This is a genomic window from Streptomyces colonosanans, from assembly GCF_001866645.1.
Taxonomy (GTDB): domain Bacteria; phylum Actinomycetota; class Actinomycetes; order Streptomycetales; family Streptomycetaceae; genus Streptomyces; species Streptomyces colonosanans.
Window position 1 is genome coordinate 1 of record NZ_MLYP01000023.1, and the last position, 53,864, is coordinate 53,864.

Here is a 53,864-nt window from a genome sequence, read left to right on the forward strand (position 1 = left end):
AGCGGGTACCACATCGCTGCGCGATGTGCAAACGAAGGCGGTCGCTGCGCTCCCGCTGGCCCGTGCGGAGCACGGGCGCCTCCCTCCGCTGCGCTCCAGGAGGTAGTGGGGCCGGCCGCTGCGCGCCCGGCTGACCGCGCGATGCGCGGCCGAGGCTGGCGGGGTGTCAGGTGCGGCTAGTGGGGCCTTGAGTAAGGGAGTTGGGGAGTGCTCCGCACTCCTGGGCGGGTCCGCTGCGCTCCCCCGCCTGACGGTCCTTCCGGCTGCACCTCCAGAACCTTGGGGCCCGCTGGCGCGGGCCGGGCTGGCTACGAGGGGTGGGGGTCGCTCGTTCGTGTGGGTTCCAATGTATCGCGTGCATCAGGTTGATGCAGCATGTACCGTTGGCGGAAACACGAGACACCCCCCAACCACCCGGACGGAGCGCGGCTTTGATGCAAGGTCAGCGCCGGAATTCGGTTCCCCCCAACTCACGCGAGGAATAAGGAATTGGGAAGCTGCGGACCCGAGCCACAGAACGGTACCTCAGATATCGGAAAGCCTAAATTCCGGCGTGCGGAGGTACCGGAGCCGAACGGCCCCCAAGGCCGGGCGGCGGAACCACCCACCGGGACCGGGCGCGCTTCCTCGCCTTTGGGCGTCACGGCCGGTACCACCCGAGACTCAGAGCCGCTGCTGCCGTCCACGACCCGCAGAGGGCCGACGAAGCCGCACGCGAAGCCGCGCGCGCCACGACGGGGTCCGGCCGGCGGGCTTTGGTACTGCTGCTGATGGGCTGATCCCACGGCGTGGCGGTGCTTGATCACGGCGAAGAGAACCGGTATCACGCGCGCGCGCTCTAGAGGCAAGAGCCGTACGTTTTCGCAGGTCAGAGAGTTGAGTTCGGAAAGATATGTCAGCCCTGGACTGACATATCTCGGTCGCGACGTCAGCCGGTCCTGACCGATCAACATCGTTTCGTGGCAGTAGTGCCACGAAACGGCGCACGGTGCGTCAGCGGGAGGTTCGGACCCGATCTGGAAGCGGAGGTCAGTCCAGGGCTGACGTACGGGTGACTTTCGTGTCGGCGCTGCCGCGTTTTGGTGGCACTACTGCCACGCTTCTCGGCTATGGTTCTGACACCACAACGATCAAGGAGGCAGCGACCCCATGAGCTCAGGGCCCCTGGACGGCAGCTCAGCGCCGAAGCTGCCCGGCGCCCCGTCCCGTCGGCGGCGGCGCCCGAAGCCGCCGCCCACCGCCTACAACCGGTCCTCCGGCCCCACCATCGAGCTGCCCGCCGGCCATGCCGCCCAGGTCTTCCCGGTCGGTTCCAGCACGGGGTTCATCGGCGAGGCGTTCTCCATGGACAGCCTGGAGTTCATGCGTTGGGCGGCCGTCCGCTACGACAGCGACCGGTTCGTGCTCGTGGTGCTGTTCCACCTGATGGGCTCCCAGAAGCCCGGTGGGCTGATCGAGGCCAAGCACGAGGACGTCGCTGAAGACCTCGGGTACAGCCGGCCTCACATCAGCCGCGTCTTCACCGTCCTGGAGGCCGACGGCGCGCTGCGCAGGCTCCAGCGGGGCCTGTACCAGCTCAACCCGGCCGCGTCGCTCAGGGGCGGTCTCAGGGAGCCGCGGAAGGGCGAGAAGAAGCGCTCCAAGGCGGGTATGGGCGACAGGGTGGAGCAGCTGGACCTGTTGCGCGAGATCATGGAGGACCCGGACGCGCCCGAAGCGTTCCGGGCGATGGCCGCTCCCGGCGCGAAACTGGAAGTGCGCAAGGAGTCGGATGGGGAAGGGAAGGCCACGTCATGACGTCCGCTGCCGAGGAATGGGTTCCGCGCCGCAACGTGCTGTGGGGCAGCTTCAACGGTCTCGCGTACGTGCCACGGCTGCCTCCCACCGCCTACACGCTGCTGCTGCACATGATGACCGAGCAGGAGCCGGGCGGCCTGGTCGTCGCCACGCACGACGAACTCGCGGCCGGCCTCGCGATGGAGCGCGGCATGATCAGCCGAGCCATGCCGCACCTGGTCGCCGCCCGGCTCGTCACCGTGGTCCGCCGCGGCCGCTTCCAACTCCACCCGATGATCGCCGCCTTCAACGACCCCCGCGAACAACAGCGCGCCGTCAAGGCGCTCCCCCGGGACATGCGCCTGGACGTCGGCGACTTCGAAGACGAGTACGAGCGTCGCTTCCAGCTCCACCTGGAAGAGAAGGCCCGCAAGGCCGAAGCCAAGGCCAAGGGCAACGTCACGCCCATCAACAAGACGACCCGCCTCAAGCGCGTCCACTGACCCGGCCGCCCGGCCGGGCAACACGGCGCTGCACCCCCCCGGGATGCTGTTGGTGAATTCGGCGCCTGGCGTGACGTCGGTCTTCAAGACCCGGTTGTGGTCTTGAAGACCGACGTTGTCGTTTGGGGTGGGTGTCGATGTCGATGCGTCCGATCGGGGACAGGGAGATCCCTGCTGAGACGGTGAGGGTGGCCAGGGCGGCGTTTCCGAAGGGGAGCCTGGCGATCCGGCTGCGGGACGAGCTGGGGGTGCTGTTCCGTGACGAGCAGTTCGCGGATCTGTTTCCGGCCCGGGGCAAGCCGGCGTGGTCACCGGGCAGGCTGGCGTTGGTGTCGGTGCTCCAGTTCACCGAGGGGCTCCCCGACCGGCAGGCGGCCCTGGCGGTGCGGGCCCGGATCGACTGGAAGTACGCGCTGGGCCTGGAACTGACCGATCCGGGCTTCGACTTCTCGGTGCTCAGCGAGTTCCGTGCCCGGCTGGTCGAGGCCGATGCCGGGCAGCAGATCTTCGACCGGGTCCTTGAAACGGCCCGGGAGGCCGGAGTCCTCAAGGCACCAGGCCGGGCCCGCACCGACTCCACGCACGTGCTGGCTTCGATCCGCTCGCTGAACCGACTGGAGTTCGTCATCGAGACCATGAGGGCCGCCCTCAACGCAGTCGCAGCTGCGGCCCCCGACTGGCTGACCGCTCTTGCCGACCCGGCATGGTTCGACCGGTATGCCACCCGGCCGGAGGACTACTGGCTGCCGTCGGGCCAGGGCAAACGAACCGAACTTGCGGAGCAGACCGGCTCGGACGGGATGCGCCTGCTCACGGACGTGCATACGCCCGACGCATTGGTCTGGCTGCGCGAGTTGCCCGCCGTCCAGGTCCTGCGACGGGTATGGGTGCAGCAGTACGTCGTCGGTCCGGAGGGCGAGGTGCGGTGGCGGGACCCAAAAGCCTGCCCGCCAGGCGCGTTACGCCTGGTCAGTCCCTATGACGCTGAGGCCCGCGCGAGCGTGAAGCGCGACATCAAATGGGACGGCTTCAAAGTCCATCTCACCGAGACCTGCGATCCGGACACGCCCCACCTGATCACGAACGTGCTGACCAGCGCCGCCACCGTCCAGGACATCAAGGCCACCGGCCTCATCCACGACACTCTGGCAGCCAAAGATCTGCTGCCGGGCGAGCACTTGCTGGACATGGGCTACATCGATGGGCCCAACATCGTCGCCGCCGCCCGCGACCACGGCGTCACCCTGACCGGCCCGATTCGGGATGAAGTCTCTGCCCAGGCCGCCGGCCCCTACAGCCAGTTCGCCTTCGCCGTGGACTGGGACGCAAGAACGGTGACCTGCCCGAACGGCAAGACTTCCCGCCAGTGGCGTGACGCCGTATCCATCCGCGATGCTCCGATCATCCGGATCGCCTTCTCGCCCACCGACTGTCGGCCTTGTCCCGCCCGCCCCGCGTGCCTCAGCTCCGACCGGGCCGTGAAACGGGAGATCACTATGCGACCCCGTGCGGAACGCGAGGCGATCCAGCAGGCCCGCGCCGCCCATGGGACACCCGAGTGGCGACAACGCTACGCAGCCCGAAATGGCATCGAGGGCACCATCTCCCACGCCGTCCACACGGCAGGCCTACGGAAAAGCCGCTACCGAGGACTCGCCAAGACCCGGCTCCAGCACCAGATCACCGCAGCCGCGATCAACCTCGCCCGCCTCGACGCCTGGACCGCAGGCCGGCCCCGGGCTCACACCCGGACCTCCCACCTGGCAGCACTTCGTCCCGCCGGATGAACTCCGACGGGACGAAGTGATCAAAGCCCCGAATTCACCAACAGCATCCCCCCCGGTGCAGCGCCTTCGTCGTACCCGCCCACGATCAAGCCGGTAGCACTGGCTAAACCGGGTTGTTCTGGTTCTCCAGAACAACCCACGACTTGCTGCAGCGGCGTCCGCTGCTACTGCGAGGCCGGCCTTGCTGTACGAGCAGCACCCATGTGCTGAGCGGGCCGTGCGAATGCTGCGCTGCCGCCGGAGCCACCGTGCAGCGGCCGGGCAGCACGACCAGGAGCACGAGCAGCACCAGGAGCGGCAGGAGGGCAGCGGGCTGCTGCTACACCTCGATGAAGGCGACGACGACCACGGTCTTCAATGCGGTCACCCAGTACACAAGCCGGACGCGTTCGACGTCGTCGACGTACTGGCGCAGCCGCGGGCCGCTGCTGTCGCCGGGGAGCGGTTCGCCGGCCTCGGGGTCGACGGAGATGACGACCAGGGCGCGGTCGAGGGCGTGCAGCTCGGCTTCGCTGGTGATGGCGTCCAGCTGCTTGGCGGCGGAGTCGGAGAACGCGATCCGCGCGCGGCGAGGGCCGTGCGGTGCGGGCATCAGGCGACGGCCGGGCGCTGGGCGGCGAGCCGGGCGAGGTGGGCCTCGCGCAGCTCTTCCCACGGCGTGCAGTCCTCCACCGCGGGCAGGCCGTTGGCGGCGATGTCCTCCAGGACGGCGGCAAGCTGGTCGGCGCTCTCGCGGGTCCGGGCCGCGTACGCGCGCAGTCCCTCGGCGGCGTCGGGCTCGAGCTGCTGCCGGGCGGCGGGGGCCGGCTGTTCGCTCATCGAGGGCCTCCAGGGCGCGAACGGGCGTGTGTCACCACGGTATCGGCCACACGGCGGCCGTGGGACCGCTCCGCTTCACTCGGGCACGGAGGGGGCGGCCGCGGCTCCTTCGACCTTGGCACACCAGGGTTCGCCGGCGCACTTGCCTCCGAGGCCGGGATCGGCGCAGGTGCACTCCGGCTCGCGCTCCGTGACCTGCGTGATGCGGTAGAGGCCCGGGGTCATCTTGTCGATGCGCAGCTTCTGGACCTTCGCTGTGGCTTCTTGGATCGAAGCGGCGTGGGTGGTGTAGATCAGGGTGGTGGCGCCCGGGTGGGACGGGTCGGTGCACCGCGCCACGACCTGGTAGTCGTGTTTCGTGATCGTTCCTGCCGGGCTGTTGGTGGTCACCTCGGGAATTCTTCCGCACACGCCGGGCTGCCGGGGACGGATCGCGGCGGTTACGTTCTGTACGGATCGCGTCCGCCCGGCAGCATGATCAGCACTGTTACGTTCCCCCCGGATTTTCGGCTCTGGAGGGGGTCTCAGCAGCCGCCGGACCCTGCAAAACGGATATAACGGGCGCTCATTGGGGGCGGCGTGACAGTTTTCGAGGGCGGCGTGACACCCGTGTCACGCTCACTCTCCGTCAGCGTGACACGGGTTCTGGGCTGTTGCGGCCGGGGTCAGCGGGCGTCGGGACGGGCACGGGCGAGGAAGACGGCGAGCGCGCCGGCGGCTTCGGGCTCGGTGGTGGCGAGGCGGGCCGCGAACGCCAGCTGGTCGACGTCGGCGCCGGGGACCAGGCGGGCGAGTTCGGCGAGCAGCGCGGCGTGGGCGAGGACCGGCGGCGGCAGGAGACCGTTGGCTTCCTCGCGGGCGGCCGGGTCGCGGTAGTGCCCGAGGTGCGCGGCCAGGGCGTGGGCGAGCCAGGCGTCGACGTCGGCCTGGACGTAGCCGCCGGCTCGCCGGGTGAGTTCGTCGCGGGCAGCTTCGTCACCGTCGCGGGGCTCGGTCTGCTTCAGGGTGCCGTGGTCGCGCAGCGCCTGGAGCTCGTCGGCGCGGGCCGCGATGCGGGCGGCTTCGCGCAGCTCGGCCTCACGGGCGGCGGCGGCCGCGGCTTCGGCGGCGAGTTCAGCGCGGACGACGTCGTCGGTGTCCGGGTCGTAGAGGGTGCCCGCCGGTGCGGCGGCGAGCAGCTGGTCGATGCGCTGCCACTCCGCGAGCTCCGCCGGGCCGCGGATGTCGCCGGCCAGGTCCTCGTGCCGGGACGCCTGCCGCGTGTCGAACCGCGCGTCCTCGAGGGCTGCCGCGACGGCGGCGGCGTCCATGCCCTTCGCCCTGCGCCGTACGACGCGGCGGCCGATGCGGGCCGGGTCGGCTGGCTCGCGGGGCGCGGCGTGGCGCGGGGCGAGCGGACGGCGGGCGGTGCGCCGGGGCGGCCAGGGCGTGGTCATCGTCGGCCTCAATTCGTGGTGGTGATTCGAAAGCGGGCCGCCGCCAGAGCGCTGTACGGCGACCCACCGGATACGTTCTAGCAGGTCTGGAATTCGGCTGGGTCAGAACAGGAACTCAACTTTCGAGACGTGCGTGAAATCTGCACGCAGGCCAACGGCACGGGTGCCCCATTCCGTGAAATACGACTCGGTGATGGCCTCAGCGACGATCGGATGCAGGTCCTTCTCCGTCGCACCGGCCTCCTGGAGCTCCAGGATCTGCTTCGCGTAGGTGGGCGAGATCGCCGTGGTGATGCTCCGCTCGCGGCCGTCGTCCGAGCTGCCCGTGCAGGCGAATCCGAAGTACGCCGTCACCTCCACCATCATCCCGCTGGTGGTGGAAGCCTGTTCGCGTGCACGTGCTCTGACCTGCGGTTGCCACTCGGATTCAGTCGCCTCCACCAGGGCGGCCCGGAGCCGTTTCTGTGGCTTCTTCAGCTTCCCGGCGCGGTAGCGCTCGATCGTGCGCGTCGAGGTGCCCACACGCTCCGCCAGGCTCCTCGCTGACTCCTTCGCCCGCGTGAGGAGGAATTTCACCTGTGCATTTGCGGATTTCGGCGCGGGCCGGGTGAAGACCTTCCGCTCCGCCTGCGCGAGGGCCTCCAGGATCTTGCCACGGCGCGGGGCCGGCTGCTGCTGTTCGTCATCGCTCATGCGACAAGTCGGCCATCGCAGCCCTGTGGACAGAGGCCGTCGTCCGCGCAGGTGGCCCGGGTGCGGTCGGCTTCCGTACGTACGGTGGGAGCTATGACGACGTCCTCCGCCCCCGAGGCGGTGCCGGTACCCATCCGCGTGCTGCTGCCCGGGGACCAGGAGGTCGTCGCCCACCTGTGGTCCCGGCGCCAGACGCCCGACGGCTGGCGGTACGAGGTCGGCCTACCGGCGTACCGCAACGGCCCTGGGGACTCGGTGGAGCCTGCCGAGTAGCGGGTCTGGGTGCGCGCTCCGGACCACGTGCGGCCCGTGGACGGCGCCTCGTACGACGCCGTGCCCACCGAGTACCTGAAGCGGCCCTCGCCCGTCCAGGAGGCGCTGGGGCCGCGGCGTCCGGCCGGCTGGGTGCTGGCGAAGGCCGGCGGCCGCAGTCCCGGCCGGGGCGGTGTCGTGCACGCCGTTGACTGCGAAGAGGCGCCGGCCGGGGCGCCGGTGCTGACGCTGGAGCGGGCCCTGGACGCAGCCGAGAAGCCGGGAGTGCGGCTGTGCTCGCTGTGCGGCGCCGCCGCCGAGCTGGATCCCGTCCTCCAGGGCTTCGACCACGGCTTCGAAGAGACCTGAGCGGCAGGTCAGCGGCGGGCGACGGTGTAACCGGCGTCGTTGACAGCGCGGGTCCACACGTCGCGGTCGAACCACTTGGTGATGTCGGGCTGCAGCTCGGTGATGGTGCGCATCCTCGCTTCCCAGTCGTGTCCGGCCGGGCCGCGGCTGCCGTCGCAGCCGGTGCAGCCGTCCTCGCCGTGGATGTGGCCGGCCATCCAGGCGTTCACGGCGACGTTGATGATGACCGCGTACAGGTCGCCGCCGGTCTGGGCCAGGGAGTCCGGCACCCCGGCGAGGACCAGGGCGAGCTCGGGGTTGTCGATCGGCGGCATCGGGGCCTGCCCGACACCCTTCTCGCTGCTGCTCTCCTCGTAGGAGGACTGGCTCTGCGCGAGGCGGTCGGCGAGGGCGGCGGCGTCGAAGTACCGCCAGGCAGAGCGCGTCTGGATCCCGAGCCGTTCGGACACGGTGCTGATGTTCTTCTCGATCGTGTCCTCAACCGTCGCAGGCGCGAGCGTCACCCCCCGGTGGGCCAGCTCCGTGAGCGTCTGGGCAACGGCTTCCTTGAACGCCTTCGTGTTCCGCACGACTGCATCGTAGGCGCGCTGGAGCAGGCGCCGGACGGCTTCACTCGCATCGGCCCCGCAGGAACGCGCAGCACAGGGGGAGTTGTCAGTGGCTGCTGCCACCATCCGGTCATGCCTCTCGTCACCCGGGAGCGAGCGCGCTCATGAACATCCGGCCCCCCGCGGATGCGCGAGCGAGCCCGGACCATCGGTCCGGGCTCGCGGGCTGTTCGGGGCGCGGCTGCTACAGGTCGAACTCGAGGTGCTCGATGTCCGTGAACCGGACCTCCTCCAGGGAGCCGGCGCGGCGGCCGTTGTCCTGGAAGTAGACCTCCTTGAGCGCTTCGGCGGCGATCTCCTGGAGTTGCTGGTCGGTGGCGCCGGCGTCCTGGGCGTCGAAGAGGCGGGCCGCGTACTGCGGAGGCAGGGCGACGGTCAGGTGCCGGATGCGGTCCTGGTCCGTCGACCCGATCGGCGCGGTGTAGCCCATGCGGGCGCGGGTGTCGATGACGATGCCGCCGGTCGTGGCCGCCTTCTGCCGGGCCTTGGCCCGGATCTGTGGCTGCCAGCGCTTCTTCACCTCGCGCTCCAGGCGTGCGGCGAGATCGGCACGGGGCTTTTTGATCTGGTCCTTCACGTACCGCTCGACGGTGCGCTGGGAGATGCGCAGCATCTGGGCGACCGCCTTGGTGCTCTTGAGCTGCTTGACCAGGTACCGCATCTGCGCGCCCGCGCTCTTGGGCGCCGGGCGGGTGAACGCCTTCTGCACCGCGGCCTCCAGGCCGTCCCCGAACAGGCTCATCGTGGCCTACTCCTACTCTCCGTTGTCGACGTCGGTGACGGTGCCGTCCTTGATGTACCGGGCCAAGTTGAGCTCCGGCGCGTCGAACCGCTCGCGGACTTCCTCGCCCCACAGCACGGTCTGGGTGCCCTCGTGCTTGACCAGGCCGGGGTTGACGCCGAGCTTGAAGCCGCCGGGCAGCGGCTTGCCCTCCCGGTAGGGCAGGAAGTCCAGCGGGCTCGGTCCGTTCGAGGCGTAGACGACGCAGTCGGACAGGATCGCGATGGGGTACTGCCCGGTGAACGCCGCGTGCTTGACGATCTTGCGATGCAGGTTGATGCGGGTGCGGGAGATGACCGCCGCCCGGATGTCCGGACGCCACGTCGGGCGGGACAGGGCACGCCACGGCTCGCCCGGCCGCCAGCCCTCCCCGCGCGGGCGCTCGCGCAGCTTGCCCAGGCCGCCCTTCACCGTCGCCTTGACCGCCGACACGACGATCGCCAGCTCCGGGTCGCGGGCCTTGTAGCCGTCCATCGCCGCGAGGAAGTCGGCCGGGGCAAGGTCGGCGTCGACGCCGAGGTCGGTCATCGTGGCGAGGTAGGCGTCACGCAGCCGGTTGTACCAGCCGTCCAGGTAGCGGCCGTTCTCATGGCGCACCCACGCCTCGATCGGGCGCACCTCGTAGCCGAGTTCCTGGGCGTACGCCACGGTCGGCGTCGCGTACCAGGCCGGGCCGGTCGGGCGCTCGCCCTTCGGCGTGAACGGGGAGGGCAGCAGGCTGCCGTCCAGCTCCACCCACTCCTTGCCGACCTTCACCCGGGACAGGTCGACGTGGGACAGGTCGACGAGCCACGAGCCGGGCAGCTTCGGGTCGAACACGGGGGCCTGGACGTGCGTCGCGGCGCCAAGGCCGACGTTCAAGCCGTTCGCGCCGGCCGCAAAGGCCATGTTGACGTCAATGCCGACCAGGTGTCGCAGGGTGCACTCGGCATCCGTCATGGGCCGCGCCCAGTCGTACGCCTCCTCGAACAGCTTCTCGCCGGGGCCGCGGACGTGGAACCGAGGCAGGTCCTTAAGTACCGGGTGGCCGTCGGGTGCCTCGCACGGCGCCGGGTCGACCGGGTCCTTGCCCAGGGAGCCAGGGTTGTGCTCGGAGTGCCGCTTGCCGTCGGCGTCCGGCTCGGAGGCCCGGGTCGCCGGGTGCAGCGCGGTCATCAGCTCCAGGCCGGTCACGGCGGTCGATCCGCGCGGCGTCATCACCCGCGAGGCGTACACGCCCAGGAGCCGGGCGAGTTCGGCCGGCGGGAGCTGTCCGGCCGCGCCCCAGTGGCGGGTGTCCAGCGCGTTCCACGATGGGATGCACAGCTGGACGCAGGCCCGCTCCGAACCGTGCGCGGGGCGGTAGATCCGCGCCCACGGCCCGAAGCCGCGCTTCGTCAGCTTCCACTCCGCGCGGACCAGCTGCTTGATGACCTTGTGGCCCTCCGGGATGCGCCCGGCGAGCCGCTCCTCCTGTGTGAGCGTGGCCGGGAGACCGTAGCGCTCCAGCGCGGCCTGGGTGAGCACGAGCAGCGGGTCGGCGTCCTTGCCGGGGCCGGAGAGCTTCGGCGCCCCGAGCTTCGCCTCCTTGAGCGTCCAGTCCACCAGGGACGGAAGGGACTTGGCGGGCACGTCCAGGACCAGGCCGCCGGTGCAGTACGCCAGCACCTCCCCGTCGGCGTCGACGTCCAGGACCGCCAGCGGGCCGTTCGCGAACCGCGGGTCGGTGCCGCCCGCCGGGGTACCGGCCGGGGCCGCCTTCCGCGCGCCGGGACGGCGCGACGTCGACGTGGTCCTGGTGGTGCTCGCCGGGCGGGGCGCGGCGGCCGGAGCAGCGGCGACGGGGGCCGGGACGGGGGTCAGGGTGTTCTCGGTTGCAGTCATGGCCGCAGCCTCGGGGGCCGGTCCTGTGGACAGAGTCTCGGCTTCCGCCGGGGCGGGCGCGACGGTGAACGTGGCGGGCACCGGGGCGGGGTAGAGCTCCGCGAGCTGCTTGAGCAGTCGCGCGTACGCCTCACGCTCGGGGCCGCGCGGCTCGGTCGGCTTCTTCGTCGACTCCCAGGCGGACACCGTGGCCCGGCGCACCTTCAGCGCGCCGGCGACTTCGTCCAGCGTCAGGCCGTGCGCGGTGCGCAGCCGCTTGCGCTCCTCCGCCGATGGCAGCGGAGAGCGGGACGCAACCAGCGCGTCGACCGCGTCGAACATCTCGGACATGGAACACCTCCTGACCCACACTCTACCCCATGGACCGTAAGACTGGCGTACTTTTACCGTACGAATACCGTACAAGCCTCCTCGTGAGGGAGGCGACGTTTGGCGCTGACGTTCCGCGATGGGGCTGTCTCCTCATGCTGGCAGTTCTGCTGAACTACTTGGAATAGAAGTAGACATGAGTTGCTTGAGCTGCTTAAGATCGAAGCGAAAGTCAGCGGAAGGCCCCTGGGGCCGCGAGGGCAGGAGATCGTATGGCCACGCTCAGCATCCACTTCGACCCCGCCGTCATCGCTCGGCTCACGAGTGCGAGCGGCGACGACACCATCCACGTCACCCTGTCGCTCGGTGGCGGATCCGACGGCGCAACGGCCTCGCCGGTCATCCCGCACGGGCCGCTCGCCGCTCTGATGCAGGCCGGCCTGCTGAAGCCGGACACCGTCCTCACCTTCCACCAGCGCCGCGCCAACCGGTCGGGCCGCGCGGTCGTGACCGCCGACGGCCAGCTCATCGTCGACGGCCACCCCTCGCCCTTCCCCTCCCCGTCAAAGGCAGCGGAAGCCGTCACGGGCAACGTCATCAACGGCTGGACCCTGTGGCACGCGCCCGACGGATCCACCCTGGACCAGCTGCGCCAGAAGCTGGACACCCAGTAGGAGGCCGCGGCCGTTCCGACCCGCTGAGTGTCATGCGCGGGCCGGAAAGGACGCAGGTCGGACAGAAGAGCTCGAACGCGGCCGGGAGACGTTGGTGGAGAAGCACGGCGAGCTGCTCGCCGAGGTGATCGTGCAGCTGACGGGGGGCGCGGTGGCGCAGGAGCACCCGGTGGTGGTGTTCGTGGCCGGGCAGGCCGGCAGCGGTAAGACGCTCGTGATGGACCTGGTGCACAGCGCTCTTGAGCAGCGGGGTGGTGCGGTGCGCGTGGACCGGGACGGCTACAAGACCCTCCACCCGCACTACAGCACCTTCCTGACGGAGGACGTACGGACGGCCGGGGTGCGGGTGCGGCCGGAGACCTACCGCTGGCAGGCCGAGGTCGAAGCCCGCGCCCGCAGCCGCCGGTTCGACGTCGTGGCGGAGGAGGCCCTGGCCGACCCGGCCGGGTGGCTGGCCACGCTCGCCGTCTACCGCGCGGCCGGCTACCGGGTCGAGGTGGTGGCCCTGGCCGTGCCGGAGGCCGTGTCCCAGCTCGGTGTGCTCGACCGGTACCTGCGCTTGGCCGAGGAGGGCCGGGCCCGGTATGTGGGGTGGGACAACCACGACGCCTGCGCGGCCGCGCTGCCCACGGCCCTGGCAGAGATCGAGGCCGGGCATCTGGCCGACCGGGTCGTCGTCGTCCGCCGCGCCGGCGAGGTCCTGTACGCCAACGAGCTTGAGCCCGAGGGCCGCTGGCGGCAGCCGGCCGGTGCGCGCGAGGCGCTGCTGGGCGAGCGGTTACGTCCGTGGAGTGCGGCAGAGACCGGTGTCTTCCGCCGCCAGCTCGCCGATGCCGACCGGCGGGCGCACGATCCGCGGCTGCCCGAGGACTGGGCACTGGCGGTACGGCGTGACGGCGAGCGTGCCGCCGCGCTGGCCGAGCCGCTGCGGCGCGGTGCGCAGGCCCGCCGGGAAGCACCGGGCGTCGACTACCACCGGCTGTCTGCAGAGGAACACCGCTGGATCTTCGACGCGCTGATCGCCCCGACCCTCCTGGAGGACATCACGCCGCAGGAACGGCCGGTCGCGGTGTACGTGATGGGTCAGCCCGGCTCCGGCAAGACCAGCCAGGCCCGGGTGCTGCGCCGGGCCCTGCGCGGTCGGCCCACCCGCATCAGCGGCGACGACTTCAAGGCGTCGCACCCGGACTACTACGACCTGCTGCGCGAGGAGCCGCGTACAGCTGGCGACCGCATCCGGGCGGACTACCGGGCCTGGCAGGCCATGGCTGAGGCAGCTGTACGGGAGCGGCGTGGGGATGTGACGATCGAGATCGCCCCCGGCAGCGTGGCCGGCTTTGTGGAGGGAGCGATGGCCTACCGGCGGGCGGGCTACCGGGTGGAACTGGTGGTGCTGGCCGTACGGGCGGCGGACTCCCGGCAGGGCACCGCGGTGCGCTGCGCCGACGTGAACCGGCTGGGCGGCCACGGCCGCTTCACCACCGCGGCCGGGCACGACCACCACTTCGCCGTGCTCGCCGAGGCGGTGGCCGAGGCCGAGCAGGAAGCGGTGGCTGACTCCGTCATGGTGTGGGGGCGCGACGGCACTGTCCTCTACCGCAACGACCTCACCCCTCAGGGCTCCTGGGCACAGCCGGCAGGGGCCGTGAAGGCGCTGCTCGCCGAGCAGAGGCGCCCTTACACCTCGCGGGAGGCGGCACGCTTCTGGGCCCTCCAGCGCCGCCTGCGCGCCGAGCTCCCGCACTACCGCCACGACATCGAGCAGATCGCCCGCCTGGCGCGGGCGCTGATGCCCGCTCACCTCCAGCCGCGGCGGCTTCCCGGACCCACGGCCGTGGCCGCCCTCCCTCTGCCCCGGGCTCGCGACGACGACGGCTACGGGCCGGTGGCCTCGAGCTCCTTCAGCCGGGCCGCGTAGGACGCGGTGATACGGGCGGTCTCCTCTGCGTCGGCTTCCTCCAGCCGCGCCCGGTCGCGCACGCACTCCTGCCGCCGGGCGAGCAAGTGCTCCAGCCGCTCCGGATCGGAGTGGGGCGCACGGCGCTCGGCCAGGATTGCCCGGCTGTACCAGGCCATCACCTCTTCCACCACGTCGGCGGGGGCCTGCGGGCTGACCCCATCGGCTGGCTCGGAGGAACTGGAGGGGGATGCCGGATCGTGCACGGGAACCAACCTTCACGGAAAGACGACAAAAGGATCATTGTCGGTCGTGGCCGATATTCAGTCCACCACCAGCGTGCACCGGACGTACCGACCGGAGTGACCGCCACTCGCCACCGGGCGGCATAAGTTGGGACGCAGACGATCACCTGTGGGGGGACTATGGCCGACAACCTGCGTGCGCTGTTCAGCTCCAACGACCCGTCGGCGTTCGATGTCTCGGAGGCGTTCACCGACCGCAACAGCCAGTGGGTCCTGGTGGCTGCCGCTCTGGAGGAGCACCTGCGCCGCGTCGCTGACGGGGCCTTCGACGTGGAGGATCTCGAAGCGCCCCGCACCAACGTGATTGTCTTCCACGGGGTGGGCGGGGTCGGGAAGTCGACGCTGCTCCGCAAGATCGAGGCCGCGCTCACCGCCGCCGAGCACCGTCCCGAGCAGTGGGGCGCGCCCACCTGGACCGAGCGGGTCCTGCCCATCCGGATCGATCTGTCCCGGGCGGCGTCGACCGGATCCGACTTCGAGCGGGTCATCCTGACGATCCGCCTCGCGCTCGCCGGGGCCCTGGATCGCACGGTGCCGTCCTTCGACGTGGCACTGCGGCACTACTGGGAACACGTGCACCCCGGTGAGCCGTTGGACGAGTACATCCGGCGTTCCGGGCTGGCGGGCCGCTTCTCCAACCTGCTGCCCGGACAGCTGCAGGCCGGAGTCGGTGAGGTCGCCGCCGCTCTGGCGCTGCCCGGCCTGGTTGGCTCCGCGGCCGGCCAGCTCACTACCGCGCTCGTGTCGGCGCTGCGTGAACGCCATGAGCGTGCCCGCGCCCTGGCCGGCGCGACCCGGACGGCGGCTCTGCTGGAGGCCACGCCTGATCTGGATGCGCTGTCCTACTACCCGCACCTGTTGGCCTGGGACCTGAACCAGCTGCCCGCGAAGAAGCGGCTCACCCCGGTGGTCCTGCTGGACACCTTCGAGGACACCGCCGATCGCCACCGGGACTTCGAGCGGCTGCTGCAGCGCCTGGTTTGGCTCCTGCCCAACGTCTTCTTCGTCATCGGCGGCCGCAGCCGCCTGCAGTGGGCCGACCCGGCACTCCACGGCCAGCTCGACTGGACCGGCCCCGCCGCCTGGCCCGGCCTGGCAGCTGCTCCTTCTTCCCTGACGGTCCCGCAGCCCCGGGCAGCCGGCTCCGGCGCCCGGCAGTTCCTGATCGGTGACCTCTCCCCCGAGGACTGCGAGGCCCACCTCGCCCGCCGCCTGGTCCAGGACGGCCAGCCCCTCATCGGTGCTGACATCCGCGCGGCGATCACCGCCCGGTCCCACGGTCTGCCCCTCCACCTCGACCTTGCCGTCTCCCGCTTCCTGGAGATCCGCCGCACTGGCCGCACGCCCACCGCGGCCGACTTCGACTGCACTTTCCCCGCCCTCCTCGCCCGCACCCTGTCCGACCTCACCCCCGAGGAACGGCACCTGCTGCGCAGCGTGTCCCTGCTGGACGCCTTCGACCTCGACCTGGCCACCCGAACGGCCGGCCTCGGCCAGCAGGCCTTGGCCCGGCGCCTGGTCGAGCGGCCCCTGGTCACCGAGGACCCGTACGCGCTGTGGCCCTACCACCTGCACCGCGCGATCCGCAGCGCCGTACGCGATGACGAACACAGCGACGACCGCTGGACCCCGGCCGACTGGCATCAGGCCGCCGCCCGCGCCCTGGCCGCCCTCGGAGACCAGTGGACGCAGGCCGCGGCTCTCGCCCCCAGCCGTATGGTCCTCGTCGCGTGCCTTCGCCAGGGCCTGCGCCTGGCCCGCGACCACCGTCTGACCAGCCTGGGCTGGCTGATCGAGGCCGCCTTCGCCTACACCGACGACTCCGTCTGGGAACCCCTCACCCCGCCTGCCGTCGGCACCGAGGCGCCGGGCACTGCGGCCGATGCCGTGGTCGAGCTGCTCACCGCAATCGCCCGCCGCCAGCGCGAGCACCGCCAGCGCACCGCCGACCGCCTCACCGCCGTCCTGGACACGGGACTGTTGCCCGCCGAGCTGACCGAGATGGCCCTCTACTACCGGGCCAAGGCCCACAAGGACCTCAGCCAGAACGACGCCGCCCGCACCGGGATGCAGCAGGTCGCCGACGCCGAGGGCCGCCTCGCCGTCAAGGCCCGTCGGGCGCTCGCCAACCTGGCCCGCCTCGCCGGCGACTTCCCCAGCGCCCTGGCCACCGTCCCCACCTTGGGCTGGAAGGGCCGCCACCACCGCGTCCTCGGCGACATCCACTGGTCGCACGCCGACACCGCGGCCGCCGTCGCCGCCTTCGAAGACGGCCGTGCCGAAGCCGAACAGCACGGCGCCACAGGCGAGCGCGCCATGATGCAGGTCCGTCTCGCCCTGGCCGTCTCCTTCGCCGACCCCGATCGATCCGCCGACGAGCTCGCCCTCGCCCACCAGCTCCTCGACGGCCTCGACCAGCGCTCCAACACCCTCCTCGCCCAGGTCGTCGCCCTGATCAAGGACGCCGGAACCGGCGACGTCACGGCTCGCGCCGAGAGCCTGCGAACCGACATCGAGGCCGCGGGGCTCCCCTTCCTCTACCGGTTCGTGGAGCTTGCCCTCGCCTTCCACCACGCCGTCCGCGGCGAGACCCAGGATCTGGCCGCCACCATCAGCCGGCTCCGCGCGCTCACCGTCACCGGCGACTTCGCCTACTTCACCGACATCGCCCATTTCATGGCCGGACTACCCTTGCCAGGCCCCACCGCCACCCGGTGGGTCAGTGGCGAGCAGGCTGTTCGCGACCGCTGGCACCGCCTCGTCCATGACCGCCGGACTCATCTCGGCCGGTAGCTCCCCAAGGCTCCGCTGCGCGGGAGGAGTCACTTCTGGATGACGCGGCCGTTCTTGCCGCGATGGCGGTCGTGCAGCTTGTCCAGGACGTCGGCGAGGACGGACATGGTCTCGGGCTCGGCATGCGCGATCTGGTCCGTGACGGCGAGAGCCTGCAATGTGGGGGCCAGCTGGTTCAGCAACGTCAGTGCGTCGGGCAGCGAGGCAGCGTAGACGGTCTGCGTCTGCTCCGCCCCCTCCAGATCGAACAGGAACGAGGGCTCCTCGGGACGCGCCCACACCGTCAGCGTCAGCGGGACCATGTACACCTCGCCCGCCCCGGTCCAGACGGTGTACCCGGCGGCCTTGATCGCTTCGCTGTAGTCGCGCCACTCGTCCTCCTGCTCCGCGACTGCGTCCTGAGCAAGGCTCCATTGGCCTGCCTTGAGAACCCACGCCTGGCGATGCCGGTCGGCCTCGTGTGCCGGGATGTCGCTCACCTACGCCCCCTCTGATGGTCCGTGTCCCACAGTTCTAGCGGCATGTCCCCAGGGCGTACTGGACAACGGCTGATCTCACATGCCCGAGAGACGGCCGGTTCAACGGCCCTGACACGCGCGCGGCCCCCAGCCAAGGCATCTGGCTGGGGGCTTCGGAGCGAAACTGGAGGGACTGTTCGGCGCGTCAGCCGGCGTCGGGGCGCCGACCAATCAGCTGGGTGAGCAGCTCGATGATCTGGGCCTGGTTCCGGTCGATCTTCTTGTCGAGAGCTTCGACCTTCTGGTCCAGGTTGCCGATCTGGAGGCGTACTGCGGTGAGGTCGGACTTGATGATCCCGAACTCGCGGTCGTGCTTCTCCGCGACCTCCTCGAAGCGCCGGGTCAGGGCAGCGAGCTCGCTGTGAGCGATGGGGTCCTCGGGCACGCGGGTACTCCTGCCAGATCACAAAAACCGCAGATAAGAGGGCTCCACGATAGCGCGCCCGTATTGCGCCTTGTCCTCGTTCAACAGTGCCGCTGCTGCCTGCCGTCAGTCACTCCGGCCCATGGCTGGCTGATCATCTCGCTGACACGACATCACCCTGCGTGGCAGGGTCAGTGGTGATCGGTTACGACAGGCGGAGGGGGCTTCCGTGGAGGCACGGATGTGGAATGGGCTGGTCGGCGTCGCGAAGGAGACGTACACCGCCTCGCTGGGCGAGGGGGTCGTGCCGCGCCCGCTGATGATGCCGCTGGTGCGCGGTGAGCTGGTCGGGCTGATCTGGGTCCGCCCGCTCAGGGTCGGCCAGGACGCGCTCGCCGGGATCGCGGAGCTCGCGAACATCGCCGCGGCGGCCGGTGCGGACGAGGTGGTCCTCGCCTGGGAGACCCATGACGTTGCCACCGCCTGCGAGCTGCCGATCGTCGGCCCGGCGCCGTGCCTCAACATGGTGCTCGCCACCCCGGGCGGGCACGTCCTGCACCAGTTCCCGTACAGCGAGCAGCTCCTGTCCCGCAGCCCCGAGGGCTGGGCGTCGGTCGCCCCCGACTGGAGGCCGGCCCCCGCGCCGCAGTCCGGCGGCGAGCTGGTGCCGCCGATTCAGGCCGCGGTGAACTTCTCCTTCACCTCGATTGAGCTGGACCACCCCGACCCGTTCGGCGTCACCGTCGTGCTGATGGAAGAGGACGGCTACCGCATCAGCCTGACCGAAGCGTTCGCCCGCTGAGCCTGCGCAGACGAGAGGACCGAAGCCGTGGCTCGCAGCCTTGACGACGATGCGCCCCGCCGGATCAGCGACGCCGATGAACACCTGAGTGCCGAACAACGGCAGGCAGAAGCCGATGAACACGCCTCACTGCGCAAGCTGAGGCACAGCGTGAAGCAGACGGAGCGGGACCTGGTGCGGCGAAGGAGAAGGGTCCGCACGATGGGCATGGCCCTGGCCGTGGCCGGCGGCGCGGTCCTGACGGGCCTGATACGGACCGTGCTGGCCTGGGACTCCCCCTCACGGTTCCTCCCGGTCGACATCGCCTGCGCAGTGCTGGCCCTGGTCTCCGGCGTGGCCGCCTGGGGCGCCGCGCCTCCCCGCGGCCAGCTGAGCCTGGCCAAGCTGGAGGACATGCTCGCGACCAACCGTGAGGCCCTCCGGTTCCTCAGCGCGCTCATCCACCCGACGCTGAAGGAGCGGCGCAGCCTCTACCGCGAGGACGTGGCTGGGGTAATCGAGCAGCACCGGACGGACAGCCGCAAGTACCGGCTCATCCACAACACGCTGCAGAACCTCATCATGATCGGGGCCGCGTCCACGACCACCGTCGCCGCCCTGGACACCCGCAACCAGTTCACCTGGCAGAACATCACGATCGTCGCCATCGGCTTCACCGTCACGCTGGCAGCCGCCTTCACCGGCTACTACAAGTACCGCGAGCGCAGCTACTTCCTGCTCCAGACCGCCGACGCCATCGAGGAAGAGGCCAACGCCTTCACCCTTGGCGTCGGCCCCTACAGCGACTTCGACGCCGACCAGGACCAGCAGGCGCTGAAGCTGTTCACCCAGCGGGTCGAAGAACACCGCAACGAGCAGCGGCGCCGCCAGCAACAACTGGACCAGCCCGCCGACCAGGCCGCGCCGACCGGCCAGCCGGCAGCCTGACGGCGGGACGCCTACCGGCGCCAGCCGCCCCGCCCCACCGGCGGCCCGGGCACAAGCCCGGCGCAGCGCGGCGGCCTCGGCCGTCACGGCTCGCTTGGTCGGCACGCCTTGCACAGCCGGTAGTCCCGTCCTCCGCGCGGTCCGATGTTCGCGGCGGTCCACTGACGGGCCCTGGCTGGGTTCACGATGTAGAGCCGCAGGTGGGGGCTGTACCTCTCCTCTGCTTCCGGACTGTTGTAGTCGTGGTGCTCGTGCGCCCACTTCTGCAAGGCCCGGTCGTACGCCTCCCCGTGCGGGCGTACGTGGTCGGTGGGCATCTGACGGCGAACGTGGGCGCAGGTCGTCCGGTGCAGGTAGCTGCCGATGGCGGTGTAGCTGAACTGCTCGGGGTCCTGGTAGCAGGCCCACGAGTAGTCGGCGCCGTCCAGGACCTGGTCGAACATCGGCTGGGCCTCCAGACACATGGCGCACCGCCCGCACGGGCCTTCGGGCTCCTGTGTCACGTCCGGCTTGCGGTAGTTGGGGTCCCACGGGTCCAGTTGGCTGGTCACGCCTGTCTCCTTCACGCCGTCTCCGCCAGTGCCTGGGGAGCCATCCCGCCGGAGGCTACGCCCGCCCGCTCGGCCCGTGCCCGCCGCAGCGCGGCCGCGTGGGACGCGTCGGCCTCCCGCCGCCGTTCGGCACGGGCCTGCTCGACCGGCGCCGGCGCCTCGTCCGGGACGACGTCGGTCTCGGGGAACGCGCGGCGGCTGAGGTCGCGCATGGCCCGGCTCTGCCGCTCGATCGCCTCGGTAATGCCCGGGTCGACCCGCTGCACGGGCGCGACGGCCTGGTGCGCGGCGAGCGCGCGGTGGAAGCCGGGCGAGGCCATCTCGCGGGTCTCCACCGGCGTCTCGGGCCCGGCCGCCGCTGCCGGAGCGGCGACGGCCTCGCGGGGCGCCGGGGCCGGGGCGCCCACGGGCAGGACACGGACGCCGCGCACTGCCTGGGTGCCGGCCGCCGCGTTCGCCGCGGCGACGATCCGGGAGCTGGTCAGGCGCAGCTGCGTGGCGTACACGGACGAGTCCGGGCGCAGGTCCAGCTGGCCCGTCTCGGCGTGGAAGGCGACCGCGGCAACGTGCACGGCCAGCTTCGGGGAGAGGCCTGCTGCGATGTCCGGCCACTGGTCCAGGATGGTTCCGCCGGCGGCCGGGACGTCCCAGGCCCGGTCGGCCATCAGGCCCTGGAGCACGGCGGCGAACCCGGTCGGCTCCCGGCCGTCACGCCGCGCCGGCGTCCCGGTCCGGCGCTTGGCCTTGCGGGTGCCGCCCTCGCCGCGGGCCTTGGCGGCCTCGCGCGCCTGGTGCAGCGCGACCCGGGCCAGGTCGACGCCCGTCGGCTCCGGGGCCGGCTGCTCGCTGCTGGTGGTGGTGGTGTTCAGGGTCTCGGTCATCACGGCCTCCTACCGGCGTCCGACGGTCATCAGCGAGCTGCTGCTGGCCAGCTTGCGAGCGCGCTGCACCAGGTCAGCGCCGAAGATGTGCACGGCGGCGGCCGGGCCGAGGGCGTCGTAGGTGCTCATGACGAGCGTGGTGTCGCCCGCCATGAACTCGCCCCACCCGGTGGCCTGCATGTCCGTCCGGTCCTGCTCGCTCAGGTCCTCGACCCCGCCCAGCTCGGGCAGCGCCTCGTACTGGCCCGACGGCTGGGTCTTGGGGGCGAACGCCTCAGCGACCATGCGGCGGACCGCCATGCTGCGCGGGGCCTGCCAGGCGCCCTCCCACTCCTGGTGGCGGGCCTTTTCCGCGCGCCGGGAGTCCCGGTACGCCTGAACAGCGCGCTCGCGGCCCTCCTCGGTCGGCCACAGCGCCAGTGCACCGGCCAGCCGCCCGGCGAGGAACCCGGACGGGCGGTGGACAATGCCCGGGGCATCCGCACAGTCCAGGAACGCGATCACCTGGTCAGCCGTCCAGCCCGCGTCGGAGACGTCCTTGAGGATCCAGGCGATCCGGGGCACCGAGGCCCGGCCCATCCACGGCACCTGGCGGATCAGCTCCGAGGCCAGCTGGAAACGGCGCCCGACGCTGTTGAGCTTCCGGCGGCCGCGCTTGGTCTTCTTCGGGGTGGGGGAATCGCTCTGCCCGCTTGCGAGCTTGCTCTCAGGGGGGAAGGAAGTAGTTCCCGCAGAAGAAACACTGCGGGAACTACCCCCCATTGGGGTGCAACGGGCCTCATCCGGAACAGCCGTCACACCACCCTGCTCAGCACCTTTGCGGGCACCCTTCGCCGGGGCCTTCGAGACCGGCTTCGCCCGCCGCTTGCGGACCTTGCGGGCCGCCTTCTTCGCCAGCGCCGCCATCAGCTCCCGGCTGGCCTCCGCGATCCCCGTCATCCGCCGCCCGGTGCCCTCACCGGCCGTACGGACGCCCAGCGCCACGTCGAACTCCACCGGCACCATCCGCGCGAACTCAGACGCCTGCGCGGCCGCACCGCGCACTCGGGTGCCCCGCACGACGTACGCGAGCAGCCCGGCCTCCCGCAGCATCCCCAGGTGGTACTCCACCGACCGCTCCGACAGCCCGGTCCGCCGCACCAGGTACTCGATCCCCGGACGGCACGGGAACAGTTCCGCGAGCTCCTGGGCGACCCGCAGCGTCGTCGCCCCGAAGGAGCGCGGCCCGTGCGACCGGTACCGGCGCGGCTTGTACAGCCCGGACCCGGCGACCCAGTGGACCGCCTGCATCCACGAGTAGCCGTCCAGCGCGATCCGGCCCGTCGACGTCGACAGCCACTGGCCCGCCTCCGACACGAACAGCGTCGCGGGCAGCACGCAGACCCCGTCGCCGTCGACCGACGGACGCGCGGGAGGAATCAGCACGGCGGCCGGCGCCGCCGTGCTGCTCATCGGCCCACCGTCCCGGCCGGGGTGGTGGAGATCGCCTGTGTCGTCATCAGGCTGGTGTACACGCCAAAGCGGACACCCCCCTCAGCAGGCAAAACACGCGCTTCGAGATCCATCCGCCGACCCTGCACCAGACGGCCTGTGGACAGAGCCCGCCCAGCGCGGATCACCCCCGGCGCTCCCGCACGGCGGGCAAGAATCTTGGAAACCGTCCCGCCACACGGGCAGCCGCCCCTGCGGCCGTCGACGGAGTCGTCAATGACCTCCGAGAGCCGGTACACGAGCGGGGCAGCCGACGCCGCGACCGGGCCCGACGAGCCCGCGCCGAAAGCGCTGCTCTTGTAGCTTCCTACCGGAAATCCAACTTCCGGTACGAACCACGCAAAGGCGGATGAGTCGTACGTCGATCCCGTCACATGGGAAGGCCGCCGGGCGTGAACCGGGGTGAAACGGACAGGGTCAAGCTGACAGGGGACACCACTCTCAGGCACTATGAGAAACGACCTGCTCTCCATATAGCTGGACCGACCAGAGCCCTCGGGCCCGGCCGACCAGATGTGCGGATGTGTCGGGTGCCGCCCCCTTCGTGAGAAGCGGGCGGACACCGATCGGGTGGGGGGAGATTTCTCCTCTCGTCTTGTTGGTGGTGAACCGCAGGGCCCCCGTCAAAGGGCCCCGCGGATCGGTAGGGCGTCGGTCGTTGTCAGCGGCCGGGTCTTGCTGGTGGCCCTTGTCAAAGGGGCCGACCCGCTTGTCAGGCGGGGTAGTGCTGGTAGTGCTGGTAAAAGAAAACGGCTCGATGAGCCGATCTCGGGCCCGGGTGTCAAAGCCGGGACCGAGCGAAGGGCCGCGCGAGGCCGGTGGATTGTCAGTCCGCCTTCTGGCGCGCGCGGCCGGTGGCGGCTACGTCATCCCGACCCCCTCGATTCCGAAGGCGGAGTCGGCGTGCCTGAAATCAGGTACGCGGTCAGTCCTCACTGGGCGCCTCCTGAGCAGCAGCCGGGTACTTCCCGGCCAGCCGACGGAGGAAGTGCGCGTACTTCAGGCGATTGCTGCGGTGGGGCTTGGCGACCCCTGCCTCCCACCGTGCGACGGCGACGCGCTTGACGCCGATGGCGTGGGCGACTTCCGCCTGGGTGAGCCCGGCGGCGACTCGCAGCTGCTGCCGAACGTGAGGCGAAGGGAGGGTATCGGCATCCACCAGGGCATCGATGCGACGCAGCGGATCCGACATCGCGGCCTCCATCCTAAGAAACAGTTCCTGAAAAGATACACGAAGTGATCTCCAGAACTGCGCCCCGTTCGATGCCCGGTAGTGTCCGTGCCCGTGTCCCGCATCGTGTTCTTCGATCTGGACGGCACGCTGGCCCACCGTCAGGCGGAGTTCGGCGACGCCGTGACCGGTCTGTGCCGCGCCCGTGCTCTCCCGCCAGATCCCGACGCGCACCACGCCGTCGACGACGTCACCGACGCCACCACCATCCTGTTCACCGAGACGGAGTAGCACCGTGGACCAGCCGACCGTCGGCATCCTCCACCCCGGCAGCATGGGCGCCGCCGTCGCCGCCTGCGCCGCGACCAACGCCGCCGCGGTCCTGTGGTGCGCGACCGGGCGCAGCGCCGCGTCCGCAGAGCGCGCCGCCCAGTTCGGCCTGACGCCCGTGGGCGCGCTGTCCGACCTGCTGGACCGAAGCGACATCGTCATCAGCCTTTGCCCGCCAGCCGCAGCTGAGGACTTGGCGCGCGAAGTCGCCGAGCACGGCTTCAGCGGGCTGTATGTGGAGGCGAATGCCATCAACCCTGAGCGGACGAAACGGATCGCTGGGCTGGTGGACGCGACAGTCGTAGATGGCGGCGTCGTCGGCTCCCCGCCCGTCCGAGGCAAGACGCCGACGTTGTACCTGTCCGGCGCGGCCGCCGCGACTGCGCAGATCGAGGCGCTCTTCGCAGGAACTGCCGTGCGGACGACGACGCTGGGCACGGGGGTTGGGAAGGCATCCGCGCTGAAGTTGTCGTACGCCAGTTTCCAGAAGACCTCGCGCGTGCTGGTCGCGCTCGCGATCGGCATGGCACGTGAGCACGGTGTCGACCAGGAGCTCATCGAGGTTGCATCCCGGCGCACCGACTCGTATCTCTCGGAGCCGGAGTACGTCGCCAAGACTGCGGCGCGGGCCTGGCGCTGGGGCCCGGAGCTGGAGGAAGCTGCCGACACGCTCGCGGCCGCCGGCCTTCCGCCGGAGATGCTGCGCGCAGCCGCGGCAACGCTGGCACGGTGGAACGCTGTCAAGGACGACAGCGAGCTCACGCTCACCGGCGCCCTGGATCGACTCGCCCAGCCGTAGCCCGCGCTCATGCCGTCGCTGCTCCCGCCCGCTGCGCCAGCAGCTGGTCGATGAGCCGCGCCGCCTCCTGCGGCGATGCCGTCGCGGTGTCCACCGTCAGGTCCCAGACCGTCTCCGGGTGCGCGTCCAGGTCCTCACGGGTTGCGTCCCACGCCGCCAGCCGCGCCGTGGTGTCGCTGTCACCCCGGCCCGCGGACCGCTCCGCGGTCGCCTCGCGCGGGCACCACAACAGCACCACGGCCCAGTCCGCTGGGTAGCCGTCGACCAGGGCCCGGATGCCGTCGACCTGCCCGAGGTGCACCACCGGCACCCCGGCCGCAAACGCGGCGTCCAGGCCGGGCACGTCGATCACGTAGGTGTTGCCGTACCGCCGGTTCGCGTAGACGACGCCGCCCGAGGTCTCCAGCTCGCGCAGCTGCTCCGTTGTGCCCATCCGGTAGCCGGCTGACTTGCCTGTCCCGACCTTGAGTCGTGCGAACTGTGCGTACTGCAGACTCAGTTCGGCGAGCGCCGCAGTGATGGTGTCCTTGCCCGCCGCTGGTGGCCCGTAGAGGATCACGCCCCCCGTCATGCTGGCACCGCCCCGACCGCCTGCCGCGCCTGATCTGCCAAGGAGATCGCGGCACCCATGCGGTTGTCCACGACTAGGTGCGGGACCGCAGGACGCAGGTCCAGATCCACGGTCTCCAGGTACTCGTCCCACCGCTCGAGCTTCCACGCATCCCGGGCCGCGCCGCGGTGCGAGATGTATTCGTGCATCGACTCCACATCGCACTGCACCCAGATCGGCGCAACGTCGACGCCATGCGAGGCGCAGCGGTTGATCAGCCGCTGCATCCACTGCGTGTCCGTCAGCTCAGCAATGAACGGAGCAGTGACCACCGTGCTGATTCCGCAGGTCACGTGCGAGTACACGGCCTGCATCAGCGCGGCGTACTCAGCCGGTCGGACCTTCGTGCGATACAACTCGGTGTGCCGGTCGTGCGGTTGCGACCCCAGCGCGGTCAGCAGCGGTTCCACCAGGGGCCGGGTCAACGGGTCCTTGTCGACCAGCGGCCAGCCCGTCAGCTGCGTCAGAAAGCGGGCGAACTCGGTCTTGCCCGAACCTGCGTAGCCCCCCACCAGTACGACACAGGGCCTATGCGGGTCTCCACCTGTACGGCGCCGCTTCCAGGCCTCCATCACCCGTTGTTGCCAGCTGTAGCTGTCGAACCCCTGCCCGTCCGAGATCCGCATCAACGCCCGCTCAACGGCGATTACGTGCGAGCCGTTGCGTTGCTCAGGAAGAGGGGTGACCTCGAAATTCGTCTCTTCACCGGGCAACGCGGGCCGGAAACCCAGCGACGGCTCTGTTGCCCGGTACAGCAGACAGTAGGCCCGGCGATACGCCGGCCCCGGGTAACTCTCACCCGTCTCATGCTGGCTCAGCGTCTGCGGGTTCGCCGCTGGCACGCCCTTCAGCCCAGCCTGCTCTGCCACAAGCCGCAGCTGCTCACCCGACTCCTCCAGCGTCAGCCCGTGAGCCTCCCGGTGCTCCCGGAGCTTGTCCGGACGCCACCCAGCGCGCTTACCCACCCCGTGATCCTCCGTCTGCACCATGATCCGGAGCCTAAGGGCGAGCCCCGAAATCCCGTGTGTAGCTAGTCGTTGAAAACGTGTTGAGGAACTCGTTCACCGAAGTGACGAGAGGTTCGTGATGTTCTTCCAAGCCCCCGCCGAGTGTGATGGCCCCCACAAACAGCGGAACGCTTGGAGGGCATCACAGTGGCTGTTCGCCTTGGGCTAGACGCATGTGCGTCACGCGTCGAATTCGTAGTCCAATACGTACGCTGCCGAGTCCAGGGTCATCTCGTTGATCTCCACTGCGCGCCCATCTGCGTCGAAGGCTGTGCGAGCCAGCTTGATTACGGATCTGTCAGTTGGGATGGACAACCGGGCTGCCTCGTCAGCAGTGGGCAGGCGGACTCGGATCTCCTCACGGAACCGCGTCGGAGCGTGCCCGAGGTCGGCCAACCGAGCGTAAATGCCCCCGGGCCCAGTGTCCGCTTGAGTGATGGGCGAGCCCGCGACCAGCGCCTGAGGAAGATAGGACGCCGCGAGCATGACGGGGCGTCCTTCCAGGACGTACCGCCGACTGCGCACGCAGGCCGTCTCGTCAGGCCCCAGTTCGAGCACGTCCCTGACGTGCTCGGGCGGGGCCGCGTCTTCGTCCACCGTGATCTGGTCGACGTCCGGGGCGCGGTGGTCGTCCGCCGACCAGATCGATCTACCGCTTCCCCACTGCCCACTAGCCACTCGGGGAATGCCTCGACGCCTGATGGGTCGGAACGACAAGACACGGGCGCCGGCTCCCTTCTTGCTCTCGACGAGCCCTTCGGTACTCAAGACCTTGAGGGCCCTACGGGCGGTAAGACTGGCGACGCCATATTGGGCGGCCAGCGCGTTCTCCCCTGGCAACCGGTCACCAGGTCCGTAATCCCCGCGCTCGATCGCCGCCTTCAGGTCGTCAGCAATCTGCTGGACCTTCGTGCGCTGCGCACCTACCTCATCCGTCATCTGTCTCCCTACCTCGGTAGCGATCCTAGGGCGGCTTGCTACCGAGGCACCTCGAGGGGCGCGTTGATCGTGTCGGCTGCTCCACAGGATACAACATCGGTAACGTACTGCTTGACATCGGTACCGATGATGGCTCTACTAGAAGCAACCTCGGTAACGAGGTTCGCGCCGAGGCATCGCCTCGGGACTGCTTCGCCTTGCCTGGCCGTTCTCGGGGCTTCTCCCGGGACATCCACCTTCGGAGAGGAGCACCACAGCATGTACGTCTCCCCGATCTCCCCCGCCGCGGTCGGCTCGCTGACCCCGGCAGGCCGCTTCGAGCGGCCGCTGCTCGCCTTCGTCAACAGCCTGCTGTCCCCCGTCGACTACCGGCGCGGTGCTGAGCTGGCCCGCATGGCGTGGTCGAAGGCGCTCGGCTCGCTGCGCCTCACCACCGAGGCCGGGATGGAAGGGGACATCCCCACCTGGCTCGCCGACGCCGCCCGTCGCGTGGTCCGCGAGCAGACCTCCCCGGCCGCCTGCGCCAGCCGCGTCGTGACCGTCGCCCCGAATGGCGAGCCTCACGACCTGGTCCCCGCGGGCACCGAGGTGTCCGCTTCCTGCGACACCGTGCCCCCCGTCCCGATGGCCGCCTGACCACCACCGTCTCACCGAACACACCAAGAGAGGACCCGATTGAGATGCAGACCCCTGACGCCTTCCGCGCCGCGCACGGCGACGCCACCACCTGGTCCCCCGCCGACTTCGACGGCTACGAGCACACGCTGGAGGCCACGAACCCGGCCTACACCGAGGCCATCGCCACCGGTCGGTTCGTCTTCGGCTGTCACGCCGAGGGCGACCAGGTCGTCGTCGACCTCGCCACCGCAGAGGACCTCGCCCAGCACCACCAGACGGCCGACACCCTGCAGCTCCTCTTCGGCGGTACCACGGGCAGCGGCAAGACCAGCCAGGCCGCGGTCCTCGCCGCTATGCAGCGCCTGGCCGGCTGACGTTCGACGCCTTCTATCGGGACCGCGCCGCGGCTCGGTTCCGGTGGTGGGCGCCGGACCTCACGGTCCAGCCCCTCAACTTCATACGTCTGGCTGACCGCCGCTTCCACGCGCGGCCGGGGTGACAAGTACGACGCGGTCCCTCGGAGCACAGCCAGTTGCGCCACCCGCAGCCGTTGCGCTGCCCGTCGACCAGGAGCAGGTCGTTCGTCCAGCTCCTGACCGGCGGAGAACGCAACAGCAAGGGAGACACCTGATGCGTCACAACGGACGTGCCCCCATCAAGGCCAGCACGATGCGGCCCGAGCACCTCAGCCTCCGCGACAACGAGCCTCGCCTGGCGGTCTGCCCGGACTGCCACACCTGGCACCGACTCACCCGGTCGATGATCACGCCGCACCGCGACGGCGGCCCCGACCAGAAGACCGAGCGCCGCTACTACGGCGACAAGCCCTCCGGCGGCCGCCGCTGCCCCGGCAGCGCGCAGCGCGTCGACATCGACATCACCCCCGAGGCATGGGGCGAGAAGCTGCTCGCAGCCGAAACCACCGCTGCCAGCCGCCGCACCACCCGCCCGATCCGCAAGCCTCGCCCGCAGGCGGCCCCCGCGACCTCCCAAATGTCCTCCGCCACCCGGTCGGCGCGCGAACAGCTCGCCGAGCACCTGCAGGACGACTGCGCCCGCTGCCGCCGGTTCGGATCCGCCCGCTGCACGATCGTCATCCAGCTGAGGCAGCGGATGCACCGTGCCACCCACCTCGCCGCGACTGCTTCGGCCACCCCGCTCTACGGGCAGCTGCGCACCGCTCTGCACCAGCACCGCGCCACCTGCACCCCGTGCAAGAACGAAGCGCCCTGCGACACGGGCCGCAAGCTCGCCGCCCGCATGACCGGCATCGCCCACGACCACCTCACCCGCAGCGCCTGAAACACACCCCGACGAGCCACGGAGGCACCCATGCCTGTCCCGACAGACCCCCGCACCCCGCAGCAGCGACTCGCGGACCAACTGACCGCGGTCCGCAAGAAGTTGACTGGTCCTTCTCTGTCCCGGCAGGAGCGGGCGGAGATTGCCGATCGCATCTACCGCCTCGAGCAGGAGGCCGCGCGGATCGACGCCTGACCACTCTCCGGACGATCGACCACGGCCGCCCCCACCTTGTCTCCCTGGTGGGGGCGGCCGTGGCTGCTCGTACGACAGCCAACCAGACAGACGACAGCCCCCGGTGGCACCCGGGGGCTGATCGAACGGACCTACCTGGAGGCCCTGTTGAACACCTTCAGCATTGCACAGAACAACGGCGACTCCGACCCGGACATGGACGAGGCCCTGCGCCGCGTCCGGCAGGGACGGTGAGCGGCATGGACTGGCGCTACGACGCGGCCTGCCGCGAAGAGGACCCCGAACTGTTCTTCCCGATCGGCAACACCGGCCCGGCCCTCCTCCAGATCGAGGAGGCCAAATCGGCCTGCCGCCGCTGCCCCGTCATCGAGCGCTGCCTCCAGTGGGCGCTGGAGTCCGGCCAGGAGCACGGCGTGTGGGGCGGGCTCTCCGAGGACGAACGCCGCTCCATGAAGCGTCGCGCCGCCCGTAACCGCGCCCGACAGGCCAAGAAGGAGGCGACGTCATGAGCGACGCCGACCGCCAGCGCCTGGAGGACGCACTCCGACGCACCAACGACAACCACGACTTCGGCCGCCGCGCGCATGGCTGACGACCTGCACCAGCGGTACATGGCCGCCGCCCGGGCGCATCGCGATCACGAGCGGCAGTGCACGAGCTGCTCGCCGGACGCGCGGTGCGAGATCGGGCGGCGCTTGTACGAGGTGCTCGCCCGGCTCCAAGACGCGCACCTGAACCGGCTCCGGAAACGGAGCTGACCGCAGCGCGGGACGGGATGCCTAACTCGCCGCCCGCCCCGCGCTCTTCTCCGGGCCGACTGCCCGCCACACGGGCAGCCCGGACCTACGAATCTGAGACAGGAGGGCACGATGCCCTACGACATGAGCCAGTTTGGCAAGAGCCGGTGGGTCAAGACTCATCCGAACGGCGTCTACACCCACGGCTCGACCGAGCCGGTCCTGAGTGTGCTGGACGTGCGTGGCTTCGAGTTGCGCGACCTGTTCCTGATCGGCCTCAACGACTCCTGCGGCACGATCGTGCTGCCGACCGAGTCTCGGGCCGAGAACGCAGCGGCCGCGCTGGAGCCCGCATTTGCCACCCGCGTCTACCTGTTCGGCAGCCGGGACGGACAGGACGTGTGGGCCACGGACTACACGCGGCGCGCGCTGGACGGCACCACGCTGTCCGCGTTCATCACCGACCTGACCCTCAAGGACGGCAGGAAGGTCATCAAGGACGGCCGCTGGGTTCGCTGATGCTCCAGCCTGCCGACTGCCTCCCCCTGCTCGCGCCAGCGAACGGACGGCGCGAGCAGGGCGGCGGGGAGCCGGACAGTCCGGACCACTGAGGGAGAGGAATCCCCATGACCCCGTCGATCGCTACCTCCGCCGCGCTGGACTCACAGAACGAGGCCCTGCTGACCCGAGCCGCGGAGCTGGAAGCCCTCTGGTACACGGGCCCGCGGATGTGGCACGGCTCCAGCGGCGAGCCCGTCACCGGCCTTCAGGCCGCCACGCATCTGGAAACCGCCCTGGGTGTGCTGGACCGGGAGGGCTGGGAGCCGGGCGCGTTCGGTCTGTGGGAGGTGCTGGCCGGCCCCGTGGACCTGACCGGCGTGTCCGTCAGCGTGCTGGAGCTGGTCATCTGCGCCCACACCGGTGCCAGCGCGGCTGAACCGCGGCTGTGGGACAAGGTGCCGGGCCGCACGGTCGACCAGGTCCGCGCCCTGCTGCTGGCCGGCGCCGCCTACGCCCGCCGCTACGGCCCCACAGACGCCGCACGTCACTGACATCGACACGCCCGACCGCTGCCCTGCGGGGCGGCAGGCGTACAGCAGGAAAGGACCTCTGTTGTGACCACCCGACGCCAGCCCCGCAAGGCTGCCGCCAAGAAGACGACGACCAAGGCCGCGGCCACCACGACAGCCAAAGCGGCCACGACGGCCGCGACGGCCGGCCCGAGCGAGGCCGCCGACACGACGGTGGCCATCAAGCCCGCCCCCGCGCCCGCGCCGGAGGTTGACACCGAGACGATCGTGACGGCCGCCCGCGCGGAGGCCGACCAGCTGCTCGCCGACGCGCGCACCGAGGCCGAGGCCATGCTCGCGCAGGCGCGTCAGCAGACCACCGACGCCGACAGCGCCGCGCGGAAGGCGCAGGCAGAGGCGGACAGCGTCCTCGCCGTCGCGAAGGACCAGGCCGAGCGGATGCGCAAGCTCACCGACGAGCAGATCGCGGCGGCCGAGGACGCCGTGCAGCGCGCCCGCACAATCGCCGACGGCGACCTGGCGGCCGCCGAGCAGACCCTCGCCCGCCGCCGCCAGGCCGCAGAGAAGCTCCAGGCCGAAGCAGAGGCCGAGGCCGCCCGGATCGTGGAAGCCGCCCGCGCCCGCGCGCAGCAGATCCGTATGGAGGCCGAGCAGGACAAGAACCGCGTCCAGGCCGAGGCCGAGGCCACCGCCGCGCACGCCGCTCACCTGGTGGACGAGGCCAAGCAGCGGGCCGCAGACCTGGTGGCCGCAGCCGAGGCCGACGCCCGCGCCCGCCGCGAGGCAGCGACCGAGATGCGCCAGCAGGCGGAGAAGGACTCCGAGCAGCTGCGCACCCAGGCCCGCGAGGAGGTCGCCACCGCCGAGGAGGACGCGGCCCGCATCCTGGACCACGCCCGCGGCCAGGCGGCCGAGGTGCTGCGTGAGGCCGAGCAGGACGCCGACGAGAGGCGCGGCGAGGCGCAGCAGGTCCTCGAAGCCGCGCAGGACCAGGCCGAGGAGGAAATCCTCAAGGTCCGCTCGATCGCGGAGGCCAAGGCGGCCGGCGCCATCTCCAGCGCGGAGACCGCCGCCGCACAGCGGATCGCGGAGGCCGAGAAGAAGGCGGCCCACCTGGTCGCCGACGCCGAGAAGGACGCCGAGTCGGTCCGCTCCCGCTCCCGTGCCGAGCAGCAGGCGGCGCGGCAGAAGCTGGAGGCCACCCGCGAGGAGGTCGCCAAGGCGCAGGCGCTCATCGCCCGTCAGGAGAAGACGAAGAACGTCGTCAACACCTGGGGGCCGCGGATCGCCCTCGGGGCGACGATCGTGTTGACCGCGTCCGGCGAGTTCGCCCTGGCCAAGCTGAGCGGCTGGCCGTGGCAGGTGGCCTGGGCGCTGCCGCTGGCCATCGACGTCTACGTCGTGCAGGCGTTCCGCCGCCACCGCGACGTCGCTGGCGCCCTGATCCTCATGGTCGCCGCGAACGCCATCTACCACCTCGCAGCAGCGGGCCTGGTCGGCGTCGACAAGACGGGCCACCCGCTGTGGTGGCTCATCGTCGGAGTCGCCGCCATCGCCCCGTGGGTGATGTGGCGCATCCACCAGATCACCAAGGAACGTGAGACGGACTCCGGTGAGACCGGCACCCAGAACGGGGCCGGAGCGGATGAGACACAACGCACCGCACCCGCCGATGAGACCGACCCGGCTTCCGGTGCCCGTCTCACCGGCTTCGGTGAGACGGTGCCCCACCCCCGCACCGCTCCGGAACTCGCGCCTGAGACGAGCGAGGGTGAGACACCCCGGGCTCTTGAGACGGCCCCCAGTGAGACAGGCGGGCCGGTGAGCACGACTGAGACGGCGTCTCACGCCGGTGAGACGCGCAGGTCAGACCGTGAGACGGCCTCTTCGGACACCAGCACTGCCCCGGTCCCGCTGCGCTCCGTTGAGACCGGCCGCCCTGCGCTTGCCCGGGACGCTGAGATCGAGGGGCAGATCACCTCGCTGCTCAGTCTCATGTACCGACGGCAGGGCGCGGACACCGTCTCAGTCGACGAAGCCAAGGACGTCCTCGGCGTCTCACGCGCCACCGCCGGCCGCCGACTTGAGATCGCACGGACCCGCTTCAAGAACGTCTCGTGAGACCACGCAACGCACACCGACCACCTGACCCACCTATTCGCCTGGATGAGAGGAGATCGCCATGAGCGCCCTGGAGTACGCGATCGGCTGGGTTCTGGTCGTGATCACCCTGGCCTTGATCGTGGCCACACCGTTCGCCCTGGTCCACGCGCGCACGACACACGACCACGGCCCCGACTGCTGGTGGTGCCACCCTCACCTGCTGCCGCGGAAGAAGCGCTGACCTGCACAAACGAGCTGTTTCGACGGTTCCACCGGCCCCCGAGATGCCGTCAACACCTCGGGGACGCGGTGAAGGCGCCGAAGCGCCGGCACCAACCCTGCCACGAAAACGCCCCGGAAGGAGGCAAAACCGCAGGTGAACGAGCCCACCGCAACCGCCCCGTGGAACAACCCGCCGGAGCGGACGAAGAAGCTGCGCCGCAAGCGCGCCGAGAAGCTCGCCCGGAAGGCCGAGCACTGGGGACGGCGCCTGGAGGAGGCCCGCCAGGAGGGACCCGACATGGTCGCCGCGGTCACCTTCGACCGCCTCCGCGGGGAGCTCGACAGGCTCCCCGCAGGCCCCCGAGACCGCGCCTACGAGGACGTCGTCCGAGCCCTCGAGCACGTCCGCGAGTCGCACGCACAGTAACCGGCCCGGCTGTGACAGCCGCTGTGACGAGGGCTGTGACAGCCGCTGTGACAGCCGAAACAGACCCGACCCGTACGGCCGCGCGCACCCACGCGCACAGGCGCGCGAGTGCGCGCGCGAGGTTACGACGCTCCGTGACGCCCTGTCAAACCGCCACCTGAGTCCCGGAAGGACGGAAAAACCATGATCGAAGCCGCTGTCAGCACCGCCGCCGGCGGGGCCTGCGCCGGGTCCGCCGCGCTCCTCTACTACGCGGAGAAGATGCCCGGACTGAGCAAGGTCACCAACAAGCTCCACACCGACCGCGCCCAGGCGATCCTGATCGCGACCGCCTCGGCCGCCATGGTCGCCACCCCGGCCGGCTCCTGGTGGAACTCGACGGTCAACTCCGTCAACGACTGGGCGGTCAGCTCGATCGGCGAGTGGACCGGCCTGATCGTCACCGGCATCCCCGCCCTGTTCGTGACCGCGATGTTCGTCAACGACCTGGTCACCCGGCGGGTGGAGATGCGTACCCGGCTCCTGGGCGCGGTCATGCCGGTGCTGGCCTCCACCATCCCCGGCCCGATCGGGCACGGCATCCAGTCCGTCCTGTCCTGGGTCGTCACCAAGGTCGGCACCCTGGTCGCCGGCGCCTTCGGCCTGGCCTGAACAGGGGAGCAGACGTGATTGAACTGCTCGTACTCGCCGCGATCGCCTACGCCGGAGCCCGCGGCGTGGAATCACTCGCGGGCACCAGCGACCGCCGCCACGACACCCGTGAGGTCCGCAAGACGGTAGAGAAGATCGCCGCCAGCGGGCCGAAGAGCGGCGGCGTGAAGAAGCCGCCCGGGCCGGCCGAGCCCGGCGGCACCTTCAGCGCCGCCGCACCCCGGTCCGCCGCCGTGGGTGGCAGGGCCGCGGTGCCGTTCGCCGTCATCACCGAGACCGGCTCCACCATGTGGAAGGCCACTGTGGAGGGCTACCGCGAGCGGTGGCCGGAGATCCGCGCCGAGCGCCGCAAGAAGATGGCCGAGAAGGCCGCGGCGAAGAAGACGGAACGCGAGGCGGCCGAGGCGAAGAGGAAGGCCGACGAGGCGCTCGCCAAGGCCGGCCCCGCACCCGCCCACCCGCCGATGCCGACCGAGCCGCCGAAGACGGACGACGCCCCTCGGACGGACACGCCGGACGAGGAGCCTGATCCGCTCGCGAAGGTCCCCGCGCCCCGCAGCCCCGACGCGGAACGCGCCGACGCCGCCGAGGAACGGGCCGCCGAAGCCGAGAAGAAAGCGGAGGAGGCCCGTAAGGAGGCGGAGGAGGCCAAGGAACGCGCGGCGCGGGACAAGGTCCTCGCCGCGCAGAAGGAAGCCCGCGAGGCCAAGGAGCGCGAGGCCGCCGCCGCAGAACGGGCCCGCGCGGCCGAGGAACGCGCCGCCGCAGATAAGACCACCACCCCCGAGCCCCCCGACGGACGCCGCCATCTCACGGTGGTGCCCGACCCCGAACAGAACGGAGACCTCATGTCCTCACCTTCCTCGGTGATCCCCGAGATCCGCACCCTCGACGGGCTGATGAACGCACTGACCCTGACGAAGGCGATGTGCGAGATGCGCGCCGAGGAAGCCGCGGCGATCGCCGCCGACGACGGGGCGCTGTCCAACCGGCTCGACCAACTCGAGGCCGAACTCGCCGAGATGGAGGTCGACGACGCCACCATCGGCGAGATCAACGCACTGCGCGAGTCCATCAAGACCCAGTCGCAGTCCGCCGCCCAGTACGGCAGCGCAGCCAAGGACGCCGGTGACTTCGCCACCGCGGCCGCGGCCGCCGCCTACAAGTCCCACGGCGGCATCGCCGAGGCCGTCCAGTCCTCCCCCGTAGAGAAGGCCGCCCAGGGCGGCTACTACGAGCGCTGACAAGGAGTTCCCTATGACGATCACGAAGATCGGCGACGTCACCAACCACCGGGCCCTGCTCCAGGCACTGAACACGATCCGCGCGGAAGTCGAAGCCCGCCAGGAAGACGTCGACAACCTCGCCGCCTGGTCCGGCGAGATGGCCGAGCGGATGCGCCGCATCGCGGAGGAGCTGAAGGCCCTCAACGTCGACAACTACACCGTCGGCAACATCACCATGCTCGGTGACCTGATCGACGGCCAGAAGACGGCCGCCGACGCGTACAAGAACGCCACCGACATCTCCGTCAACCAGGCCGAGTCCGCCGCCCGGACCGCACACCGCAACCACGGCCGCATCCAGGACGCCGTCGACGACGCCGACGTCCCGATGGCCACGAACACCTTCTACAGCGCCGAATAGGCGCCCACAGCACCGCACCAGGCCGCATACCGGGCCCCGCCGAGACGGCGGGGCCCGGCCCCGTTGTTGCCCAGACACCCCCGGCCCGCCCCCCGTACACGCGTACAGGGGCCGGGTCGGAGGTGGTGGGGAGCACCGGGCCCTCGACTCCGAACTCCCCGGCGCTCCGCCGCCCAAGCATGAAGGGACACACGCCGTGCGCGCCCCGAAGAACCCCACCCCCCAGTACACCGACTACGCGGCGTTCGTCGCCGCCCAGGCCAACCTCGCCACCGCGCAGGCCTCCACCGGCAAAAGCTCCCGCACCTTCCAGGAGTGGGCGCTTCACAACCGTGGCCGCCTGAGCATCGCGGCCTGCGCCGCGAGCATGGGCCCCGCGGGCGAGCTGCTGTCCGCCGCACCGGACGGCTGGAAGACCGCCCTGGCCCTCGGGGCGGCCGGGGCCGCGGCCGCCGGCGCCTGGGGCTGGCTGCCCGGCCTGATCAAGATCAAGGGCATCTGGCGCCCGGCCCGCACCCTGCCGAGCGACTTCGACCGGTACGTCGGCCTGTCCATGCCGGTCACCGGCTCCGGCCTGCTGACCACCATGGCCACGACCGGCGGCCCCGAGTGGGGCGACAACCCCTGGTGGGGCTTCTCCCTGGCTTGGTCGCTCGGTTACGGCGCCTGGGCCTGGCGCCGCTGGGGCCGCCGACCCACCACCAACGCACCCGAGCTGTCCCAGCAGATGCTCGACTGGATCGAATACGCCGCCGTCCCCGACGGCCCGTACCCGAAGAGCAAGCTCATCTCCCCCATCGCCAACCCCGACGGCGGCTGGAGCGCGGAAGTCCACGTGCCGCGCGGCAAATCCTTCAAGATCGTCGGCTTGGACGACGTGCTGTCCTCGCTCGGCATCGACGACCCCGACCTGGTCGCGCTGGAAAAACTCTCCCCGCGCAAGGGCCGGATCACCGTCTTCACCGAGAACCCGCTGAAGAAGGGCACACTGTTCGGCCCCCAGCACGTCCTGGACCTGGAGAGCGGGCTCGCCCCGTTCGGCGTCTACTACGACGGCGATGCGGCGAACTACCGCTTCTTCCTCCCCGGCTCCGGCGCCGTGCACGACTTCATCACCGGCACCTCAGGCTCCGGCAAGTCCAGGGCGCTGGACGGACTGCTGGCGATCGAACGGCGCAGCCCGGTCGTGTCCTCGATCGTCATCGATCCGCAGGCCGGCCTGTCCCTGCCGGACTGGCCCGACGGCGTCGCCGTGTTCGCCCCCGGCAACGCGTTCGGCATCGTCGTCCTGCGCGCCGTCCACGCCCTCATGAAGGAGCGCGGCAAGCGCTACAACCGGATGAAGTGGGTCGACGAAAAGGGCCGCACCCGCGTTGGCCGCGCCTTCTTCGTCCCCGGCGACCCGGACCCGCTGATCTGCGTCACCCTCGACGAGGCCCACGACCTCCTCAACGACCCCGAGCACGGCGAGGAAGCCGTAAAGATCATCGGCGACCTCGTGAAGGAAGCCCGGAAAGTCGGCATCAAGTTCCGCCTCGCCAACCAGAGCCCGAACGCCAGCGAACTGGGCGGCGAGACCCTGATCCGCGACATCCTCCAAGGCGGCAACAACCTCGTCCTGCGCTCCGGCTCCACCGCGACCGGCAAACGCGCCGCCGGCAACGCCCTCGGCGACATCGACCCCGGCGCGATCCCGAAGGAGTTCAACGACGGCACCACCACCGGCGGCATGGGCTACCTCGCCGGCCCCGACAACCGGGCCGCGCTCTGGCGCGCTCCGTACGTCGAGGACCCCTACGGCCTGGCCCACGAGGGCGAGACCACCGGCATCGAGCAGACCAGCATCGACGCCCTGCCGATCCTGCGCCACGTCCTCGAGGAGCACGAGCTGATGCTCAGGCTGCGCAACGCGGGCGAGGACTACACCTACGACCCCAACCGGTTCACCCAGTCCGCACCGAAGAAAGCCCGGAAGGAAACGACGGCGCCCACGGCCGCGCCCTCGCTGGAGAAGGTGCCAGAACCCGAGGTGCCGGACGCCGTGGAGCCAACCGGCCCCGGCCTGTCCGACACAGCCCGGCAGATCATCGCCTTCCTCCACAAGCACGGCAAGCCCGTCGCCCCCGCGATCATCTCCAAGTCGCTGGGCATCCCCAACCCCCGCGTGCGCACCGCCCTGGGACGCATGAAAGACGACCCGCACGTGCCCGTCATCAACCTCGGCCACGGCGCCTGGATCCACAAGGCCCACGCCGCCGAACACGAAACCGCCGCCTGACCCCCTGAAAAGGAGAACCCGCCATGTCCCACACCGAATCCGCCCCGGCCGACAGCCCGCTCGCGCCGCTGGCCGCAGCCGCCGACCTCATCAAGCAGCGCGCCGCACGCACCAGCACCAGCCCCGCCCCGCAGATCACCATCTGCCTGGACGAGGCCACCGCCGTGCTTGCCAACGCGACGCCCGAAACCCAGCAGACGATCCACGACATCCTGCTGCGCGGCCGCGCCAACGACGTCCGTCTGGTGACGCGTCGCCGCATTGTGAGCCGCCAGTTCGGCACCGCCGCCAAGCTCAACGCCGCCATGGAACGCGGCGAGGCGTAACCGCCAGCGCCCACGGCCCGGAGGCCGGTCCCACCCTGGGGCCGGCCTCCGCCCTTTCCCCGCAGCACCGACTTCTTGGAGCGCCCGATGAACACCGAGCAGCACACGGTCGGCCAGGACGTCGGCCCCCGCAACCCCGCCATGCCCATTGCTCTTTGGCAGCCCTCGCAGCCCCAACACCACACCCTGGAGCCAGTCACCGCCCCGGCGGTGACGCTCTACCAAGTACCCGTCCCCGGCGCCGTCCAGGTCCAGCTCCCCGACGGCCGCATCGCCTGGGGCCGCCCCGTCGAACACCGCCTGGACCCGCTCCCCGCAGGCCCGCAGCGCGAACCGATGCCCGCCTGGGCCAAGGCGATCGGCATGGTCGCCGGCAGCCTCACCGCTCTCGCCCTCGGAGGCGCGATCGCCCTCCGCATCGCCGAACCGGCCCTGGGAGGGCTCGTGGACCTGCTCGACACCCTCTGGAAGCTCGGCCTGACCCTCGTGGTCATCCTGTTCGGCGCCGCCATCGTCGCGCGCTCCCTGTTCGCCAAGGCCGCCAACCACACCAGTACCGGCGCCCGTTCCGGCACCGCCTCCCGTCCCGGCACCGGGCAGACGGTCGTCTTCGCCCCGCAGATCGACACCAGCGGTACCCGGCTCATCGGCCGCGGCGGCGACGTGAACATCCAGTGGGGCGACAGCAACCGCAACAAGCAGTAGCCCAACCCCACGCTTCCTCCTTGGTCGTCCTGCTGACCTGACTGGCCCCCGGCGCACCGCCCGTGCGGCCGCTCCGGGGACCGGCCAGGCCGTCCGGCCCACCCCTGTACCGCCCCGATCCCCTTGCCTCGAGGAGCGACTCCGCCATGGCCAAACAGCCCGCCGCACCCGCCTTCACTCTCCAGCCGCTCACCGCCCCCAAGCCCACCTGGTGGCAGACCCACCGCCACCAGGTCCTGTCCGTCACCGCGCTCATCGGCGGTTTCGTCCTCGGGCAGCACAGCACCAACGCCCCGGCCACCCCGGCTGCCGACAACCCGCCCGCGCACACCGCACCCGCCAACACCACGGCGACCACAACCCCGTGACCCGGACCGCCCGTCTGGCCCTCGCCCTGTCGCCCCGCGCGGCCCGGGCGAGGACCGGACAGGCCGTCTGGCCCACCCCGCCCCGCCCCGCAAGGAGGAGAGGTTCCTTGACCACCGCCCCCGCCGAGATCCGGTACTGCGAACACGCCGCCAGGGTCATCCGCATCGAAGCCCCAGCCGTCACCGAACTGGTCGCGGCTGCGGCCCACCTGGAGAAGGCACTCGCCGCCGACCCCCACGACAGCGCCGCCTACTACGCCCCCCAGGGCATGCAGCACCTGGTCCCCGCCTGGATTCGCGACAACGCCGACCGGCTCCGCCAGCAACTCGACGCCCTCGTCACCCGCTACACCGACCCCGGCACCGGCCTGATCAGCCAGGCGCCGGCTGCCCTCGACAACTGGACCGACCCGGCGACCGGCCGCACCTGGGACCTGACCGCCGACTACTTCCCCACCGACGACGCCCTGCGCCGCCCCGGCGTCGTATGGCGCTACCGCGGCATGCACGCCGCCGGAGGCGCCCCGATCCTCCACCCCCACCACCTGCCCGAGCGCACCCCCTGCCCGGGATCGTGCTGGCCTATCAACACGGTGCCGACCATCCCCGTACGGCAGGCCTGAACAGCTGCCCCCATCAACACAGCCGGCCACCCCACCCGCTCCGCCCCGGCACCGCCGCCTCACGTGGCGGCCCGGGGCACCGAGCAGACCGACCCGGGCTCACCAACCACCCACCCCCTCCGCAGTCACCCCCTGCGTACAAACCCCAAGGAGCAGCCGCAATTGGCGAAAGGGCCCGCCGTCATAGGTGTCCTCACCCAACCCGCCCCGCCCACCTGGTGGCAGGCCCACCGGCACCAGGTCTTCGCAGTCCTCGGACTGATCGGCGGCTTCTACATCGGCACCCATAGCAGCGACAGCAACGCCGTACCCAAGACCGACCCGCCCCGCCCCGCACACACCGCACCCGCGCATCCCAGCCCGTCCCGCTGACCGAAGGAAGGCGACACCACATGAGCAGCACCCCGTTCCCTCACCAGCGCTCCGGCCAGCACCCCCAGCAGTCCGCCGAAGTACCGCCCCCGACTGCCCCGGGCTGGTGGAAACAGTTCAGCGGCGAACACGGCTGGCTCGGCCGCCGCCTCCACGACATCAAGATGGCCCCCACCTACGGCTGGCGGCTCACCGCCGGATGGATCAAAGCCGCCACCGTCCTCATCGGCGGGCTCATCGCCTTCTTTGCTCTGCGCTGGATCGGCACCACCCTGATCGGCCTCGCGCACGCCCTGCCCTGGCCGACACCCACCGAACGCGACCACACCGGCCTCCTCGCCACCATTGACCAGCCCGTACGGCACTACCTCGCCACCCACACGCAGACCCTCCCGGTCACCGCGGCCACCGCGTACAGCACCTGGCAGGCCGTCGGCGCCGTCTCCCTCGTCCTGGGCTTCCTCTACTCCAGCGGCGCCCGCCTGACCTGGGTAATCTGGGGCGCGGCCACCGTCGGCATGGTGTGGGCCAGCACCCCCGCCTCCGACCGCGAGGTCGCCGCCGGCATCGCGCTCCTCGCCTGGGCCGCCCTGAGCCTGCTCGCCCTGCGCGGCCTCTCCCTCTCCCCGACCGCGCTCGTCCACATCGACGTGCACAACGAGGCGCCGGCCCTGCCCGAGATCCGCGCCGAGATCCACCTGCCCAAGCCCGAGCCGACCACGTACGAGCCGTACAACCCGCACCAGCCGCCGTCACTGAACTGACCTGACCGCTGCCTGTCCGGCCCGCGCCCCGCGCGGACCGGGCGGAGAACGGCCAGACAGGAAGGGACCACATGGTGAGTACGACCGAGGCGACCAGGCCGCGACCACCACTGCACTGCCACTGGGTACAGGAGCCCGACGGCACACGATGGCTGGTGCCCGGCTGCATGTCCCGCCTGCACGACGCGGACGCCGACGCCTGCACCTGCCCCACCCTCGCCCAGCAACTCGAAGACGCCCAAGGCGAACGCGACCAGGCGCAGCGTGCCTACAGCGGGCTGCGGGCCTGGACGGACGCCATCATCGCGGCCGTAAACGACCACCCCGACGGCAAGAAGATCATGAAAGGCGCCGCGGACCGAGCCAGCTGCTGCTGACCCCGGCGGCGTATCCAGTGGAAACGACGGTGCGCTGCACGGAAACTCCGTGCAGCGCACTGAACTGGTGCGGGAGCGTCAGGCATCAGAGGATGCCGTACCGTCCCGCGCCTGGCTCATGAGGGTGATGTCGTGCGGGCCGAAGCGGCGGTAGATCTGCGCCCAGGTCAAGGTACTGCTGCCCCTGTACCGGTCCTGGGCGGACCAGCCGTCCGTCACACGGCGCCACATGCGGCGACCGACGCGCACCGTCGTGCCGAGCGGTGGCTCAGCAAGCTCCACGTCGAGGCCTCGCGTGGCGAACATCCTCCGGTACCAAGGATTGCCCAGGTACGCGGCACAAGCGGGATCACTGGGATCGGCGTACTCAATCTTCCCGTTGCAGGTTGAGCACAGGACTCCGCGCACCGCCCAGTCACCAACTCGGAAGTCGTGGTCGACGACCAGGTGACCGTGGCCCGTCTCCTCGCCAGTGCGGCCACAGAGCTGGCAGCGGCGTCCGGCCTGCCGCATCAGCTCATCGAAGTCGGCGCAGCTGAGCCGATAGCGCGCATGGCTGCACGGTCGGCCACCAGGGCGTTCGTGCTGGGGCATCAGGTCAGACCCCCTTGGGGCCCTGGCCATCACGGATCTTGGCGATGTACTCGCGGGTGAACTTGCTGCGGCGGGCGAGCTCGGACGGGCCGACACCTGCCGCCAGGGCCGACTTGATGGCTTCAAACAGCTCCGAGCGGGCTGTGTCGTAGGCCGCTCGTGCTCGTTCAACTGCCGCACCGAGGTCCTCGTTCGTCGTCATGCGACCAGCATCGCACAACAAAGTTGGCGAATAAGTATCGCGAACAAAGTTGACGCCACTCTACGTGAGCCCTAATGTGAAATTACTTCGCGAACAAAGTTCACATCGGAGGGGGTGGCCCGTGCGTACCGACGACACCAACCGGAACAGCGACGGCGATGACCTGGTCGACGTCGACCTGTACGACGACGGCACCTTCCCCGAGTACGGCTTCAAGCAGGCCCCCAAGGGGCTCGCGACCCGCCGCCAGCTCAGGGCCATGGGCCTGCGCCCCGGAGGCCACGAGCCCGTCGCCCAGCTCACCTGGCGAGGCGGCAAGCGCATGGCGTGGCTGTACCGGATCGACCTTGCGAAGCCGAAGCGCACCCCGACGCTTGCGCAGGAGCAAGCGCTGGACCGGGCGATGGCCGCCCGCCAGACCTGCCCCGAGTGCGGACGCCGCTACTTCCACTGCCTCCGTCTCAGGACGGTCGGCTGCTGCGAGGAGTGCTTCGACGGCACCCCCGCCCACCCCGGGTCCTACATCGCGGTAGCCGCCTGACCGCCGCTCCACTTTTCACCCTTCACCGCTCCACCCGACCAGCAGAGGAGATCTGCCGTGCCCACTCGCACCCTCACCGCCCAGCAGTCCGGTCCCGTTCGGATCGACGCCCAGCTCCTGGGCGCGGGCGGCGTCGTCACCGTCCGTACCGACCGCACCCGCAAGGAAGCTGAGATCACCATCCGCACCGCGGACGAGACCGGCGACTCCGCCGACGCGGTCCGCGACGCCGACCTTCGCTGGGACAGCCATGGTGTGCTGGTCGCCCACGTCCAGGGCAAGGGCGGCAGCGGCGGGGGCGGCACGTTCATCGCGGGGAACAACTACGGCGTTGTCCAGAACGTCCAGAACAACTACGGCTCGATGGTCATGGTCTCCGGCGGTGACCTGAACCTCGGCGGCGACGGGTTCACTTTCCAGGGCGCCGGCACCGCCAACGTGATCCAGGGCGCCGCCCCCATCGAGATCATCGCCGTGGTGCCCGAGGGAAGCTCGGTCACTGCCCGCACCCAGTCAGCCGACATCATCGCTGACGGCACCTTCACCGCAGTCTCCGCCTCCACACAATCCGGAGACGTCCGAGCACCGGGCCAGACCGAGCGGTTCGCCGCAGGCACGCAGTCCGGTGACATCGACGCGGAGAACTCCCCCAACATCAGCGTCAAGACCCAGTCTGGCGACGTCCGGCTCGGCCGCACCGACATCGTTGAGGCCAAGACCATGTCCGGCGACATCACCATCCGCGACTTCGGCGGCACCGCCCGGCTCAACACCATGTCCGGTGACGTCCGTGTCCACGCTACCGCCGGCGGCGACATCACCGCCAAGACCATGTCCGGCGACGTCACCGTCAGCGCCACCGAGCAGGCCATCAACGACGACCTGGACGTGCGCGCCAACAGCATGTCCGGCTCGGTGCGCCTCCCCCAGCGCCGCCAGCCCGGCACCGGCCCCCGCCGGCGTCGCGGCTGACCGACCGGCTTCTGTCGGTCCCGGCCTGCCCCACCGGGCGCGCCGGGACCGGCGGTGGCCGACCGGAACCACGGGCCATTGCTCTGACCGCCCCAACCTCGTGTGAGGAGACGCCGTGCACCTGCCCTGGATGAGCCGCTCGGAACGCAAGCGATGGAAGGCCGCCCGCACGCTGTCCGACCTCGGACAGCTGGCCGCCGACTGGTGGGAGGGCTCCGTGCGCCACCTGCCCGGCCACCGCGCCAGCCACCGCCCCCACCCCACGCTCGCCACGGTCCTCGCCGCCGCCAACCGTGCCGGGTTCCTCGCCGTGGCCGCACAGGTCGGTCTCACCGACGGTCCGCTGCAGCAGAAGGCGGCGGTGCAGGGCTTCGCCACCGACCCGGCCCTCATTCGCCGCCTGGTCGACGCCGCCGAAAACGCCGGACTCGCCATGGTCCTCAACGACTTTCTCGATGCGCAGAAGGGGCCGGGCGACGGCATCACGGTCACCACCTGCGACGCCCAGGACCCCAACGTCTTCGGCCAGGCCCTCGGCCCGGACGACATCAGGGCCATGTGGCCGGGCCTCCCCCACGCCGTGAACGCGGTCGTGCCCGCCCTGCAGATCACCCTCGCCGCCCCCGAGCCGGGGCCCGGCAGCCTGCTGTGGGACACGCTCGCCGCCGCAATCCTCCCGGCCCCGCCCGGCCAGACCCCGAAGTTCGTGTGCCGGGAGTGCGGCTGCACCTCCTCGTACCTCTGCGGCGACGGCTGCTACGGGGTGCAGGACCAGGACGACGGCCGCTGCCAGGCGTGCATCGACCCCAACGTGATCATCGACTGGTCCAAGGTCCGCGACGGTGAAGAGAACGAGTGCGCGCTGTGCGGCGCCCCCTTCTTCTCCGCCGGCAGGTACTGCACGAGGGAGTGCGAGGAAGCGGACGCGGACGGCTCGGACGAGGCCGACGACCACGGGGCGGCGCCCGCGGCGGCCGTCATCCCGGGCCAGGAGCCCGAAGACCCCTGGGCCACCAGCCCGTTCTGACCCAGGAAGGCCTACCCATGGACATCCGCATCACCTCGTTCGGGCACCTTCACGGTCCCCGCCCTGCCGACGCACACATCGTGCTCGACCTGCGCGCGCACTTCCGTGACCCACACTGGGACAGCAGCTTGCGCACCCTGAATGCCCGCGACCGCAAGGTCATTCGGGCCGTACGCCGCACGCCGGGCATCCGGCAGCTGCTCGCCGCCACCGTCGCCCAGGTGCAGGCGTACGCCAGTGGCCCCGGCGCCGCCGAGCACCCGCTGCACATCGCTGTCGGTTGCGCCGGCGGCAGGCACCGCGCCGGTGTCACGGCGTATCTGCTGGCCCGGCGTCTGCGCCGTCGCGGCCACCAGGTCGACCTCCACCACCGCGACCTGCACCGGCCCGTCGTCGACCGTGCCGCAGCCTGACGGCTCCCCGTGCCGCCTCAACCCGCCTGTCGGGCTGGGGCGGTGCGGAGGACCGGACAGTCCGGCCTTGCACCGCCGATCTCTCGGAGGACAGCCATGAGCAAGCCGTCGATCCACTACATGGTGACGATGCCCGACGGCACCGTCCCGCCCACCAGCGGCTCCACCGGCCCGTACACGACTGTCAATCTCACCGATCACGTCGGCCAGGTCGTCGACCACCCCACCCCCTGTAAGAACCTCTGGTTCGACGAGAGCGAGTTCTCCTACTTCCGCACCTACACCCGGCGCGGCGTCGGCGAGGTCCTGGAGCGCAGCAGCGAGTGGCCGGTCCAGTGGCCGGTGCGGCTGTTCGTCGTCGAGCCGCTCGGGGAGACGGGTAACTGGGGTGGGCGGTACTACCCGTACTGGGTGCTCGCGCACCGGCTGCGCATCGTGGAGGAGACCGACATCTCTCGCGCCTTCGGCCCGCGTGGCGAGAAGGTCCTCAACCTCATCCAGCAGCAGCTCCCCGAGCTGGCCGGGCAGTGGGCCAGTGAGTGGGCGGCCGACCCGGAGGGGACACGCGCCCGCTATGACGCGTGGATCACGAACCGTGTTGGCCGGAAGCACGCCCTGGGGTGGGTCGACGTGAAGGCGCGCTCCGCACGGCGGGAGGCTGCCGTACGCCAGGCCCGCGAGCTCGCGTCGACCACTGCCGAGAAGGCCGCGGCCGCCGTCATCGACGACCAGGACGCTGTTTCCTTCATCGGCCGCCGTGCCCGGTGCCTTGTAGCAGCTGAGATGTTCCACGACTTGCTGCGCCGCTACGACTTCCAGCGTGAAGTCCTGGCGATCTTGCGGGGCTCCGACCTGGACACGAACGCTCCCGCCCTTGCCCGGGCCTGACGGCCCCCTGTGCCGCCCTGGCCGCGATCACCGCGGTCAGGGTGGTGCGGAGGACCGGACAGTCCCCGGCCCGTACCCAGTTGAAGGAGAGTTCGTGACCGTCTCGACGTCCACCACCGCGCGCACCATCGGCGCGGACGTGCTCGACAACCTGAGCATCGTCGGCGGCGTGGTCGCCGGCACCGCCGTAGGCCGCTTCGCCCACGCCCGCACCACCGAGCGACACGGCCCCGTCAGCCGCCTCGCCGCCGGCGTGGCCGCCGGTCTGGCGGCCGCGACCATTACCGACAGCCTGCTGGCTGCCGCCACCGGGTCCTGGCGCCGCACCCTGCGCGGCACCGCGCCCGCCGCACCGGCCACCTCCCTGGACCAGGCCCGGCTCCGCGTCGCGGCGCAGGCCGCCGCCGACGCTGCGCACAAGGCCAAGTCCCGCTGGCACTGGAGGGACCTGCGCAACCCCACCCCCAGCGACGACCTGTGGCACGGCTACGAGGACGGCACCGCCCTCTACTACCTGTCCCCCGGCCTGTACCTGCGCTATCAGCCCGACCACCGCGACCTCGGCACCAAGTTCTCGGAGGGGTGGACGGAGCAGTACACGCTGGAGACAGGCCAGGGCACAACCGTCCTGACCGGACCGGCCCAACTCCTCGAGCTGCTCAACTCCCTCCAGGAGGAGGCGGCCGACAGCGCCGCTGACGTCCTGGCGGGCGAGCCCTCCGAGTCCCTCGCCGTCGTCGATGCCGCTCTCACCGAGCAGCCCGAGGACGACCAGGAGGCGAGCGCGGCTGCGCAGCCGGCGGAAGACGACCCGGGCACCGCAGCCGTCACCGTGCTGGCGGGCTGAGCCCGGCACGTCCTCGGGTGCCTACCGCTCTGACGGCTCCCCGTGCCGTCCCAACCCCGCCCAGGGGCTGGGGCGATGCGGAGGACCGGGCAGATGCCCGATCCCCGGCACACCAAGGAGAGGCTTGTGACCGACATCCTCGAACCCGCCGTCGTCCCTGTGCTGGACGACGCCTCCCCGCTGGCCCGCCTGTTCGCGATGGTCGGCGACGCCTACACCGAGGCCGAGCAGCGTGACGACGCCGAAGTCGCCGCGGCCCACCACGTCTACAACGCCTACGGCGCCACCCTCGGGCTGGTCCTGGGCGGCGAGGACTGGGCCGGCCAGATCTCGGTGAAGGACAACCGACTGGAGGCCAGCGCGGTCGCCTGGCTGGAGGGCGGCCTGTGGCTGCACCACGCCCTCGCTATCAGCGAGGACGACGGCGCCCGCGACGTCCTCACCCTGATCGCGCCCTGCGCCTGCGGCTCCGGCTACTTCGACATCCAACTGGAGAACGAGGAGGACCTGCTGGAGATCCTCACCGGCCTGCGCCGCACCGGCGGCCGCGTCCCGCACCCGTACGACGACGACTGCGGCAGCGTCCTCGACCCGCACGCCCCCACCCAGAAGTGACGCCCGGGGCGGCCGCCGCACCCGACCAAGAACGCCCGCGGCCGCCCCCGGCAGCTCCCGCACCCAATCAGAGATGAGGAGCCCCACCAGCATGACCGACAACAGCACCCGGGCCACCCGTTTCGCCGCCGCCTACGCCCTGATGCGCATGGCCGCGGACGTCGGTGACCACTGGATCCAGTCCGACCACCAGGCCGTCACCAAGGGCCAGCACGACGAAAACGAGGGCCAATCCAGCCGGGCCGGCCGCATCGCCTGCACCGCGCACGTCGCCACCTACACCGCCACCCAGGCGGCCGTCCTGTACGCCGGATCCCGCGTGCTCGGCCTGCGTCTGAAGCCTGCCCGGGTCGCCGCGGCACTCGCCCTGTCTGCCAGCACCCACTGGTGGGCCGACCGGCGCATCCATCTCAAGGCCGTTGCGGACGCCACCGGCAAGGGCAACTTCTACAACCTGGGCGGCCCGCTCGGCGGCGCCTACGCCCTGGACCAGGCCTTCCACCACGCCGTGGAAACCGTCGCCGCCGCCATCGCGGCCTCCAAGTGAGCCCCGCCGACCGTCCCGAGCCCACCCAGCGCCTCGCCCTTGCAGGGAGCCCGCACATGAAACACCTCGACCTCGACTTCCCCGACCCCTGCGTCGTCGTCCTCATCGGCCCGGCCGGATCCGGCAAGTCGACACTCGCCAGCACCTGGCCCGACACCCAGGTCCTCTCCCTGGACCACTACCGGGCCCTCGTCTCCGACTCGGCCGGCGACCAGTCCGCCACCGGCGACGCCGTCTTCGCCCTCTTCCGCGTCTTCGAGGCACGGCTGCGCCGCGGCCTCACCTCCGTCATCGACGCGACCTCCACCAACCCCGCCGACCGCGCCACGATCCTGGCCACGGCTCGCCGCTACGGCGTCCCCACCGCCGCCGTGATCGTGCCCACGCCGCTGCCGGTATGTCTCGAGCGCAATGCCGCCCGCACCGGCGACCGCCACGTGCCCGAGGACACTGTCCGCGCCCAGCACCAGGCGATGGTCGCCACTGCCTCCCCCGCTCGCCTGCGGCAGGAGGGCTTCGACTACGCCGAATTCGCCCCCGGCCTTCAGCGCCTGGGCCGTCTCGGTGTGCTGCTGCACCGCGTCAGCGACACCCGCAGGCGGGAGCTCGGCCTGGACGGCGGTGACGGCCTGGACGGCGACGAACTCCTTCTGCGCCGCTTCTTCGGCCCCGAGATCGCCCGCCTGGCCACCTGGGAGGACAGCTCCGACCTCGTCACCGGTGACGACCGCGTCGTCGTCCTGGAAGTCGCCGGCGACTACCGCACCCTCGCCTTCCGGCGCGACGCCGACGGCGAGGGCAACTACGGCTTCGACGTCCTGGTGCCCTGCCCCACCGACGCCGACGCCGACGACGAAGGCGAGTGCGGCGGCCCGGCCTGGCTGCCCGCCTACAGCGCCACCGACCTGCTGCGCGCCTACGACGGGCAGCACGAGATCGGCGACGGCCTGATCTGCGAGGGCTGCGGCTACCAGAGCGAGATCGACCACGAGGCCGCCGACTGGGAGGCCGGAGCCGACAACGCGCAGGAGCAGTACCCGGAGGCGATCGCCTCGTGACCACCGCCCCCAAAACCCCCTCGCCCGCCACCGGCTGGGACCAGGCCACCTTCCGGTGCGGCCGGTGCGGCGCCATACGCACGGCCACCAACGAGGACGCCTACCACCAGGTCGTCGGCGCCCACCGCGACGCCCACGCGGTGTGGGACCGCCTCAACCCCACCGAGCGCGACGGCCTCGCCTCGATCCTGCGCGTGGTCCTGGCCGCGCCGGAACTCGGCGCCGAGTTCCTCGCCCTGATCGACCACCAGGAGCGGCTCACCGCTCCCCCGACCCGACCCAACGACCCGCACGACGAACCACAGAAAGGAGATGCCGCGTGAGCCTCATCGGCCAGGAAGAAGGCATCGAGCACGGCACCCTGCACGGCTTCCGCCAGCACACCCGACGCAAAGTCGCGGCGACCGAAGCGTGCGGCTGCCTGCAGGCCAAGCGCGACGACGAAAAGGCCAAGTCCAAGGCGCGGCAGGCCGGCCTCGCGCCCCGGTCCGCCGGGCAGCACAAGTGGAACGGCGGGAAGTTCGCCGCCGGCACCTCCCGCCCGGAGGCGAACACCGCCGTCCGGGAGGCCTGCCCCACCGAGGGCTGCGGCCAGGAGGCCACCGGCCGCTTCCCCCGACAACGCGGCTGGGTCCGCGTCCACGTGGCTGGATCAGCCGAGCCTGCCCGTGACTTCTGCTCCGGTTCCTGCGCGACGTTCGGCATCGCGCTCGCCGAACTCCGCATGGACAACGCCGCTGCCTGAGCTGACGGCCGCCTGTGCCGCCCCAGCCCCCTTGCCGGGTTGGGGCGGTGCGGAGGACCGGACAGACCTGCCCGGCCCGAACCCCCGAGAGGAGGACCACCCCTCATGACCGTCCTGCAACTCGCCCCCGCCCCCCGCGACGACCACCCGCACGACGGCGACAAAACCGGCCCTGAGCCGATCGTCGCCCTGCACCAGCGCGTTGCCGACTTCGACCTGTCGCAGCGTGATCAGGAGCGCGGCGAGGAGGCCGCCTTCCAGGCCGTGCTCCACGCCGACGCCGTACTCACCGGCTCTTTCCCCGACACCCTCGACACCGTCGTGCAGGCCATGTCCTGGACCGGACACCCGCCCGTGCCCGGCGCGCAGCTGATGGCCTCCGCCGTCACCTACCTCGGCTCCGCCGACGGGCAGCGCGGCTGGTGGCTCCACTACACCCGCCGCGAGGAGGGCTTCGGTGAGGGCGGCGACCTGGTCCACGTCCTCACCCTCATTGCGCCCTGCTCCTGCGGCACCTACATCAACGTGGAACTGGCCGACGAGGACCACCTGATCGTCCTGCTGGACGAACTCGACACCGAGCCCGGCGCCCCCGTCGACTGCGACTACCAGCTGCGGATCCGCGCCAGCAGTTACGCCGACCCCGCGCACGCCAGCATCGAGACGCCCTTCTAGGGCCCGCTCACACAGCCGTGCACGGACGACAGCGATGTACTCCGACCCCTGGCTGGTGACCTTCCGCCTGCTCGATGAGGCCGGCACCCGCCACAGCTACGTCATCAAAGACGCCGCCAGCGCGTTCCTTGCCCGCCAGGCCGCCCGCAAGCTCGCCGACACCCCGGCCGAGCAGGCCGCCCGCAAAGGCGCAGCGATCGACCCCCGCTACGACGACGTCCTCGCCCTCAACCCGATCGTCCTGGCCCGCACCCTGCACTTCGACCCTAGGACACCCACCTGAATCAGCCCCGGGACGGCCGCCTTCCGGCCTGAGAAACCAGCCGGCCGTCCCGGGCCACACCACCCCGCCCACAGGCGAGAGGAGCCCCCTCATCATGCCGTCCCACCGCACCACCGCCCACTCCCCCATCCGTAAAGCCGCGGCCGCCAGAATGCGCGCCATCGGCCTCAACCGCCTCCGCCCCCTGCCCCGCAGCGGCCCCAGCTTCCTGTGCTCCCGCTGCTCCACCAGCTGGACCGGCGCGGAGGCCGACTGCTTCTCCTGCGGGCTGCCCGCCACCCAGGAATACAGCCACCCCCACGCCGCCCTCCAGGTCCTGCTGATCGCCGTCGGCCGCACCCCCGACTTCAATCCGGACCTCCAGCCGGAGGTGTCCCGGTGACCGTCACGATCGCGGACGCCTACGACGCCCGTCTCTACGCCCAGGCCCGCCACGAAGCCGAGCCCACCGGCGCCCTCTTCACCGCCTCTCCGCGGCCGGCGCCGCTCACGGCCAGGCAGCAGCGCCTCAACTTCGAACTGCTGGGACAGGCCATCAGCCCCCGCCACCAGGCCCCGCCCACGGACCCGGAACCCACCGCGATCCGCGCACTGACCATCAAGCCGCCCTGGTCCGACCTGATCGCCCTCCAAGACGAGCAGCTCGCCAAACGCATCGAGAACCGCGTGTGGACCACCAACTGGCGCGGCACCCTCCTCATCCACGGCGGCCAAACCATCGACAAGCAGGCCCTCGCCCTGCCCGCCGTACGTGAGGTGCTGCCCGACGACTACGAGCCGATACAGGGCCACATCGTCGCCGTCGCCGACCTCGCAGGCGTCCACGCCGACGACGGCGCATGCACCCGCTGGTCCGAGTACGGCTGCTTCCACTGGGAGCTCCGCAACGTGCAAACCCTCCAGCAGCCAGTCCACGCCACCGGATCGCAGCGCCTGTGGAAGCCCAACCGGCAGCTCCTGGACCAGATCACCGCCGCCAACCCGGCACTCACCACACGGCTCTCCGGATAGCACCCGCCACGTCACACCTCTGCCCGGCAACCACCACAACGGCCGATTGCCAGCCCGTGCCCGATCTGCTCCATCCGATCCCCGACACGACAGACAGGAACCGCCCGTGAAGTTCACCGTGGAACACGCCGACTTCGCCGCCGCCGTCAACTACGCCGCCCGCAGCCTCCCCGCCCGACCGCCCGTCCCCGTCCTCGCCGGGCTCCTCCTACACGCCGACACCGACACCCTGCGCGTCAGCGGCTTCGACTACGAGATCTCCGCCGACACCACCATCCCCGCCACCGTCACCGAGAACGGGCGCGCCCTCGTCTCCGGCCGGCTGCTCACCGACATCGCCTCCCGCGTCCACGGCGACGTGCACCTCGAACTCACCGGCAGCCGCCTGCTCCTGAGCGCCGGATCCGCCCGCTTCACCCTGCCCACCCTGCCCCTGGACGAGTACCCGGCGCTGCCCGAACCCGGCACCCCCTCCGGCACGCTGCCTGGCCCGACCTTCGCCGAAGCCGTCACCCAAGTCGGCTGCGCGATCAGCAAGGACGACTCCCTGCCCGTCCTCACCGGCATCTCCCTACGTCACGACCAGGAGGCCGGCACCCTCACCTTCGTCGCCACCGACCGCTACCGGTTCGCCGTGCGCACCATCCCCTGGAAGAACTGCGCCCTCGCCGCCGACTGCACCGCCCTCGCCCCCGGCAAGGCCCTCCTGGCCGCCGCCAAGGCCGTCGCCGACGACACCACCGTCGACCTCTCCCTCCCCGGCGACCTCGGCACCAGCGGCCTGTTCACGCTGCGCAGCGAGCACAGCACCACCACCCTCCGCGCCCTCGAAGGTGACCTGCCCAAGTACCAGAACCTCTTCCCTACCGAGTTCAACCACACCGCCACCGTGGAGATCGCCGCACTCAAGGCCGCCGCCCAACGCGTCGCCCTGGTCACAACCCGGGAATCCCCGATCCGTCTCACCTTCACCGCCGACAACACCCTCGTGCTGGAGGCCGGCACCAGCGACGAAGCCCAGGCCCTCGACAACGTCGACACCAACCTTGAAGGCGACGAACTCACCATCGCCTTCAACCCCGGTTTCCTCATCGATGGACTCAGCGCCCTCACTACCGAGGCCGTCGAATTCCAGATCACCACCAGCACCAAGCCCGCCATCCTGCGCGGCCACGGCAGCGACGACCAGGCGCTGCGCTACCTCCTCATGCCGATCCGGCTCTCCAGCTGACGACCCTCCGTGCCACCCCAGCCTGCCCGGCCGGGGTGGTGCGGAGGACCGGACAGCTCGGCCCTACCCACCAGATCACGACCACCAGGAGAGCAGCCGTGCGCACACCCACCATCGCCCACACGCTCGCCGAGGACGTGCAGATCCTCCTCGACGGCTACACCGCCGACGACGGCACCAAGTTCAACCGGAAGTACACCCGCGACGCTGAGCG

General features: G+C 70.9%; 69 protein-coding genes and 2 pseudogenes (1 of these 71 running past the window's edge). 50 read left to right on the forward strand and 21 right to left on the reverse strand.

Annotated features, from left to right (window positions below; genetic code table 11):
- Nucleotides 1-1,149 precede the first annotated feature (1,149 nt).
- The 3 genes from BIV24_RS08805 (at nt 1,150) to BIV24_RS08815 (ending at nt 4,066) form a co-directional block, all read left to right on the forward strand.
- Entirely contained in the window at nt 1,150-1,797 is a 648-nt protein-coding gene (locus BIV24_RS08805; RefSeq protein ID WP_071365642.1) for a helix-turn-helix domain-containing protein, read from the forward strand.
- Nucleotides 1,794-2,279, forward strand: coding sequence for a hypothetical protein (locus BIV24_RS08810; RefSeq protein ID WP_071365643.1), 486 nt, complete (start codon nt 1,794-1,796; stop codon nt 2,277-2,279). The genes BIV24_RS08805 and BIV24_RS08810 overlap by 4 nt, the downstream gene beginning before the upstream one ends.
- Before the next feature lie 137 nt (nt 2,280-2,416).
- On the forward strand, nt 2,417-4,066 hold the full coding sequence (locus tag BIV24_RS08815) for an IS1182 family transposase (RefSeq protein WP_071365644.1): 1,650 nt from the start codon (nt 2,417-2,419) through the stop codon (nt 4,064-4,066).
- A 319-nt stretch (nt 4,067-4,385) separates the two neighbouring features.
- On the opposite strand, the gene BIV24_RS08820 is transcribed toward BIV24_RS08815, so the two are convergent.
- The 5 genes from BIV24_RS08820 to tpg (BIV24_RS08840) all read right to left on the reverse strand — a co-directional run bounded on the left by BIV24_RS08820 (nt 4,386) and on the right by tpg (BIV24_RS08840) (nt 7,014).
- Nucleotides 4,386-4,658: a hypothetical protein gene (locus BIV24_RS08820; protein ID WP_071365645.1), complete on the reverse strand. Its 273-nt coding sequence runs from the start codon at nt 4,656-4,658 to the stop codon at nt 4,386-4,388.
- Complete coding sequence (locus BIV24_RS08825) at nt 4,658-4,885, reverse strand: hypothetical protein (protein WP_071365646.1); 228 nt, start codon at nt 4,883-4,885, stop codon at nt 4,658-4,660. Before BIV24_RS08825 ends, BIV24_RS08820 begins: the two co-directional genes overlap by 1 nt.
- Before the next feature lie 75 nt (nt 4,886-4,960).
- Nucleotides 4,961-5,275, reverse strand: coding sequence for a hypothetical protein (locus tag BIV24_RS08830; protein WP_071365647.1), 315 nt, complete (start codon nt 5,273-5,275; stop codon nt 4,961-4,963).
- 275 nt (nt 5,276-5,550) lie between these two features.
- On the reverse strand, nt 5,551-6,321 hold the full coding sequence (locus BIV24_RS08835) for a hypothetical protein (protein WP_071365648.1): 771 nt from the start codon (nt 6,319-6,321) through the stop codon (nt 5,551-5,553).
- Between the two features lie 102 nt (nt 6,322-6,423).
- The gene (gene tpg, locus BIV24_RS08840) at nt 6,424-7,014 is read right to left on the reverse strand and encodes a telomere-protecting terminal protein Tpg (protein ID WP_071365649.1); all 591 of its coding nucleotides are present in this window, start codon (nt 7,012-7,014) and stop codon (nt 6,424-6,426) included.
- Between the two features lie 93 nt (nt 7,015-7,107).
- Between tpg (BIV24_RS08840) and BIV24_RS08845 the strand changes: the two are divergent.
- Nucleotides 7,108-7,635 (forward strand): annotated as a pseudogene (locus BIV24_RS08845) (DUF6233 domain-containing protein).
- An 8-nt stretch (nt 7,636-7,643) separates the two neighbouring features.
- Here the strand turns inward: BIV24_RS08845 and BIV24_RS08850 are convergent.
- The 3 genes from BIV24_RS08850 to tap form a co-directional block, all read right to left on the reverse strand.
- Entirely contained in the window at nt 7,644-8,204 is a 561-nt protein-coding gene (locus BIV24_RS08850; protein ID WP_245766710.1) for a hypothetical protein, read from the reverse strand.
- 223 nt (nt 8,205-8,427) lie between these two features.
- A complete protein-coding gene (tpg, locus tag BIV24_RS08855) occupies nt 8,428-8,985 on the reverse strand; it encodes a telomere-protecting terminal protein Tpg (RefSeq protein ID WP_071365650.1) in 558 nt (185 codons plus the stop codon).
- Between the two features lie 12 nt (nt 8,986-8,997).
- Nucleotides 8,998-11,217, reverse strand: a complete 2,220-nt coding sequence (gene tap, locus BIV24_RS08860) for a telomere-associated protein Tap (RefSeq protein ID WP_071365651.1) — start codon at nt 11,215-11,217, stop codon at nt 8,998-9,000.
- Nucleotides 11,218-11,468: 251 nt separating this feature from the next.
- Between tap and BIV24_RS08865 the strand changes: the two genes are divergently transcribed.
- Nucleotides 11,469-11,870, forward strand: coding sequence for a restriction system modified-DNA reader domain-containing protein (locus tag BIV24_RS08865; protein WP_071365652.1), 402 nt, complete (start codon nt 11,469-11,471; stop codon nt 11,868-11,870).
- Nucleotides 11,871-11,964: 94 nt separating this feature from the next.
- Entirely contained in the window at nt 11,965-13,788 is a 1,824-nt protein-coding gene (locus tag BIV24_RS08870) for a zeta toxin family protein (RefSeq protein ID WP_245766711.1), read from the forward strand.
- On the opposite strand, the gene BIV24_RS08875 is transcribed toward BIV24_RS08870, so the two are convergent.
- The gene (locus BIV24_RS08875) at nt 13,746-14,033 is read right to left on the reverse strand and encodes a hypothetical protein (RefSeq protein ID WP_071365654.1); all 288 of its coding nucleotides are present in this window, start codon (nt 14,031-14,033) and stop codon (nt 13,746-13,748) included. The genes BIV24_RS08870 and BIV24_RS08875 overlap by 43 nt on opposite strands.
- A 159-nt stretch (nt 14,034-14,192) precedes the next feature.
- Between BIV24_RS08875 and BIV24_RS34235 the strand changes: the two genes are divergently transcribed.
- Nucleotides 14,193-16,865 carry an ATP/GTP-binding protein gene (locus BIV24_RS34235; RefSeq protein ID WP_071365655.1) on the forward strand — a complete coding sequence of 891 codons (2,673 nt, stop codon included), beginning with the start codon at nt 14,193-14,195 and terminating at the stop codon, nt 16,863-16,865.
- Between the two features lie 29 nt (nt 16,866-16,894).
- On the opposite strand, the gene BIV24_RS08885 is transcribed toward BIV24_RS34235, so the two are convergent.
- Complete coding sequence (locus BIV24_RS08885) at nt 16,895-17,344, reverse strand: hypothetical protein (protein ID WP_071365656.1); 450 nt, start codon at nt 17,342-17,344, stop codon at nt 16,895-16,897.
- 184 nt (nt 17,345-17,528) lie between these two features.
- Nucleotides 17,529-17,768 carry a hypothetical protein gene (locus tag BIV24_RS08890; RefSeq protein ID WP_071365657.1) on the reverse strand — a complete coding sequence of 80 codons (240 nt, stop codon included), beginning with the start codon at nt 17,766-17,768 and terminating at the stop codon, nt 17,529-17,531.
- Between the two features lie 220 nt (nt 17,769-17,988).
- On the opposite strand from BIV24_RS08890, the gene BIV24_RS08895 reads away from it, so the two are divergent.
- Entirely contained in the window at nt 17,989-18,549 is a 561-nt protein-coding gene (locus BIV24_RS08895; RefSeq protein ID WP_107459301.1) for a hypothetical protein, read from the forward strand.
- Nucleotides 18,550-18,576: 27 nt separating this feature from the next.
- A complete protein-coding gene (locus tag BIV24_RS35140; protein ID WP_245766712.1) occupies nt 18,577-19,476 on the forward strand; it encodes a DUF4231 domain-containing protein in 900 nt (299 codons plus the stop codon).
- 83 nt (nt 19,477-19,559) lie between these two features.
- Here BIV24_RS35140 and BIV24_RS08905 read toward each other — a convergent pair whose 3' ends face one another.
- The 4 genes from BIV24_RS08905 to BIV24_RS08920 all read right to left on the reverse strand — a co-directional run bounded on the left by BIV24_RS08905 (nt 19,560) and on the right by BIV24_RS08920 (nt 23,591).
- Complete coding sequence (locus BIV24_RS08905) at nt 19,560-20,027, reverse strand: hypothetical protein (RefSeq protein WP_071365659.1); 468 nt, start codon at nt 20,025-20,027, stop codon at nt 19,560-19,562.
- Between the two features lie 11 nt (nt 20,028-20,038).
- Nucleotides 20,039-20,908, reverse strand: a complete 870-nt coding sequence (locus tag BIV24_RS08910; RefSeq protein ID WP_071365660.1) for a DciA family protein — start codon at nt 20,906-20,908, stop codon at nt 20,039-20,041.
- Between the two features lie 9 nt (nt 20,909-20,917).
- Entirely contained in the window at nt 20,918-22,360 is a 1,443-nt protein-coding gene (locus tag BIV24_RS08915; RefSeq protein ID WP_079168097.1) for a helix-turn-helix domain-containing protein, read from the reverse strand.
- A 964-nt stretch (nt 22,361-23,324) separates the two neighbouring features.
- The gene (locus BIV24_RS08920) at nt 23,325-23,591 is read right to left on the reverse strand and encodes a helix-turn-helix transcriptional regulator (protein ID WP_079168107.1); all 267 of its coding nucleotides are present in this window, start codon (nt 23,589-23,591) and stop codon (nt 23,325-23,327) included.
- 93 nt (nt 23,592-23,684) lie between these two features.
- On the opposite strand from BIV24_RS08920, the gene BIV24_RS34240 reads away from it, so the two are divergent.
- Nucleotides 23,685-23,861 (forward strand): hypothetical protein, encoded by a 177-nt coding sequence (locus BIV24_RS34240; RefSeq protein ID WP_177198655.1) that lies wholly within the window; start codon nt 23,685-23,687, stop codon nt 23,859-23,861.
- A 4-nt stretch (nt 23,862-23,865) separates the two neighbouring features.
- Entirely contained in the window at nt 23,866-24,699 is an 834-nt protein-coding gene (locus BIV24_RS08930) for an NAD(P)-dependent oxidoreductase (RefSeq protein WP_071365663.1), read from the forward strand.
- Between the two features lie 7 nt (nt 24,700-24,706).
- Here BIV24_RS08930 and BIV24_RS08935 read toward each other — a convergent pair whose 3' ends face one another.
- The 3 genes from BIV24_RS08935 to BIV24_RS08945 form a co-directional block, all read right to left on the reverse strand.
- On the reverse strand, nt 24,707-25,270 hold the full coding sequence (locus BIV24_RS08935; RefSeq protein WP_071365664.1) for a phosphotransferase-like protein: 564 nt from the start codon (nt 25,268-25,270) through the stop codon (nt 24,707-24,709).
- Complete coding sequence (locus BIV24_RS08940) at nt 25,267-26,298, reverse strand: AAA family ATPase (protein WP_071365665.1); 1,032 nt, start codon at nt 26,296-26,298, stop codon at nt 25,267-25,269. Before BIV24_RS08940 ends, BIV24_RS08935 begins: the two co-directional genes overlap by 4 nt.
- Before the next feature lie 198 nt (nt 26,299-26,496).
- Complete coding sequence (locus tag BIV24_RS08945; RefSeq protein ID WP_071365666.1) at nt 26,497-27,255, reverse strand: GntR family transcriptional regulator; 759 nt, start codon at nt 27,253-27,255, stop codon at nt 26,497-26,499.
- A gap of 258 nt (nt 27,256-27,513) precedes the next feature.
- On the opposite strand from BIV24_RS08945, the gene BIV24_RS08950 reads away from it, so the two are divergent.
- From BIV24_RS08950 to BIV24_RS09040, 22 genes are all read left to right on the forward strand, one after another.
- A complete protein-coding gene (locus BIV24_RS08950) occupies nt 27,514-27,891 on the forward strand; it encodes a hypothetical protein (RefSeq protein ID WP_071365667.1) in 378 nt (125 codons plus the stop codon).
- A gap of 44 nt (nt 27,892-27,935) precedes the next feature.
- A complete protein-coding gene (locus tag BIV24_RS08955) occupies nt 27,936-28,247 on the forward strand; it encodes a hypothetical protein (RefSeq protein ID WP_071365668.1) in 312 nt (103 codons plus the stop codon).
- A gap of 256 nt (nt 28,248-28,503) precedes the next feature.
- Entirely contained in the window at nt 28,504-29,175 is a 672-nt protein-coding gene (locus BIV24_RS08960; RefSeq protein ID WP_071365669.1) for a hypothetical protein, read from the forward strand.
- Nucleotides 29,176-29,205: 30 nt separating this feature from the next.
- Nucleotides 29,206-29,370: a hypothetical protein gene (locus BIV24_RS34245; protein ID WP_177198656.1), complete on the forward strand. Its 165-nt coding sequence runs from the start codon at nt 29,206-29,208 to the stop codon at nt 29,368-29,370.
- A 36-nt stretch (nt 29,371-29,406) separates the two neighbouring features.
- Nucleotides 29,407-29,604 carry a hypothetical protein gene (locus BIV24_RS33830; RefSeq protein WP_143064577.1) on the forward strand — a complete coding sequence of 66 codons (198 nt, stop codon included), beginning with the start codon at nt 29,407-29,409 and terminating at the stop codon, nt 29,602-29,604.
- Nucleotides 29,605-29,609: 5 nt separating this feature from the next.
- Nucleotides 29,610-29,879, forward strand: a complete 270-nt coding sequence (locus BIV24_RS08965) for a WhiB family transcriptional regulator (protein WP_071365670.1) — start codon at nt 29,610-29,612, stop codon at nt 29,877-29,879.
- A gap of 372 nt (nt 29,880-30,251) precedes the next feature.
- On the forward strand, nt 30,252-30,626 hold the full coding sequence (locus BIV24_RS08970) for a hypothetical protein (RefSeq protein ID WP_177198657.1): 375 nt from the start codon (nt 30,252-30,254) through the stop codon (nt 30,624-30,626).
- A gap of 107 nt (nt 30,627-30,733) precedes the next feature.
- On the forward strand, nt 30,734-31,159 hold the full coding sequence (locus BIV24_RS08975) for a hypothetical protein (RefSeq protein ID WP_071365672.1): 426 nt from the start codon (nt 30,734-30,736) through the stop codon (nt 31,157-31,159).
- A 63-nt stretch (nt 31,160-31,222) separates the two neighbouring features.
- Nucleotides 31,223-33,259 carry a coiled-coil domain-containing protein gene (locus tag BIV24_RS08980; RefSeq protein ID WP_071365673.1) on the forward strand — a complete coding sequence of 679 codons (2,037 nt, stop codon included), beginning with the start codon at nt 31,223-31,225 and terminating at the stop codon, nt 33,257-33,259.
- A gap of 61 nt (nt 33,260-33,320) precedes the next feature.
- The gene (locus BIV24_RS34250) at nt 33,321-33,482 is read left to right on the forward strand and encodes a hypothetical protein (RefSeq protein WP_177198658.1); all 162 of its coding nucleotides are present in this window, start codon (nt 33,321-33,323) and stop codon (nt 33,480-33,482) included.
- Nucleotides 33,483-33,617: 135 nt separating this feature from the next.
- Nucleotides 33,618-33,890, forward strand: a complete 273-nt coding sequence (locus tag BIV24_RS08985) for a hypothetical protein (protein WP_071365674.1) — start codon at nt 33,618-33,620, stop codon at nt 33,888-33,890.
- 183 nt (nt 33,891-34,073) lie between these two features.
- Nucleotides 34,074-34,541: a hypothetical protein gene (locus BIV24_RS08990; RefSeq protein ID WP_071365675.1), complete on the forward strand. Its 468-nt coding sequence runs from the start codon at nt 34,074-34,076 to the stop codon at nt 34,539-34,541.
- A gap of 14 nt (nt 34,542-34,555) precedes the next feature.
- Nucleotides 34,556-35,785 (forward strand): hypothetical protein, encoded by a 1,230-nt coding sequence (locus BIV24_RS08995; protein WP_071365676.1) that lies wholly within the window; start codon nt 34,556-34,558, stop codon nt 35,783-35,785.
- Between the two features lie 13 nt (nt 35,786-35,798).
- Nucleotides 35,799-36,188: a hypothetical protein gene (locus tag BIV24_RS09000; RefSeq protein WP_071365677.1), complete on the forward strand. Its 390-nt coding sequence runs from the start codon at nt 35,799-35,801 to the stop codon at nt 36,186-36,188.
- A gap of 196 nt (nt 36,189-36,384) precedes the next feature.
- Entirely contained in the window at nt 36,385-38,466 is a 2,082-nt protein-coding gene (locus BIV24_RS09005; RefSeq protein ID WP_071365678.1) for an FtsK/SpoIIIE domain-containing protein, read from the forward strand.
- Between the two features lie 23 nt (nt 38,467-38,489).
- On the forward strand, nt 38,490-38,792 hold the full coding sequence (locus BIV24_RS09010) for a hypothetical protein (RefSeq protein ID WP_071365679.1): 303 nt from the start codon (nt 38,490-38,492) through the stop codon (nt 38,790-38,792).
- Nucleotides 38,793-38,879: 87 nt separating this feature from the next.
- Nucleotides 38,880-39,497 carry a hypothetical protein gene (locus tag BIV24_RS34255; protein WP_071365680.1) on the forward strand — a complete coding sequence of 206 codons (618 nt, stop codon included), beginning with the start codon at nt 38,880-38,882 and terminating at the stop codon, nt 39,495-39,497.
- A gap of 146 nt (nt 39,498-39,643) precedes the next feature.
- The gene (locus tag BIV24_RS09020) at nt 39,644-39,865 is read left to right on the forward strand and encodes a hypothetical protein (RefSeq protein WP_071365681.1); all 222 of its coding nucleotides are present in this window, start codon (nt 39,644-39,646) and stop codon (nt 39,863-39,865) included.
- A 107-nt stretch (nt 39,866-39,972) separates the two neighbouring features.
- On the forward strand, nt 39,973-40,488 hold the full coding sequence (locus BIV24_RS09025) for a hypothetical protein (protein WP_071365682.1): 516 nt from the start codon (nt 39,973-39,975) through the stop codon (nt 40,486-40,488).
- A gap of 162 nt (nt 40,489-40,650) precedes the next feature.
- Nucleotides 40,651-40,860 (forward strand): hypothetical protein, encoded by a 210-nt coding sequence (locus BIV24_RS09030; protein WP_079168100.1) that lies wholly within the window; start codon nt 40,651-40,653, stop codon nt 40,858-40,860.
- A gap of 20 nt (nt 40,861-40,880) precedes the next feature.
- Nucleotides 40,881-41,624, forward strand: a complete 744-nt coding sequence (locus BIV24_RS09035) for a hypothetical protein (protein ID WP_071365683.1) — start codon at nt 40,881-40,883, stop codon at nt 41,622-41,624.
- 71 nt (nt 41,625-41,695) lie between these two features.
- Entirely contained in the window at nt 41,696-42,001 is a 306-nt protein-coding gene (locus BIV24_RS09040; RefSeq protein ID WP_071365684.1) for a hypothetical protein, read from the forward strand.
- A 78-nt stretch (nt 42,002-42,079) separates the two neighbouring features.
- Here BIV24_RS09040 and BIV24_RS35145 read toward each other — a convergent pair whose 3' ends face one another.
- From BIV24_RS35145 to BIV24_RS09050, 3 genes and pseudogenes are all read right to left on the reverse strand, one after another.
- Nucleotides 42,080-42,307, reverse strand: a complete 228-nt coding sequence (locus BIV24_RS35145; protein WP_245766713.1) for a hypothetical protein — start codon at nt 42,305-42,307, stop codon at nt 42,080-42,082.
- A gap of 78 nt (nt 42,308-42,385) precedes the next feature.
- Nucleotides 42,386-42,625 (reverse strand): annotated as a pseudogene (locus BIV24_RS36370) (endonuclease domain-containing protein); the annotation flags it as partial.
- Nucleotides 42,600-42,797 carry a hypothetical protein gene (locus BIV24_RS09050; RefSeq protein WP_071365686.1) on the reverse strand — a complete coding sequence of 66 codons (198 nt, stop codon included), beginning with the start codon at nt 42,795-42,797 and terminating at the stop codon, nt 42,600-42,602. The pseudogene BIV24_RS36370 and the gene BIV24_RS09050, both read right to left, overlap by 26 nt.
- Nucleotides 42,798-42,918: 121 nt before the next feature.
- Between BIV24_RS09050 and BIV24_RS09055 the strand changes: the two genes are divergently transcribed.
- The 17 genes from BIV24_RS09055 to BIV24_RS09135 all read left to right on the forward strand — a co-directional run.
- Entirely contained in the window at nt 42,919-43,338 is a 420-nt protein-coding gene (locus BIV24_RS09055) for an RRQRL motif-containing zinc-binding protein (RefSeq protein WP_071365687.1), read from the forward strand.
- A 57-nt stretch (nt 43,339-43,395) separates the two neighbouring features.
- Complete coding sequence (locus tag BIV24_RS09060) at nt 43,396-44,310, forward strand: DUF4097 family beta strand repeat-containing protein (protein WP_071365688.1); 915 nt, start codon at nt 43,396-43,398, stop codon at nt 44,308-44,310.
- Nucleotides 44,311-44,425: 115 nt separating this feature from the next.
- On the forward strand, nt 44,426-45,337 hold the full coding sequence (locus BIV24_RS09065) for a DUF6919 domain-containing protein (RefSeq protein WP_071365689.1): 912 nt from the start codon (nt 44,426-44,428) through the stop codon (nt 45,335-45,337).
- Nucleotides 45,338-45,354: 17 nt separating this feature from the next.
- The gene (locus BIV24_RS09070) at nt 45,355-45,750 is read left to right on the forward strand and encodes a RapZ C-terminal domain-containing protein (RefSeq protein WP_071365690.1); all 396 of its coding nucleotides are present in this window, start codon (nt 45,355-45,357) and stop codon (nt 45,748-45,750) included.
- A gap of 96 nt (nt 45,751-45,846) precedes the next feature.
- Nucleotides 45,847-46,638, forward strand: coding sequence for a hypothetical protein (locus BIV24_RS09075; protein ID WP_071365691.1), 792 nt, complete (start codon nt 45,847-45,849; stop codon nt 46,636-46,638).
- A gap of 94 nt (nt 46,639-46,732) precedes the next feature.
- On the forward strand, nt 46,733-47,485 hold the full coding sequence (locus BIV24_RS09080; RefSeq protein WP_071365692.1) for a hypothetical protein: 753 nt from the start codon (nt 46,733-46,735) through the stop codon (nt 47,483-47,485).
- A gap of 126 nt (nt 47,486-47,611) precedes the next feature.
- Nucleotides 47,612-48,100: a hypothetical protein gene (locus tag BIV24_RS09085; protein ID WP_245766714.1), complete on the forward strand. Its 489-nt coding sequence runs from the start codon at nt 47,612-47,614 to the stop codon at nt 48,098-48,100.
- A 91-nt stretch (nt 48,101-48,191) separates the two neighbouring features.
- The gene (locus BIV24_RS09090; RefSeq protein WP_071365694.1) at nt 48,192-48,647 is read left to right on the forward strand and encodes a hypothetical protein; all 456 of its coding nucleotides are present in this window, start codon (nt 48,192-48,194) and stop codon (nt 48,645-48,647) included.
- 56 nt (nt 48,648-48,703) lie between these two features.
- A complete protein-coding gene (locus BIV24_RS09095; protein ID WP_071365695.1) occupies nt 48,704-49,705 on the forward strand; it encodes an ATP-binding protein in 1,002 nt (333 codons plus the stop codon).
- On the forward strand, nt 49,702-50,028 hold the full coding sequence (locus BIV24_RS09100) for a hypothetical protein (RefSeq protein WP_245766715.1): 327 nt from the start codon (nt 49,702-49,704) through the stop codon (nt 50,026-50,028). The genes BIV24_RS09095 and BIV24_RS09100 overlap by 4 nt, the downstream gene beginning before the upstream one ends.
- Entirely contained in the window at nt 50,025-50,450 is a 426-nt protein-coding gene (locus BIV24_RS09105) for a hypothetical protein (protein WP_071365696.1), read from the forward strand. The genes BIV24_RS09100 and BIV24_RS09105 overlap by 4 nt, the downstream gene beginning before the upstream one ends.
- A gap of 105 nt (nt 50,451-50,555) precedes the next feature.
- Nucleotides 50,556-51,125 carry a hypothetical protein gene (locus BIV24_RS09110; protein WP_071365697.1) on the forward strand — a complete coding sequence of 190 codons (570 nt, stop codon included), beginning with the start codon at nt 50,556-50,558 and terminating at the stop codon, nt 51,123-51,125.
- Between the two features lie 34 nt (nt 51,126-51,159).
- On the forward strand, nt 51,160-51,408 hold the full coding sequence (locus BIV24_RS09115; protein WP_071365698.1) for a hypothetical protein: 249 nt from the start codon (nt 51,160-51,162) through the stop codon (nt 51,406-51,408).
- Nucleotides 51,409-51,502: 94 nt separating this feature from the next.
- Nucleotides 51,503-51,790: a hypothetical protein gene (locus BIV24_RS09120; protein ID WP_071365699.1), complete on the forward strand. Its 288-nt coding sequence runs from the start codon at nt 51,503-51,505 to the stop codon at nt 51,788-51,790.
- Nucleotides 51,787-52,419, forward strand: coding sequence for an ASCH domain-containing protein (locus BIV24_RS09125; protein ID WP_071365700.1), 633 nt, complete (start codon nt 51,787-51,789; stop codon nt 52,417-52,419). The genes BIV24_RS09120 and BIV24_RS09125 overlap by 4 nt, the downstream gene beginning before the upstream one ends.
- A 106-nt stretch (nt 52,420-52,525) precedes the next feature.
- Nucleotides 52,526-53,650: a DNA polymerase III subunit beta gene (gene dnaN / locus BIV24_RS09130; RefSeq protein ID WP_071365701.1), complete on the forward strand. Its 1,125-nt coding sequence runs from the start codon at nt 52,526-52,528 to the stop codon at nt 53,648-53,650.
- A gap of 98 nt (nt 53,651-53,748) precedes the next feature.
- On the forward strand, nt 53,749-53,864 hold the start of the coding sequence (locus tag BIV24_RS09135; protein ID WP_071365702.1) for a hypothetical protein. It continues 214 nt past the right edge of the window; the window shows 116 of its 330 coding nt (coding positions 1-116); its start codon is at nt 53,749-53,751; its stop codon lies beyond the right edge, outside the window.

What these genes read in the sequence shown, in the direction of transcription:
- BIV24_RS09075 (WP_071365691.1), top strand. Translation starts at nt 45,847, where the DNA reads ATGAGCAAGCCGTCGATCCACTACATGGTGACGATGCCCGACGGCACC.
- BIV24_RS08955 (WP_071365668.1), top strand. Translation starts at nt 27,936, where the DNA reads ATGCAGACCCCTGACGCCTTCCGCGCCGCGCACGGCGACGCCACCACC.
- BIV24_RS09010 (WP_071365679.1), top strand. Translation starts at nt 38,490, where the DNA reads ATGTCCCACACCGAATCCGCCCCGGCCGACAGCCCGCTCGCGCCGCTG.
- BIV24_RS08940 (WP_071365665.1), bottom strand. Translation starts at nt 26,298, where the DNA reads ATGGTGCAGACGGAGGATCACGGGGTGGGTAAGCGCGCTGGGTGGCGT.
- BIV24_RS08895 (WP_107459301.1), top strand. Translation starts at nt 17,989, where the DNA reads ATGTGGAATGGGCTGGTCGGCGTCGCGAAGGAGACGTACACCGCCTCG.
- BIV24_RS09090 (WP_071365694.1), top strand. Translation starts at nt 48,192, where the DNA reads ATGACCGACAACAGCACCCGGGCCACCCGTTTCGCCGCCGCCTACGCC.
- BIV24_RS08920 (WP_079168107.1), bottom strand. Translation starts at nt 23,591, where the DNA reads ATGTCGGATCCGCTGCGTCGCATCGATGCCCTGGTGGATGCCGATACC.
- BIV24_RS08915 (WP_079168097.1), bottom strand. Translation starts at nt 22,360, where the DNA reads ATGAGCAGCACGGCGGCGCCGGCCGCCGTGCTGATTCCTCCCGCGCGT.
- BIV24_RS09110 (WP_071365697.1), top strand. Translation starts at nt 50,556, where the DNA reads ATGACCGTCCTGCAACTCGCCCCCGCCCCCCGCGACGACCACCCGCAC.
- BIV24_RS35145 (WP_245766713.1), bottom strand. Translation starts at nt 42,307, where the DNA reads ATGTTCGCCACGCGAGGCCTCGACGTGGAGCTTGCTGAGCCACCGCTC.
- BIV24_RS09000 (WP_071365677.1), top strand. Translation starts at nt 35,799, where the DNA reads ATGACGATCACGAAGATCGGCGACGTCACCAACCACCGGGCCCTGCTC.
- BIV24_RS08970 (WP_177198657.1), top strand. Translation starts at nt 30,252, where the DNA reads ATGAGCCAGTTTGGCAAGAGCCGGTGGGTCAAGACTCATCCGAACGGC.
- BIV24_RS34255 (WP_071365680.1), top strand. Translation starts at nt 38,880, where the DNA reads ATGAACACCGAGCAGCACACGGTCGGCCAGGACGTCGGCCCCCGCAAC.
- BIV24_RS08935 (WP_071365664.1), bottom strand. Translation starts at nt 25,270, where the DNA reads ATGACGGGGGGCGTGATCCTCTACGGGCCACCAGCGGCGGGCAAGGAC.
- BIV24_RS08835 (WP_071365648.1), bottom strand. Translation starts at nt 6,321, where the DNA reads ATGACCACGCCCTGGCCGCCCCGGCGCACCGCCCGCCGTCCGCTCGCC.
- BIV24_RS09070 (WP_071365690.1), top strand. Translation starts at nt 45,355, where the DNA reads ATGGACATCCGCATCACCTCGTTCGGGCACCTTCACGGTCCCCGCCCT.
- tap (WP_071365651.1), bottom strand. Translation starts at nt 11,217, where the DNA reads ATGTCCGAGATGTTCGACGCGGTCGACGCGCTGGTTGCGTCCCGCTCT.
- BIV24_RS08965 (WP_071365670.1), top strand. Translation starts at nt 29,610, where the DNA reads ATGGACTGGCGCTACGACGCGGCCTGCCGCGAAGAGGACCCCGAACTG.
- BIV24_RS08820 (WP_071365645.1), bottom strand. Translation starts at nt 4,658, where the DNA reads ATGCCCGCACCGCACGGCCCTCGCCGCGCGCGGATCGCGTTCTCCGAC.
- BIV24_RS09020 (WP_071365681.1), top strand. Translation starts at nt 39,644, where the DNA reads ATGGCCAAACAGCCCGCCGCACCCGCCTTCACTCTCCAGCCGCTCACC.
- BIV24_RS08945 (WP_071365666.1), bottom strand. Translation starts at nt 27,255, where the DNA reads ATGACGGATGAGGTAGGTGCGCAGCGCACGAAGGTCCAGCAGATTGCT.
- BIV24_RS08805 (WP_071365642.1), top strand. Translation starts at nt 1,150, where the DNA reads ATGAGCTCAGGGCCCCTGGACGGCAGCTCAGCGCCGAAGCTGCCCGGC.
- BIV24_RS09040 (WP_071365684.1), top strand. Translation starts at nt 41,696, where the DNA reads ATGGTGAGTACGACCGAGGCGACCAGGCCGCGACCACCACTGCACTGC.
- BIV24_RS09095 (WP_071365695.1), top strand. Translation starts at nt 48,704, where the DNA reads ATGAAACACCTCGACCTCGACTTCCCCGACCCCTGCGTCGTCGTCCTC.
- BIV24_RS08975 (WP_071365672.1), top strand. Translation starts at nt 30,734, where the DNA reads ATGACCCCGTCGATCGCTACCTCCGCCGCGCTGGACTCACAGAACGAG.
- BIV24_RS34245 (WP_177198656.1), top strand. Translation starts at nt 29,206, where the DNA reads ATGCCTGTCCCGACAGACCCCCGCACCCCGCAGCAGCGACTCGCGGAC.
- BIV24_RS09120 (WP_071365699.1), top strand. Translation starts at nt 51,503, where the DNA reads ATGCCGTCCCACCGCACCACCGCCCACTCCCCCATCCGTAAAGCCGCG.
- BIV24_RS08825 (WP_071365646.1), bottom strand. Translation starts at nt 4,885, where the DNA reads ATGAGCGAACAGCCGGCCCCCGCCGCCCGGCAGCAGCTCGAGCCCGAC.
- BIV24_RS08960 (WP_071365669.1), top strand. Translation starts at nt 28,504, where the DNA reads ATGCGTCACAACGGACGTGCCCCCATCAAGGCCAGCACGATGCGGCCC.
- BIV24_RS08865 (WP_071365652.1), top strand. Translation starts at nt 11,469, where the DNA reads ATGGCCACGCTCAGCATCCACTTCGACCCCGCCGTCATCGCTCGGCTC.
- BIV24_RS08950 (WP_071365667.1), top strand. Translation starts at nt 27,514, where the DNA reads ATGTACGTCTCCCCGATCTCCCCCGCCGCGGTCGGCTCGCTGACCCCG.
- tpg (WP_071365649.1), bottom strand. Translation starts at nt 7,014, where the DNA reads ATGAGCGATGACGAACAGCAGCAGCCGGCCCCGCGCCGTGGCAAGATC.
- BIV24_RS08815 (WP_071365644.1), top strand. Translation starts at nt 2,417, where the DNA reads ATGTCGATGCGTCCGATCGGGGACAGGGAGATCCCTGCTGAGACGGTG.
- BIV24_RS08910 (WP_071365660.1), bottom strand. Translation starts at nt 20,908, where the DNA reads ATGACCGAGACCCTGAACACCACCACCACCAGCAGCGAGCAGCCGGCC.
- BIV24_RS09050 (WP_071365686.1), bottom strand. Translation starts at nt 42,797, where the DNA reads ATGACGACGAACGAGGACCTCGGTGCGGCAGTTGAACGAGCACGAGCG.
- tpg (WP_071365650.1), bottom strand. Translation starts at nt 8,985, where the DNA reads ATGAGCCTGTTCGGGGACGGCCTGGAGGCCGCGGTGCAGAAGGCGTTC.
- BIV24_RS09115 (WP_071365698.1), top strand. Translation starts at nt 51,160, where the DNA reads ATGTACTCCGACCCCTGGCTGGTGACCTTCCGCCTGCTCGATGAGGCC.
- BIV24_RS09035 (WP_071365683.1), top strand. Translation starts at nt 40,881, where the DNA reads ATGAGCAGCACCCCGTTCCCTCACCAGCGCTCCGGCCAGCACCCCCAG.
- BIV24_RS08990 (WP_071365675.1), top strand. Translation starts at nt 34,074, where the DNA reads ATGATCGAAGCCGCTGTCAGCACCGCCGCCGGCGGGGCCTGCGCCGGG.
- BIV24_RS34235 (WP_071365655.1), top strand. Translation starts at nt 14,193, where the DNA reads ATGGCCGACAACCTGCGTGCGCTGTTCAGCTCCAACGACCCGTCGGCG.
- BIV24_RS34250 (WP_177198658.1), top strand. Translation starts at nt 33,321, where the DNA reads ATGAGCGCCCTGGAGTACGCGATCGGCTGGGTTCTGGTCGTGATCACC.
- BIV24_RS08810 (WP_071365643.1), top strand. Translation starts at nt 1,794, where the DNA reads ATGACGTCCGCTGCCGAGGAATGGGTTCCGCGCCGCAACGTGCTGTGG.